Source organism: Bradyrhizobium sp., from assembly GCF_035935975.1.
Classification (GTDB): Bacteria; Pseudomonadota; Alphaproteobacteria; order Rhizobiales; family Xanthobacteraceae; genus Bradyrhizobium.
Map to the genome: position 1 here is coordinate 1 of NZ_DASYWN010000010.1, position 57,458 is coordinate 57,458.

52 protein-coding genes (1 of these 52 running past the window's edge) are annotated in these 57,458 nt (G+C 65.2%); 20 read left to right on the plus strand and 32 right to left on the minus strand.

Features of this window, described 5'->3' with window-relative positions:
* Positions 1–325: 325 nt before the first annotated feature.
* Entirely contained in the window at positions 326–943 is a 618-nt protein-coding gene (locus VGR99_RS03730; protein ID WP_326896954.1) for a flavin reductase family protein, read from the plus strand.
* Positions 944–1,055: 112 nt separating this feature from the next.
* Here the strand turns inward: VGR99_RS03730 and yghU are convergent, their stop codons facing one another.
* Positions 1,056–1,931, minus strand: a complete 876-nt coding sequence (gene yghU / locus VGR99_RS03735) for a glutathione-dependent disulfide-bond oxidoreductase (protein WP_326896955.1) — start codon at positions 1,929–1,931, stop codon at positions 1,056–1,058.
* Between the two features lie 114 nt (positions 1,932–2,045).
* Positions 2,046–3,704, minus strand: a complete 1,659-nt coding sequence (locus tag VGR99_RS03740) for an NAD(P)/FAD-dependent oxidoreductase (RefSeq protein WP_326896956.1) — start codon at positions 3,702–3,704, stop codon at positions 2,046–2,048.
* A gap of 219 nt (positions 3,705–3,923) precedes the next feature.
* Here VGR99_RS03740 and VGR99_RS03745 point away from each other — a divergent pair, with 219 nt between their 5' ends.
* On the plus strand, positions 3,924–5,057 hold the full coding sequence (locus tag VGR99_RS03745; RefSeq protein WP_326896957.1) for a nitronate monooxygenase: 1,134 nt from the start codon (positions 3,924–3,926) through the stop codon (positions 5,055–5,057).
* A 139-nt stretch (positions 5,058–5,196) separates the two neighbouring features.
* Positions 5,197–6,705 carry an acetyl-CoA acetyltransferase gene (locus tag VGR99_RS03750; protein WP_326896958.1) on the plus strand — a complete coding sequence of 503 codons (1,509 nt, stop codon included), beginning with the start codon at positions 5,197–5,199 and terminating at the stop codon, positions 6,703–6,705.
* Between the two features lie 150 nt (positions 6,706–6,855).
* Here the strand turns inward: VGR99_RS03750 and VGR99_RS03755 are convergent, their stop codons facing one another.
* The 7 genes from VGR99_RS03755 to ltnD all read right to left on the minus strand — a co-directional run bounded on the left by VGR99_RS03755 (position 6,856) and on the right by ltnD (position 18,207).
* A complete protein-coding gene (locus VGR99_RS03755; RefSeq protein WP_326896959.1) occupies positions 6,856–8,058 on the minus strand; it encodes an efflux RND transporter periplasmic adaptor subunit in 1,203 nt (400 codons plus the stop codon).
* Positions 8,045–11,224, minus strand: a complete 3,180-nt coding sequence (locus VGR99_RS03760) for an efflux RND transporter permease subunit (RefSeq protein WP_326896960.1) — start codon at positions 11,222–11,224, stop codon at positions 8,045–8,047. The genes VGR99_RS03755 and VGR99_RS03760 overlap by 14 nt, the downstream gene beginning before the upstream one ends.
* A gap of 241 nt (positions 11,225–11,465) precedes the next feature.
* Positions 11,466–13,160, minus strand: coding sequence for a methyl-accepting chemotaxis protein (locus VGR99_RS03765; protein ID WP_326896961.1), 1,695 nt, complete (start codon positions 13,158–13,160; stop codon positions 11,466–11,468).
* Positions 13,161–13,364: 204 nt separating this feature from the next.
* Complete coding sequence (locus VGR99_RS03770; protein WP_326896962.1) at positions 13,365–15,056, minus strand: methyl-accepting chemotaxis protein; 1,692 nt, start codon at positions 15,054–15,056, stop codon at positions 13,365–13,367.
* Between the two features lie 166 nt (positions 15,057–15,222).
* The gene (otnK, locus tag VGR99_RS03775) at positions 15,223–16,497 is read right to left on the minus strand and encodes a 3-oxo-tetronate kinase (RefSeq protein WP_326896963.1); all 1,275 of its coding nucleotides are present in this window, start codon (positions 16,495–16,497) and stop codon (positions 15,223–15,225) included.
* Complete coding sequence (otnI, locus tag VGR99_RS03780) at positions 16,494–17,276, minus strand: 2-oxo-tetronate isomerase (protein ID WP_326896964.1); 783 nt, start codon at positions 17,274–17,276, stop codon at positions 16,494–16,496. The genes otnK and otnI overlap by 4 nt, the downstream gene beginning before the upstream one ends.
* Positions 17,277–17,289: 13 nt before the next feature.
* A complete protein-coding gene (ltnD, locus tag VGR99_RS03785) occupies positions 17,290–18,207 on the minus strand; it encodes an L-threonate dehydrogenase (RefSeq protein WP_326896965.1) in 918 nt (305 codons plus the stop codon).
* 105 nt (positions 18,208–18,312) lie between these two features.
* Between ltnD and VGR99_RS03790 the strand changes: the two genes are divergently transcribed.
* The gene (locus VGR99_RS03790) at positions 18,313–18,999 is read left to right on the plus strand and encodes an aldolase (RefSeq protein WP_326896966.1); all 687 of its coding nucleotides are present in this window, start codon (positions 18,313–18,315) and stop codon (positions 18,997–18,999) included.
* Between the two features lie 109 nt (positions 19,000–19,108).
* Here VGR99_RS03790 and VGR99_RS03795 read toward each other — a convergent pair whose 3' ends face one another.
* From VGR99_RS03795 to VGR99_RS03820, 6 genes are all read right to left on the minus strand, one after another.
* Positions 19,109–19,813, minus strand: coding sequence for an ABC transporter ATP-binding protein (locus VGR99_RS03795; RefSeq protein WP_326896967.1), 705 nt, complete (start codon positions 19,811–19,813; stop codon positions 19,109–19,111).
* The gene (locus tag VGR99_RS03800; protein ID WP_326896968.1) at positions 19,797–20,528 is read right to left on the minus strand and encodes an ABC transporter ATP-binding protein; all 732 of its coding nucleotides are present in this window, start codon (positions 20,526–20,528) and stop codon (positions 19,797–19,799) included. The genes VGR99_RS03795 and VGR99_RS03800 overlap by 17 nt, the downstream gene beginning before the upstream one ends.
* Positions 20,525–21,508 (minus strand): branched-chain amino acid ABC transporter permease, encoded by a 984-nt coding sequence (locus VGR99_RS03805; protein WP_326896969.1) that lies wholly within the window; start codon positions 21,506–21,508, stop codon positions 20,525–20,527. The genes VGR99_RS03800 and VGR99_RS03805 overlap by 4 nt, the downstream gene beginning before the upstream one ends.
* The gene (locus VGR99_RS03810) at positions 21,508–22,341 is read right to left on the minus strand and encodes a branched-chain amino acid ABC transporter permease (RefSeq protein ID WP_326897209.1); all 834 of its coding nucleotides are present in this window, start codon (positions 22,339–22,341) and stop codon (positions 21,508–21,510) included. The genes VGR99_RS03805 and VGR99_RS03810 overlap by 1 nt, the downstream gene beginning before the upstream one ends.
* Positions 22,342–22,541: 200 nt before the next feature.
* Entirely contained in the window at positions 22,542–23,786 is a 1,245-nt protein-coding gene (locus VGR99_RS03815; protein ID WP_326896970.1) for an ABC transporter substrate-binding protein, read from the minus strand.
* A gap of 90 nt (positions 23,787–23,876) precedes the next feature.
* Entirely contained in the window at positions 23,877–24,692 is an 816-nt protein-coding gene (locus VGR99_RS03820) for a putative hydro-lyase (protein ID WP_326896971.1), read from the minus strand.
* Between the two features lie 119 nt (positions 24,693–24,811).
* Here VGR99_RS03820 and VGR99_RS03825 point away from each other — a divergent pair, with 119 nt between their 5' ends.
* From VGR99_RS03825 to VGR99_RS03840, 4 genes are read left to right on the plus strand one after another with little or no spacing between them, the layout of a single operon-like run.
* Positions 24,812–25,729 carry a LysR family transcriptional regulator gene (locus VGR99_RS03825; protein WP_326896972.1) on the plus strand — a complete coding sequence of 306 codons (918 nt, stop codon included), beginning with the start codon at positions 24,812–24,814 and terminating at the stop codon, positions 25,727–25,729.
* A 32-nt stretch (positions 25,730–25,761) separates the two neighbouring features.
* Positions 25,762–27,012, plus strand: a complete 1,251-nt coding sequence (locus VGR99_RS03830) for a Zn-dependent hydrolase (RefSeq protein ID WP_326896973.1) — start codon at positions 25,762–25,764, stop codon at positions 27,010–27,012.
* Between the two features lie 12 nt (positions 27,013–27,024).
* A complete protein-coding gene (locus tag VGR99_RS03835) occupies positions 27,025–27,936 on the plus strand; it encodes an NAD(P)-dependent oxidoreductase (protein WP_326896974.1) in 912 nt (303 codons plus the stop codon).
* 11 nt (positions 27,937–27,947) lie between these two features.
* Positions 27,948–29,021, plus strand: a complete 1,074-nt coding sequence (locus VGR99_RS03840; protein WP_326896975.1) for a malate/lactate/ureidoglycolate dehydrogenase — start codon at positions 27,948–27,950, stop codon at positions 29,019–29,021.
* A gap of 166 nt (positions 29,022–29,187) precedes the next feature.
* Here VGR99_RS03840 and VGR99_RS03845 read toward each other — a convergent pair whose 3' ends face one another.
* Positions 29,188–30,261, minus strand: coding sequence for a tartrate dehydrogenase (locus VGR99_RS03845; protein ID WP_326896976.1), 1,074 nt, complete (start codon positions 30,259–30,261; stop codon positions 29,188–29,190).
* A 157-nt stretch (positions 30,262–30,418) separates the two neighbouring features.
* Here VGR99_RS03845 and VGR99_RS03850 point away from each other — a divergent pair, with 157 nt between their 5' ends.
* Positions 30,419–31,195: an SDR family oxidoreductase gene (locus tag VGR99_RS03850; protein ID WP_326896977.1), complete on the plus strand. Its 777-nt coding sequence runs from the start codon at positions 30,419–30,421 to the stop codon at positions 31,193–31,195.
* Positions 31,196–31,313: 118 nt separating this feature from the next.
* Positions 31,314–32,732 (plus strand): amidase, encoded by a 1,419-nt coding sequence (locus tag VGR99_RS03855; protein WP_326896978.1) that lies wholly within the window; start codon positions 31,314–31,316, stop codon positions 32,730–32,732.
* 101 nt (positions 32,733–32,833) lie between these two features.
* Here the strand turns inward: VGR99_RS03855 and VGR99_RS03860 are convergent, their stop codons facing one another.
* The 3 genes from VGR99_RS03860 to VGR99_RS03870 form a co-directional block, all read right to left on the minus strand.
* Positions 32,834–33,046, minus strand: coding sequence for a hypothetical protein (locus VGR99_RS03860; protein WP_326896979.1), 213 nt, complete (start codon positions 33,044–33,046; stop codon positions 32,834–32,836).
* 122 nt (positions 33,047–33,168) lie between these two features.
* Complete coding sequence (locus tag VGR99_RS03865; protein WP_326897210.1) at positions 33,169–34,278, minus strand: amino acid ABC transporter permease; 1,110 nt, start codon at positions 34,276–34,278, stop codon at positions 33,169–33,171.
* A 2-nt stretch (positions 34,279–34,280) separates the two neighbouring features.
* On the minus strand, positions 34,281–35,465 hold the full coding sequence (locus tag VGR99_RS03870) for an ABC transporter permease subunit (RefSeq protein WP_326896980.1): 1,185 nt from the start codon (positions 35,463–35,465) through the stop codon (positions 34,281–34,283).
* Positions 35,466–35,553: 88 nt separating this feature from the next.
* On the opposite strand from VGR99_RS03870, the gene VGR99_RS03875 reads away from it, so the two are divergent.
* The 4 genes from VGR99_RS03875 (at position 35,554) to VGR99_RS03890 (ending at position 39,604) form a co-directional block, all read left to right on the plus strand.
* Complete coding sequence (locus VGR99_RS03875) at positions 35,554–36,426, plus strand: MurR/RpiR family transcriptional regulator (protein WP_326896981.1); 873 nt, start codon at positions 35,554–35,556, stop codon at positions 36,424–36,426.
* 3 nt (positions 36,427–36,429) lie between these two features.
* On the plus strand, positions 36,430–37,779 hold the full coding sequence (locus VGR99_RS03880) for an aspartate aminotransferase family protein (protein ID WP_326896982.1): 1,350 nt from the start codon (positions 36,430–36,432) through the stop codon (positions 37,777–37,779).
* Between the two features lie 12 nt (positions 37,780–37,791).
* A complete protein-coding gene (locus VGR99_RS03885) occupies positions 37,792–38,805 on the plus strand; it encodes an amino acid ABC transporter substrate-binding protein (RefSeq protein ID WP_326896983.1) in 1,014 nt (337 codons plus the stop codon).
* A gap of 148 nt (positions 38,806–38,953) precedes the next feature.
* Positions 38,954–39,604, plus strand: a complete 651-nt coding sequence (locus tag VGR99_RS03890; protein WP_326896984.1) for an aspartate/glutamate racemase family protein — start codon at positions 38,954–38,956, stop codon at positions 39,602–39,604.
* On the opposite strand, the gene VGR99_RS03895 is transcribed toward VGR99_RS03890, so the two are convergent.
* Positions 39,601–40,248: a TetR/AcrR family transcriptional regulator gene (locus tag VGR99_RS03895; protein ID WP_326896985.1), complete on the minus strand. Its 648-nt coding sequence runs from the start codon at positions 40,246–40,248 to the stop codon at positions 39,601–39,603. The two genes, VGR99_RS03890 and VGR99_RS03895, sit on opposite strands and share 4 nt — an antisense overlap.
* 153 nt (positions 40,249–40,401) lie before the next feature.
* On the opposite strand from VGR99_RS03895, the gene VGR99_RS03900 reads away from it, so the two are divergent.
* From VGR99_RS03900 to VGR99_RS03920, 5 genes are read left to right on the plus strand one after another with little or no spacing between them, the layout of a single operon-like run.
* Positions 40,402–40,611, plus strand: a complete 210-nt coding sequence (locus VGR99_RS03900) for a ferredoxin (protein WP_027558597.1) — start codon at positions 40,402–40,404, stop codon at positions 40,609–40,611.
* Positions 40,612–40,670: 59 nt separating this feature from the next.
* Positions 40,671–41,891 (plus strand): cytochrome P450, encoded by a 1,221-nt coding sequence (locus VGR99_RS03905; RefSeq protein ID WP_326896986.1) that lies wholly within the window; start codon positions 40,671–40,673, stop codon positions 41,889–41,891.
* Positions 41,892–41,923: 32 nt separating this feature from the next.
* Positions 41,924–43,246: an MFS transporter gene (locus tag VGR99_RS03910; protein WP_326896987.1), complete on the plus strand. Its 1,323-nt coding sequence runs from the start codon at positions 41,924–41,926 to the stop codon at positions 43,244–43,246.
* Positions 43,247–43,249: 3 nt separating this feature from the next.
* Positions 43,250–43,909: a sulfite oxidase-like oxidoreductase gene (locus tag VGR99_RS03915; RefSeq protein ID WP_326896988.1), complete on the plus strand. Its 660-nt coding sequence runs from the start codon at positions 43,250–43,252 to the stop codon at positions 43,907–43,909.
* Positions 43,910–43,935: 26 nt separating this feature from the next.
* Complete coding sequence (locus tag VGR99_RS03920) at positions 43,936–45,159, plus strand: bifunctional alpha/beta hydrolase/OsmC family protein (RefSeq protein ID WP_326896989.1); 1,224 nt, start codon at positions 43,936–43,938, stop codon at positions 45,157–45,159.
* A gap of 61 nt (positions 45,160–45,220) precedes the next feature.
* Here VGR99_RS03920 and VGR99_RS03925 read toward each other — a convergent pair whose 3' ends face one another.
* On the minus strand, positions 45,221–46,648 hold the full coding sequence (locus VGR99_RS03925) for a PLP-dependent aminotransferase family protein (RefSeq protein ID WP_414645085.1): 1,428 nt from the start codon (positions 46,646–46,648) through the stop codon (positions 45,221–45,223).
* A gap of 100 nt (positions 46,649–46,748) precedes the next feature.
* On the opposite strand from VGR99_RS03925, the gene VGR99_RS03930 reads away from it, so the two are divergent.
* Entirely contained in the window at positions 46,749–47,663 is a 915-nt protein-coding gene (locus tag VGR99_RS03930) for a DMT family transporter (protein WP_326896991.1), read from the plus strand.
* On the opposite strand, the gene VGR99_RS03935 is transcribed toward VGR99_RS03930, so the two are convergent.
* The 11 genes from VGR99_RS03935 to VGR99_RS03985 form a co-directional block, all read right to left on the minus strand.
* Positions 47,642–48,697, minus strand: a complete 1,056-nt coding sequence (locus VGR99_RS03935; RefSeq protein WP_326896992.1) for a YeeE/YedE family protein — start codon at positions 48,695–48,697, stop codon at positions 47,642–47,644. The genes VGR99_RS03930 and VGR99_RS03935 overlap by 22 nt on opposite strands.
* A 115-nt stretch (positions 48,698–48,812) precedes the next feature.
* On the minus strand, positions 48,813–49,817 hold the full coding sequence (locus VGR99_RS03940; protein WP_326896993.1) for a zinc-binding alcohol dehydrogenase family protein: 1,005 nt from the start codon (positions 49,815–49,817) through the stop codon (positions 48,813–48,815).
* Positions 49,818–49,881: 64 nt separating this feature from the next.
* Entirely contained in the window at positions 49,882–51,213 is a 1,332-nt protein-coding gene (gene paaK, locus VGR99_RS03945) for a phenylacetate--CoA ligase PaaK (RefSeq protein ID WP_326896994.1), read from the minus strand.
* Between the two features lie 41 nt (positions 51,214–51,254).
* Positions 51,255–51,704: a hydroxyphenylacetyl-CoA thioesterase PaaI gene (gene paaI, locus VGR99_RS03950; RefSeq protein ID WP_326896995.1), complete on the minus strand. Its 450-nt coding sequence runs from the start codon at positions 51,702–51,704 to the stop codon at positions 51,255–51,257.
* Positions 51,705–51,805: 101 nt separating this feature from the next.
* Entirely contained in the window at positions 51,806–52,888 is a 1,083-nt protein-coding gene (gene paaE, locus VGR99_RS03955; RefSeq protein ID WP_326896996.1) for a 1,2-phenylacetyl-CoA epoxidase subunit PaaE, read from the minus strand.
* A gap of 134 nt (positions 52,889–53,022) precedes the next feature.
* Positions 53,023–53,526 carry a 1,2-phenylacetyl-CoA epoxidase subunit PaaD gene (gene paaD / locus VGR99_RS03960; protein WP_326896997.1) on the minus strand — a complete coding sequence of 168 codons (504 nt, stop codon included), beginning with the start codon at positions 53,524–53,526 and terminating at the stop codon, positions 53,023–53,025.
* Positions 53,520–54,296 (minus strand): 1,2-phenylacetyl-CoA epoxidase subunit PaaC, encoded by a 777-nt coding sequence (paaC, locus tag VGR99_RS03965; protein WP_326896998.1) that lies wholly within the window; start codon positions 54,294–54,296, stop codon positions 53,520–53,522. The genes paaD and paaC overlap by 7 nt, the downstream gene beginning before the upstream one ends.
* A complete protein-coding gene (paaB, locus tag VGR99_RS03970) occupies positions 54,296–54,583 on the minus strand; it encodes a 1,2-phenylacetyl-CoA epoxidase subunit PaaB (protein ID WP_092186062.1) in 288 nt (95 codons plus the stop codon). The genes paaC and paaB overlap by 1 nt, the downstream gene beginning before the upstream one ends.
* A gap of 10 nt (positions 54,584–54,593) precedes the next feature.
* Positions 54,594–55,586: a 1,2-phenylacetyl-CoA epoxidase subunit PaaA gene (paaA, locus tag VGR99_RS03975; protein WP_326896999.1), complete on the minus strand. Its 993-nt coding sequence runs from the start codon at positions 55,584–55,586 to the stop codon at positions 54,594–54,596.
* Positions 55,587–55,662: 76 nt separating this feature from the next.
* Positions 55,663–56,529 carry a phenylacetic acid degradation operon negative regulatory protein PaaX gene (paaX, locus tag VGR99_RS03980; protein WP_326897000.1) on the minus strand — a complete coding sequence of 289 codons (867 nt, stop codon included), beginning with the start codon at positions 56,527–56,529 and terminating at the stop codon, positions 55,663–55,665.
* Positions 56,530–56,726: 197 nt separating this feature from the next.
* On the minus strand, positions 56,727–57,458 hold the 3' portion of the coding sequence (locus VGR99_RS03985) for an alpha/beta hydrolase (protein ID WP_326897001.1). 39 nt of this gene lie beyond the right edge of the window; 732 of the gene's 771 nt are visible here — the last part of the coding sequence; the start codon falls outside the window, past its right edge — the gene reads right to left on this strand; its stop codon occupies positions 56,727–56,729.

Genomic DNA, 57,458 nt, shown 5'->3' on the forward strand with positions numbered 1-57,458 from the left:
GCCAATCCTCCCCCGGAACACGGTCGTCGCGCTGCGCTCCGCATGGCTCCGCGCGCCGCCCTCAAACCACGCCAACCTCACTCAAGCCAATCGAATGCCCTTGACTCACAAATCCCCATATGAGGGTGGGCAAAGGCGCGCTTTTCGCGCGTCGTGCCCACCATCGCGGCCTACGCGAGAGGCGGTGGGCACGCTTCGCTTTGCCCACCCGATGAAGATCGTAGGGCGGATTAGCGAAGCGTAATCCGCCTTTTTTCTTGCGAGATGGCGGATTACGCCTTCGGCTAATCCGCCCTACGACGATCGATCGACGGGAAGGAAACCGATGGAATACGCCGCCAGCGACCTGACGCCACGCGAGCGCTACAAGGTGCTGACGTCCTTCATCCTGCCGCGGCCGATCGCGTGGGTGACGTCGGTGGGGCCGACCGGCGTCGTCAACGCCGCGCCGTTCAGCTTCTTCAACGCCTTCTGCGAGGATCCGCCGCTCTGCATGTTCGCGGCGAACCGCAAACCCAATGGCGAGGACAAGGACACCTTCCTCAACATCCAGCGCACCGGCGAGTTCGTGGTCAATCTCGCCGACGAGCCGCTGGCCAGGGCCATGCATGAGAGTAGCGGCGACTTTCCGCCCGAGATCGGCGAGCCCGACTATCTCGGCCTAAAGCTCGCGCCCTCGACCAAGATCGCCGTGCCGCGGCTTGCCGACACGCCGTGGGCGATGGAGTGCAAGCTCTGGAAGATGATCGACGTCAACGATGATCGCCGGCTGATCATGGGCGAAGGCATCCACTTCCACATCCGCGACGAGCTCTGGGACGACAAGGCGATGCGGGTGCACATGGACCGCTATCACCCGATCGGCCGCATGTTCGCGGATCGTTACTGCCGCACGGACGACCGCGTGGTGTTTCCGGCGGCGGAGGGGACGAAGAAATCGTAGGGCGGATTAGCGCAGCGTAATCCGCCGAACCGCGCCAACAAAAATGGCGGATTACGCCAGCGGACTGCGCTTCGCGCAGCCGCGGGCTAATCCGCCCTACAAGTGGACGCACCTACGTCGCGGGTGCGAGCTTGTCCTGCGTCTTGGTCTCGAAATCGCCGTCGTCGTGGCGCTCGTGGAGCTGGCTGGCGGGATCGCCGGAGACGCGGTTGACCATGCGGCCGCGCTTCACGGCGGGGCGCTGCGCGATCTGGTCGGTCCAGCGCTGCACATTCTTGTAGTCCTGCACCGACAGGAATTCGCCGGCGCCGTAGACCAGCCCCTTGGCGAGCGCGCCGTACCACGGCCACACCGCGATGTCGGCGATGGTGTACTCCTTGCCTGCGAGATACTCGTTGTCGGCAAGGCGCCGGTCGAGCACGTCGAGCTGGCGCTTGGTCTCCATCGCGAAACGGTCGATGGCGTATTCGATCTTGAATGGCGCATAGGCGTAGAAATGGCCGAACCCGCCGCCGAGATAGGGCGCGCTGCCCATCTGCCAGAACAGCCAGGACATCGCCTCGGTACGGGATTTGATGTCCTTCGGCAGGAAGGCACCGAACTTCTCGGCGAGGTAGAACAGGATCGAGCCGGACTCAAACACCCGGATCGGCTCCGGACCGGAGCGATCCATCAGCGCCGGGATTTTCGAGTTCGGATTGATGTCGACGAAGCCGCTGCCGAACTGGTCGCCGTTGCCTATTCTAATCAGCCAGGCGTCATATTCGGCGCCCTTGTGGCCGAGCGCCAGAAGCTCCTCCAGCATCACCGTGACCTTCACCCCGTTCGGCGTCGCCAGCGAATAGAGCTGGAGCGGATGCTTGCCGACCGGCAGTTCCTTATCGTGGGTGGGGCCGGCAATGGGGCGGTTGATGCTGGCGAACTGCCCGCCATTCTCCTTGTCCCAGGTCCAGACTTTGGGCGGCACGTAGGCGGGGGCGTCGGTCATGCGGGGGCTCCGGCGAAAAGATGCGCCTGCATTAATTAGCCTGCGGACGGCCAATGACAAGCCCTGCCCGCTCTGCGTCAGGCGCGGGCCTCAGGCCGGCGTCATGCATCCGACCTAACCTGTCACCGCCTTTCGCGGCTGCACCTCCGTCTCCATCGAAAATCCCTCATAACCCTTGGCCGCGACCTCGTCGCAGATCCGGCGGTAGACGCCGACGCCGCCGATATAGGGCATGAAGATCCGCGGCTTGCCGGGAATGTTGGCGCCCATGTACCAGGAGTTGGCCTGCGGGTAGAGCGTGCCGCTCGCGACCTCGTTGACATGCGCCACCCATCTGTCCTCGGCCTCACTGTCCGCCTCCATCGTGACGAGGCCCTGCTCGCGCATGTGACGAAGGCAGTCGGCGATCCAGTCGACGTGCTGCTCGATCGACACGATCATGTTCGACAGCACCGACGGGCTACCGGGCCCGGTGATGATGAAGAGGTTCGGAAAGCCTGCGCTCATCAGCCCGAGATAGGTCTTCGGTCCCTCCGCCCATTTCTGGTTCAGGGTCTGCCCGCTCCGGCCGCTGATCCCGATCTTCGCGACCGATCCGGTCATCGCGTCGAATCCCGTCGCCAGCACCAGGGCGTCGACCTCGTGATCCACGCCGGCGACGCGCACGGCGCTCGCGGTGATCTCTTCGATCGGATTGGTCTTGATATCGACCAGCGAGACGTTCGACCGGTTGAAAGTCGCGAAATAATCGGTGTCGATACAGATGCGCTTGGTGCCGATCGGATGGCTGTTCGGCTGGAGCAGTTTTGCGGTCTCGGGATCGTTCACGATCTCGGCGATCTTGCCGCGCACGAAGTTGGCCGCAGTGTCGTTGGCCGCCCGGTCGAGACCGAGATTGTTGTAGACATACATGAAGGTCAGCCCGCCGCGCTCCCAGCGCGCCGCGTATTTGCCGTTTCTGGCCTCATCGCTGTCGTCGAGCGCACCGCGATCAGGCTGCTCGGCATAGATGCCGTTGCGCGTAGCCTCGCGCGCGAACTGACGGATCTCCGGGTAGTTGTTGCGGAACGTGTCACGCTCCTCGTCGGTCAGCGCGGCATTGCGGGCGGGGATCGAGAAATTCGCCGTGCGCTGAAACACCGTCAGATGCTTCGCCCGCTCGGCTATGACGGGAGCCGACTGGATGCCTGATGATCCCGTGCCGATCAAACCGACGCGCAAGCCGCTGAAGTCGACATCTTCGTGCGGCCAGTTGCCGGTGTGATAGACGGGGCCCTTGAAACTTTCGAGACCCTCGATGTCGGGCTTGCGCGCGTTGGAGAGGCAGCCGGTCGCGAGCACGACGAATTGCGCCTGAACCGTCTTCCCGTCGGAGGTCGTCACGGACCATGTGTTCGCGCGTTCGTCGAACGCGGCGCGCTCGACGCGCGTGTTGAACTGGATGTCGCGGCGCAGGTCGAAACGGTCGGCGACGTGGTTGGCGTATTTCAGAATCTCCGGCTGCGGCGCATAGCGTTCGCTCCAGTCCCATTCCTGCTGCAACTCGTCCGAGAAGGAGTAGGAATACTGCATGCTCTCGACATCGCAGCGCGCGCCGGGATAGCGATTCCAGTACCAGGTGCCGCCGACGCCGCCACCCTGCTCGAAGATTCGTGCCGAGAAGCCGAGCCCACGCAGGCGATGCAGCATGTACATCCCGGCAAAGCCTGCCCCGACGACGACTACGTCGCAGGCCTCGGTGCCGTGAGCCTGATACGCTTGCGCTGACGACATCTCTTGGCGCTCCCTGATTGTTTTCTGTTGTTGAGAGCCAGCATTCTCTGACATCGGAGAAAGCGCAAGGGGCAAGTCGGCGGGCCCTCGCCTGCTTATTTTATGCAGCGGAATGGCGCGTCGTTGCGCGGCGTCTGCACGCAAGATGCACGGCCGAATCCGGCATGGCATCGCAGGCGCCGATGAGCTAGCGTCGTCGAGCGCCGCCGGGAGAGAGCCATGAAATCGCCGATCTGCGACATGCTGGGGATCGAGTTCCCGCTGCTCGCCTTCAGCCATTGCCGCGACGTCGTCGCCGCCGTCAGCCGCGCCGGCGGGTTCGGCGTGCTGGGCGCGACCGTGCACACGCCTGACACGCTCGAACGCGAGCTGAAATGGATCGACGAGCACGTCGACGGCAAGCCTTACGGCATCGACGTGCTGATCCCCGAAAACATCTCGACGTCAGGCGAGAAGGACGTCACCTGGAAGAGCCTGGAGGCGCGCGTTCCGCAGGAGCACCGCACCTACACGCGCGATCTTCTGAAGAAGTACGACATCGAGTTGACCACCACCGAGGTGCCTGCCAACCAGCCGCAGCCGTTCGATGCGAAGACGGCGCTTCAATTGCTCGAGGTCTCCTTCAATCATCCGATCCGCCTGATCGCGAACGCGCTGGGCGTGCCGCCGAAGGCGATGATCGAGATGGGCAAGAAGCACGGCGTGCCGGTCGCCGCGCTGGTCGGCGCCAAGGAGCATGCGCTGCGCCAGGTCGCGGCCGGTGTCGACATCCTCGTGGTGCAGGGCACCGAGGCCGGCGGCCATTGCGGCGAGGTCTCGACCATGGTGCTGGTGCCGGAGGTGATCAAGGCGATCAAGAGCATCCGCGACGTGCCGGTGCTGGCGGCCGGCGGCATCATGACGGGCCGGCAGATGGCCGCCTGCATGGCGATGGGCGCGGCCGGCGCCTGGACCGGCTCGGTGTGGCTTGCGACCGTGGAAGCGGAGACCACCGAGATCTTCCGCGAGAAGATGATCGCGGCGTCCTCGCGCGATGCCGTTCGCTCGAAGGGCCGCACCGGCAAGCCGGCGCGGCAGCTCCGCTCGGTCTGGACCGATGCCTGGGACCGAGCGCCGGAAAGCCCGGGTGCGCTGCCGATGCCGCTGCAGAGCATCATCAGCCGCGATGCCTTCAACTCGATCGACCGTGCTGCTGCGAGCGGCAACGCCAAGGCGCGCGATCTCGTCAGCTATTTCGTCGGCCAGGGCGTCGGCCTGATCGACAGCGTGAAGTCGGCCGGCGCCGTGGTGCAGGAGTTCAAGGAAGAGTTTGCCGAAGCCGTCGAGCACATGAATGCGCTGGTGGCGGAGTAGGTGTAGACCCTCATGGTGAGGAGGCGCGCAAGCGCCGTCTCGAACCATGAGAGCCCGCGGCCCATCCTTCGAGACGCCTGCTTCACAGGCTCCTCAGGATGAGGTCGGAGATTTCTGAGAGAGTGAAGAAGCAAGAGCAATGACGACTGTTTCCCCTGACCGCATCCCCGTCATCGTCGGCATCGGCGAGATCGTCGACCGCCCGAAGGAGATCACCGCCGGCCTCGAGCCGCTCGATCTGCTCGAACAGGCGCTGCGGCGCGCGGAAGCTGACGCCGGCGCAAAGCTGCTCGGCGAGGTGCAATCGCTCGACGTCGTCAATTTCCTGAGCTGGCGCTACCGCGATCCCGAGAAGCTTTTGGCGCAGCGGCTCGGCGTTACGCCCGCGCATTGCCATTACGGCCCGGTCGGCGGCGAGAGCCCGATCCGCTTCATCCATGAGGCCGCAAAGCGAATTGCGCGCGGCGAATGCACGGTCGCGGCGGTCTGCGGCGCCGAGGCGCAATCGACCGCGACCAAGGCGGAACGCGCCGGCGCCAAACTGCCGTGGACGCCGTTCGCGCATGACGTCGAGGAGCCCAAGCGCGGCGCAGCGTTCCAGAAGCCGCTCGCCGTGACGCTCGGCGTGTTTCGCCCCGTCACCGTCTATCCTTTCTACGAGGCGGCCTCCTCCGCCCATTGGGGCCAGACGCCGCGCGAGGCGATGGCAGAATCAGGCACGCTGTGGTCGCGCTATTCGGAAGCGGCCGCGCAAAATCCCAACGCCTGGCTGAAGCGGCGCTATGCGCCGGAGGAGATCACGACGCCGACGGCGGACAATCGCCTGATCGCCTGGCCCTACAACAAGCTTATGGTCGCGAACCCCAGCGTCAACATGGGCGGTGCGCTGCTGCTCACGAGCCTGGCCAAGGCCCGCGCAGCCGGCATCGCGGAGGACAAGCTGGTCTACCCGCTCGGCGGCGCCTCGGCGGAGGAGCCGCGCGATTATCTCCTGCGCGACCAGTTCTACGAAAGCCATCCGCAGAACGCGGTGCTCAGGAGCGTGATGGACCTCGCCGGCGGCGACGGCAAAAAGTTCGACGCGATCGAGCTCTATAGCTGCTTCCCCTGCGTGCCCAAGATGGCGCGGCGGACGCTCGGCCTCGGTGCCGACGTGCAACCGACCGTGACCGGCGGCCTCACCTTCTTCGGTGCGCCGCTCAACACCTACATGACGCATGCGGCCTGCGCGATGGTGCGGCGGGTGCGCGACGGCGCCAGGCTCGGCCTGCTCTACGGCCAGGGCGGCTTCGTCACCAAGCATCACGCGTTGGTGGTGGCGAAGGCACCGCCGCGCGAGGCGCTGGCGCAGGAGACGAGCGTGCAAGGCGAAGCCGACCGCAACAAGCGCGCGGTGCCTGATTTCGTCACGGACGCGACGGGCAAGGGCAAGGTGGAGAGCTTCACCGTGCTCTATGGCCGCGGCGGCGATGCCGAGCACGGCGTGGTGATGCTGCGGACGGAAGACGACCGGCGCACGCTGGCGCGGATTCCCGCGAGCGACACGGCCACGTTGGCGCATCTGCTCAACATGGATCGCACGCCGGTGGGGTCGCTGGGCGAGATCAAGATGGCCGCGGACGGCGTGCCGGAGTGGCGGGTGGCGTAGCTCCCTCGCGTGTCCCGGACGCGGTGCGGCATGCAATGCCGCTCCGCAGAGCCGGGACCCAGAAAGTACACGGTACAGAGGAGAGATGGGCCCCGGCTCAGCAGCGCATCACTGCGTGCTGCGCCTGCGTCCGGGGCACGAGACCGCACCTCAGCTCTTCGGCGGCTGTTTCTCGGAGGCCGTTGCCGGCTTGCCCTTGGCGCCGGCGCCAACCACACGCACCGCATCGCCGTCGGAGAGACCGTCCGGCGGAGCGGTGATGACGCGGTCGTCCGCTGCAATCCCCGAGGCGAGCTCGATCTCGCGGCCGAGGTCGCGCGCGATCGTCACCGGCTTGAACAGCACCTTGTCGTCCGCGCCGACGGTCGCGACGCGCAGGCCGCTGCCGTTGAAGATCAGGGCGCTGGCGGGAATGCTGAGCGGCGCGGAGTCGCGCTGCAGATTCAGCTTCACGCTGGCATAGCCGCCGGGCATCAGCTCGCCGCTGGAATTGTCGAGGCCGAGCTGCATGCGCGTGGTGCCTGACGCAACGTCCACGGCCTGCGAGGACGCTTCCACGGTCGCCTGGAAATTCCGGTTCGGATATTCCGGCAGCGCGATGGTGGCCTTGGCGCCCATCTTGATCGCCGGCACGTAATTCTGGGGAACGTTGACGTAGACGCGCAGCTTGGTGATGTCGGACACCACGAACATCGCCGGGCCCGAGCCGCCGCCCGCGTTGATGAGCGCGCCGACGTCGGTGTCGCGCGCGGTGACGACGCCGTCGAACGGCGCGGTGATCTTCTTGTAGCCGGCCAGCGCCTCAAGCCGCTCGACATTGGCCTGGCCCGAGCGAACCGCCGCGTTCTTGTTGGAGAGATCGGCGGTGCGCTCGTCGATCTCCTGCGCGGAGACGAAGTTGGAGGCGACCAGCGTCTTGCGGCGGTTAAGGGTCGCCTCCGACAACCTGGCGCTGGCCTGCTGGCTGGCGAGGTCGGCGCGGGCCTGCAGCAATTGCTGATCGAGGTCCGGCGCCTCGATCTCGGCGATCACCTGCCCGGCCTTGACGCGCGCCCCCATGTCGGCGCTCCAGTTCTTGAGATAGCCGGGGACGCGGGCGAAGATCGGCGCCCGGTAATAGGCCTCCAGCCGGCCCGGCAGGTCGATGGTCGAATTGAGTGCCTTGGCGTTGGGCAGGGTCACCGCGACGCTCGGAACAGCCTGGTCGTCGGTCCATTCCTTGAGCTTGGAGCCCTGGTCCTCGCGGGCCCGGATGCCGGTGCCGACCACGAGGCCTGCCGCAATCAGCGCCACCACGCCGACAATGCCCAGTTTCCGGTGCGACACCGGGGAGCGGGGTTCAGTGGGCGACATGCGGAGTCTCCAATGGGGCGGCGGCTTTGGCGCCTTGTTTCTTGTGTACCATACTGAACACCACGGGAACAAACATCAGCGTGGCGAAGGTTGCAAAGATCAGGCCGCCGATCACGGCGCGGCCGAGCGGCGCGTTCTGCTCGCCGCCCTCGCCCAACCCCAGGGCCATCGGCGCCATGCCGATGATCATGGCGAGCGCGGTCATCAGCACCGGGCGGAACCGGACGAAGCCGGCTTCCAGCGCCGCGGCGATGGGATCGCCGAGTTCCTCATAGCGCTCGCGGGCAAACGAGATCACGAGCACGCTGTTGGCGGTGGCAACGCCCATGCACATGATGGCGCCTGTCAGCGCCGGCACCGAGAGCGTGGTCTGGGTCGTGAACAGCATCCAGACGATGCCGGCAAGAGCTGCCGGCAACGCGGTGATGATCACGAACGGATCCGACCAGGACTGGAAGTTCACGACGATCAGGAAGTAGATCAGGACGACCGCGCCGAGCAGGCCGAACAGCAGGCCGGTGAAGGCGCTGTTCATGGTCTGCACCTGACCGAGCAGCACGACGGATGAGCCCTTCGGCACCTCCTTGGCGGTGTCGGCGATCACCTGACGGATGTCGGCGGCGACCGCGCCGAGATCGCGGCCCGAGGTCGTCGCGAAGATCTGTACCATCGACTGGATGTCGTATTGCGACACCACCGCGCTCGAGACCGAGCGCTTGATGTCGGCGATGCCGCCGAGGATCGGCGACTGCGCATTGCCGGCCGCCGTGATCGGCAGCGTCTGCAGCGCGCTGAGCGAGTCGATCTGGTATTGCGGCGTCTGCATCACAATCGAGTAGGACACGCCGTTATCAGGATTGAGATAGTAGGTCGGCGCGACCTGCGATGAGCCGGCCAGATTGACCACGAGGCTGTTGGTGACGTCGCGCTCGGTCAGGCCGACATATTGCGCGCGGGTGCGGTCGACATCGATGTTGAAGGTCGGGTTGCTCGGCGATTGCTGGATGCGCGCATCGGCAACGCCCGGAATGCGCCGGACCTTCGCCAGCAGATTGTTGGCGTAGGCAAAGTTGCCGCTGATATTGGCGCCGCGGATCTGAAGGTCGATCGGCGCCGGTGCGCCGAAATTCAGGATCTGGCTGACGATGTCGGCCGGCAGGAAGGAGAAGCTGACGCCCGGGAACAGCCGCGGCAACTGCTCGCGCAGCACCTTCACATGTTCCTCGGTCGGCTTGTGGCCTTCCTTCAGCTTGATCTGGATGTCGCCGTCCTGCGGGCCGATCACGCCGGTGTTGTTGTAGGTCATGTTGATGCCGGAGATCGGCATGCCGATGTTGTCGGTCAGCGTCTCGATCTCGCCGGGGATCAGCTTGCGGATCACCTTCTGCACATCGGCGAGTTGGTTGGCAGTCTCCTCGACGCGGGTTCCGACCTGGGTGCGAACATGCATCAGGATATTGCCGGCATCGACCGCGGGGAAGAAGTTGCGCCCGAGGAACGGCACGAGCGCGAAAGACGCGCCGACAATGCACAGGAAGCCGATCACGAACACCGGACGATGCGCCAACGCGAGCCCAAGAAAGTTATGGTAGCCGCCGCGAATGCGCTCGAACTGCTTCTCGAAGCCGCGCTGGAACCAGACGAACGGATTGCGCGACTTCGGCGGCTCACCCTCGTGGTGGACGTGCGGCTTCAGCAAATAGTTCGCCATGGTCGGCACCAGCGTGCGCGACAGGATGAACGACCAGATCATCGCGAACATCACCGCTTCCGCCATCGGCACGAACAGGAAGCGCGCGACGCCGGTCAGGAAGAACATCGGCACGAACACGATGCAGATGCAGAGCAGCGACACGAAGGCCGGCGTCACGATCTGGTTGGCGCCGTCGAGGATCGACTGCTCGACCGGCTTGCCCTGCTCCAGATGGTAATTGATGTTCTCGATGGTCACCGTGGCGTCGTCGACGAGGATGCCGACCGCGAGTGCGAGGCCGCCGAGCGTCATGATGTTCAGCGTCTCGCCGATCGCCGACAGCATGATGATGGCGCCGAGCACCGACAGCGGGATCGAGACCGCGATGATGATGGTCGAGCGCCAGCTGCCGAGGAACAAGAGGATCATGACGCTGGTGAGCAGCGCCGCGATCACGCCTTCGAAGGCAACGCCCTCGATCGCGCCGCGGACGAACACGGACTGGTCGCCGATGAAGCCGATCTTCAGGGCGTCCGGCAGCTGGTCCTTGACGTCGATCACCTTCTGCTTGATGCCGGCGATGATATCGAGCGTCGAGGTCGCGCCCGCCTTCAGCACCATCATCAGCACCGAGCGGTTGCCGTCGACATGGACGATGTTGGTCTGCGGCGGATTGCCGTCGCGCACGGTCGCGACGTCGCGGACATAGACCATCGCGCCGTTGACGGTCTTGATCGGCAGATTGCCGAGCTCGTCGATCTTGAGCGGCGAGTTGTTGAGCTGGATGTTGTACTCGAAGGTCCCGATCTTCTGGGTGCCGACCGGCGTGATCAGGTTCTGCGCGGCGAGCGCGTTGGCGACGTCCTGGCCGGACAGGCCGCGGGCCTGGAGCGCGGTGGGGTCGAGGTCGATCTGGACCTGGCGCTGCTTGCCGCCGAACGGATACGGGATCGCCGCACCCGGCACGGTGACCAGCGGCGTGCGCAAATTGTTGATGCCGATGTCGGCGAGGTTCTGCTCGGTCAGGCCGTCGCCCGACAGCGCTACTTGGATGATCGGCACGGTCGAGGCGGAGTAGTTCAGGATCAAGGGCGGCGTCGCGCCGGGCGGCAGCTGCTTCAGCAGCGTCTGCGAGATCGCCGTGACCTGCGCGTTGGCGGTGCGGATGTCGACGGTCGGCTGGAAGAAAATCTTGACGATGCCGAAGCCGTTATAGGAGTTGGCGACGATGTGCTCGATGTCATTGACCGTGGTCGTCAGCGAGCGCTGGAACGGCGTGGTGATGCGCCCGGACATCTGGTCCGGCGGCAGGCCGGTGTACTGCCAGACCACGCCGATCACGGGGATGCGGATCTCAGGGAAGATGTCGGTCGGCGTCCGCATCGCGGCCAGCGGCCCGATGATCAGGAGCAGAAGCGCGAGCACGACAAACGTGTAGGGTCGGCTCAGGGCAATACGGACCAGAGCAATCATTCGTCAGGCAATTCCAATCAGGGACAGGGAACAGGCCCCACCTGTTCCTCGGCTGATTTACCCGAACACCGCTGAAATGGCCAACGGCAGCGCGTCACGCGCGGTCACTTCCCTGCTATCGCACAGCGAAATCGCATTCCAGATATGCAGCCTCTGCCCGAAAGGTTACAGCGGCGCCTTTCCGCTGCGTAAAGGCGACGCACGATGGCGCCGCCTTCGGCACTGCCACATGTTCCCGCCGCTAGGCGGCGCGGACCGAGCCCAGGAACTTGCCGACCTCGAGCCTCAACCGGCTCGAATCGCGGGACAGCATCTGCGCGGCCGAGAGGACCTGGGCGGAGGCCGAGCCGGTTTCGGACGCGCCGCGCTGGACGTCGCCGACGTTGGACGAGACCTGCTGGGTACCTTGAGCCGCCTGCTGCACGTTGCGGGCGATCTCCTGCGTCGCCGCGCCCTGCTCTTCCACGGCCGCCGCGATCGCCGAGGAAATCTCGGACAGGCGTGTGATGGTGCCGCTGATCTCGCTGATGGCGCTGACCGACTCCTCTGTCGCAGCCTGGATGCCGCCGACCTGCTGGCCGATCTCGCCGGTCGCCTTGGCCGTTTGCTCGGCGAGCGCCTTCACCTCGGACGCCACGACCGCGAAACCGCGGCCGGCCTCGCCGGCCCGCGCCGCCTCGATGGTGGCATTCAGCGCCAGAAGGTTGGTCTGGCCGGCGATGGCATTGATGAGCTCGACGACGTCGCCGATGCGCGCCGCGGCCCGCGATAATTCGCTGACGCGCTCGGTGGTGGCATGCGCTTGGCTGACCGCCTCGCCGGCAATCCTGGAAGAGTCCTGCACCTGCCGGGAGATCTCGCGCACCGACGACGACATCTCTTCGGCAGCCGAGGCTACCGAATGAACGTTGGCGGAGGCTTCCTCGGAGCCGCCCGCAACCGCCGTCGCCAGTTCCTGGGCCCGGCCCGCGGTCGAGGACAGGGTCGAGGCCGAAGCCTCGAGTTCGGTCGCGGCCGACGAGACGGTCTCGACGATCTCACCGATCGCCGCCTCGAAACCATCGGCGAGCCTGGTCATCTCCGCCTTGCGCTTGTCCTCGGCGCGGCGCTGCACCGCCTGCACCTCATCGCGGCTGAAACGGATGATGGTCTGAACGGTCTGGAGATTACGCAGGGCCTCGCCGATCTCGTCGTCGCGCTCGATGACGATGCGGTTGTCGAGCTTGTCCTGCACGAGATTGAGCATAGTGTCGTTGAGATGCTGTATCGGCCCCTGGACCGCGCGCATGGTCGCAAGCCCGGCGAAGCCGACGATGGCCGCACCGGCAACAGCCAGCAGCGTCAGGATCAAGCTGGTCGAGCCGCCGGTGGCGAGCGCGCCGCCGATCCCGAGCACGAGCATGAACAACGCCTGGAGCACCATCGTCGTGACGAGGCGGGCCTTGAGCGTCCGCGTGAAAACGCTGAAGCGGTCGAGCAGCGAGCGGCGGCGGATGATGCCGGCGTCGATGCGATAACCATGCGATCTCTTGTCGCGGATCGCGGCGTAGACCTCCTCGGCGAGCTTGCGCTGGTCGGCCGGCAGCTTGGCACGGATCGAGGTGAAGCCAGTGACCTGGCCATTTTGACGGATCGGAGACGCGGTCGCCAGCACCCAATAATGGTCGCCGTTCTTGCGCCGGTTCTTCACCGCGCCGAGCCACGGCTTGCCTGCCTTCAGCGTGTCCCAGAGATTCTGGAAAGCCTCCGGCGGCATGTCGGGGTGGCGGACGATGTTGTGCGGCTGGCCCATCAGCTCGTCGGACGTGAAGCCCGCGGCCGCGACGAAGTCCTCGTTGAAGTAGCTGAGCTTGCCCCTCAAATCGGTCCGGGAGACGATCAGCGTTTCATCCCTGATCGGATATTCGATGTCGGTGACGGGAAGGTTCTTTCGCATGGCAAGCCTCAATCGAATCGCGAACGCATTTTCGTGCTGCCATTCATAAAAGGCGCATTTAACCATCGATGAAACCACCGATACCGTACGATTACTGGAGCTCCCCCTGATGCTACCGGCACGCGCCATCATGCTACCGGCCAAAGCGAAACGAGCAGCGCTTTTGGCGCCGCTCGTCGTCGGATCGATTGGCTGCGCGATTGCTTACGCCGCGCGGACGTTGGTCAGGAACTTGCTGACCTCGGTCTTGAGACGGTTGGAGTCGTTCGACAGCATCTGCGCCGCCGACAGCACCTGCGAGGAGGCGGTGCCGGTCTCGGTGGCGCCACGCTGCACGTCGGTGATGTTCGACGAGACCTGCTGGGTGCCCTGGGCGGCCTGCTGAACGTTGCGGGCGATCTCCTGGGTCGCTGCGCCCTGCTCTTCCACCGCAGCCGCGATGGCCGAGGAGATTTCCGAGAGACGCTCGATGGTCGAGGAGATCTCCTTGATCGCGCCGACCGAGTCGTTGGTCGCCGCCTGGATGCCGGAGATCTGCTGGCCGATCTCGCCGGTCGCCTTGGCGGTCTGCTCGGCGAGCGCCTTCACCTCGGACGCGACGACCGCGAAGCCGCGGCCGGCTTCACCGGCACGCGCCGCCTCGATGGTGGCATTCAGCGCCAGCAGGTTGGTCTGGCCGGCGATGGTGTTGATCAGCTCGACGACGTCGCCGATGCGGGACGCAGCCTTGGAGAGCTCGCTGACGCGCTCGGTGGTGGCACGGGCCTGGCCGACGGCGTCGCCCGCCATGCGGGCCGATTCCTGCACCTGACGGCTGATCTCGCCCACGGACGACGCCATCTCCTCGGTCGCCGAGGCCACCGACTGCACGTTGGTCGAGGCTTCCTCCGAAGCGCCGGCAACCGTGGTCGCGAGCCGCTGGGAGCGGTCGGCGGTCGAGGTCAGCGTCGAGGCGGAGGCTTCGAGCTGGGTCGAGGCCGACGACACGGTCTGGACGATCTCGCCGATCATCGTTTCGAAATCGCGGGTGATGTTGTCGACGCGGCGGCCGCGCTCGATCTTGGCCTCGGCATCGGCCGCTGCGGCCTCGTCGGCTGCCTTCTTGGCGATCAGCGCTTCCTTGAATATCTGGAGCACGTCGGCCATGGCGCCGATCTCGGTCTTCTCACCGCGATGCGGGACCTTGGCGGAGAGGTCGCCTTTACCCAGCGCCTGCATCGGCTCGATGATCGAATTGATGCCGCTGGAGACGTCCTGCACGAGATAGAAGCTGACACCGACGCCGATGATGACGGCGGCGCCGAGGATGATCGAGACCAGCATGAAAGCGTAGTAGTAGCTGTCGGCGGCGTCCTGAGCGGCCTGGTCGCCACCCTTGGTGTTGAGATCGATGTCCTTGGTCAGGACTTCGTCCGACGCGAGGCCAATCTTGTTGACCGTCTTGGTGTTCAGCTCCTGGGCATCATGCGGGACCTTGCCGGCCTCCTTGCGCGACAGCGCGAAAACCTCTTCCGTGCCCTTCTTGTAATCGTCCCAGAGCTTGGACCATTCGCTGTAGAGCTTTCGCTCCTCGGGCGAAGTGATCATCGGCTCGTAGGCCTTGCGGGACTTGGCGAGCGTCTCGATGACGGTCGCAGCCGTCTTTTCGTTGGCAAGCTTCTCCTCGAGGGTCTCGGAGAGCATGTGCTGGCGGACCACGTTGCGGTAGGTGATGACGCTGGCGCGGAGTTCGCCGAGCACCCGCACGCTGGGCAGCCAGGTCGTGGTGATGTCGGTGGTGTTGGCGTTCATCGACCGCATCTTCATGACGGCGAGCAGGCCCATGCCGGTCATCGCGACCAGCAGGAACGCCACGACACTGATGATCTTGGCGCGAATGGAGATGGTGGCGAACATAAGCGGTCTCTTTGCGTTGGCGCGGCGCGCGTCCGGAAATGGTGGATCAACCAAAAGGCGCGGCGCCAATATCCAACAACAAAGCGACTCGGCAGGTTGTTAACTACGACTCCGCACGACCACGGAACCCGAAAGAAGTGAACGAGGGACTAAAAACGTCCTGCGCTCAGCGCATGAGCCCAAGCGCATCGGAGAAAAATTCCGGCCCGCCGAAATTGCCGGACTTCAATGCGAGCAGCATGTCGCCTTCGACACCCACCGCGCGCAACACCGGAACACCAGCCGCGATCTCCACTCCTACGAGAAATCCCGGGATCTTCAACCGATCGACCACCGCGCCGGATGTCTCGCCGCCAGCGACGACCAATCGCCGAACGCCTGATTTCACAAGGCCTTCCGCAAGGTCGGCCATCGTCTGCTCGATGGCGTGCCCGGCCGCGTCACGGCCGTGACGTGCCTGGAGCGCGGCGACCTGATCCGGCGTCGAGCTCGATGCGATCAGCACCGGACCTTCGGCCAATCGTGGCCTTGCCCAGTCGAGCGCGCGCTGCGCTTCGCCCGCTCCCGTAAGAATACGGTCAGGGTCGAGATGAAGCACCGGCATGACCTTTTCGGCGCTGGCGATCTGCCTGAGCGTCGCCTGCGAGCAGCTTCCGGCGAGGCAGGCCGCCGGTCCGCCGACCACAGCACCGGTATCGCCGCTCGCGGCGGCTGACTTGACCTTGCCCGTCGAGACGAGCGCCCGCGCCAGCCCGAGACCGATGCCGGAGGCGCCGACCGACAACCGATGTTCGGCCGCCACCAGACCGATGGTCTCGAGGTCGCGGTCGAACACGGCGTCGATGACCGCAGCGCCGATGCCGTTGCCGGCGAGTTCGGCTAGCCGCGCCCGCACGGCTTCTGCGCCGCGGGTGACGGTTGCGAGGTCGACGAGGCCGATCTGCGTCTTGCTCTGGCGCGCCAGCACGCGCACCAGGTTCGAATCGCGCATCGGATTGAGCGGATGATCCTTCAGCGGGCTCTCGTTCAGCGGCACGGCGCCGACGAACAGATTGCCCTGATAGACGGTGCGGCCGGTCTCCGGGAAGGCCGGCGTCACCAGCACGTTCGCCTCGCCGCAATCGGCGCGCAGCGCGTCCATGACGGGACCGATATTGCCGGCATCGGTGGAATCGAAGGTGGAGCAGATCTTGAACAGCACATGGTTCGCGCCGCGGCCGCGCAGCCATTTATCGGCTGCGCGCGAACGCGATACCGCAAGGCCCGCCTCGATCGAGCGGCTCTTCAAGGACACCACGACAGCGTCGACCTCGGGCAGCGCCAGATCATCGGCGGGGATGCCGATGGTCTGCACCGTGCGCAGGCCCGCGCGCGTCAGCGTATTGGCGAGATCGGAGGCGCCGGTGTAATCGTCGGCAATGCAACCCAGTGCAAGAGTCACGGCTTCACTCCCGCATAGGGCATGAACCAGGCGAGGCCATCGGTGGTCTTGCCGCGCGGATTGTATTCGCAACCGACGAAGCCGGCATAACCGAGCCGGTCGAGCTCGGCGAACAGGAACGGATAGTTCAGCTCCTCCCCGTCGGGCTCGTTGCGGGAGGGAATGCTGGCGATCTGGATGTGACCGATGATCGGCATCATCTCGCGCAGGCGCATGGTGACGTCACCATGGATGATGCCGCAGTGATAGATGTCGAACTGCAGCTTGAGGTTCGGAAGCCGCAACTCCTGGATCAGATCGCGCGCGAAGCCGAAATCGTTGAGGAAGTAGCCGGGCACGTTGCGGGCATTGATCGGCTCGATCACGATGTCGATGCCGTGCGGCGCGAAGAACTCGGCGGCCCATGCCACGGACTTGTAGAACGCCTCGATCGCGACTCGCTCACCGCGGTTGGCGATGCCCGCCATCAGGTGCAGGCGCTTGACGCCGGTCGCCTTGGCATAAGGCAGCGCGGTCTCCAGGCTCGCCTTGAGATCGCCAAAGCGCGCCGGCAACGCAGCAAAGCCTTTCTCGCCGGCGTTCCAGTCGCCCGGTGGCAGGTTGAACAACGCCTGAGTCAGGCCGTTGCGCTTGAGCCGCTCGCCGACGGCCTCGGCGGGATGCTCGTAGGGAAAAAGAAATTCGACGGCGGTGAAGCCGGCCTGCGCGGCCGCATCGAAGCGGTCGAGGAACGGCACCTCGGTGAACATCATCGAGAGGTTGGCGGCGAAACGGGGCATTGGTGATCCTCTGTTACTTGTCGCCGGGAAGTTTGACGCCGGTGACCTGCGCATACATGCGCGCCACCGAAGCGTCGTCATCGCGGCCCATGCCGGCTGCCGATGTCATCAGGAACATCTGGAGCGCGGCGGCCGAGACCGGCACCGGGAATCTGGCGGTCCGCGCCATGTCCTGAATGATGCCGAGATCCTTGACGAAAATCTCGACCGCGCTGCGCGGCGTGTAATCGCCGTCGAGCACGTGCGGCATGCGGTTCTCGAACATCCATGAATTGCCGGCCGAGGCCGTGATCACCTCATAGACCTTGCGGATGTCGAGGCCCTGCTTGGCCGCGAACGCCATCGCTTCGCTGGCGGCGGCGATATGCACGCCGGCCAGCAACTGGTTGATCATCTTGAAGGCGGCACCCTGCCCCGCGGCATCGCCAAGCTCGTAGAGCTTTGCCGCCATGGCATCGAGCGCGGGCCGCGCCTTTGCGAACGCGGCGGCGCTGCCGGAGGCGAGGATCGTCAGCTCGCCCTGCGCGGCGCGCTGGGCTCCGCCGGAAATCGGCGCATCGAGATAATGCCGACCGGTTGCCTCGAGCTGCTTGGCGAGGCGCCTCGCCACGTCAGGATCCATGGTGGCGGACGAGATGAAGACAGCGTCCTTCGGCAGCGTCTCGGCGACGCCATCCTTCCCGAACAGGATCGTCTCCGTCTGCGCGGCGTTGACGACGACGCTCACCACGATGTCGGCGCCTTTGGCCGCTTCGGCCGGCGTCTTCGCACCCGCGCCACCATCCTTCACGAACCGCGCCACGGCGTCGGCCGAAACGTCGCAGCCGGTAACGGCATGGCCGGCGCGCTTCAGCGAGGTCGCCATGCCGTATCCCATCGAGCCAAGCCCGATGACGGCGATGCGCTGATTTTGTGAGGTGGAGGCGGCCATGCAACTAACCCTTGCGAACGTTTCCTGGACGGCCGACCTTTGCGGCGGCTCGTCAAACCGAATAACACGCCTTGGCCGCGCTGCCAAAGCGTGAGACAAGCGGGCATGACGGCCATGAAAACTGAAACGAGCAACGAGACACGGCTGCGTGAGGATATCTGCCGCTTCGGGCGGTCCCTGTTCGAGCGCGGGCTGACGCCGGGCTCCTCGGGCAATATCAGCGTCAGGCTGGATGGCGGCGGCTGGCTGGTGACGCCGACCAATGCGTCGCTCGGCTTCCTCGATCCCGCAAAACTGTCGCGGCTGGACGACCAGGGCCGGCTGGTTTCGGGCGACGCACCGACCAAGGAAGTTCCGCTGCACAATGCGCTCTACGACACGCGCGGCAGCGCCCGCGCAATCGTGCACCTGCACTCCACCCATTCGGTCGCGCTCTCGATGCTGCCCGAGATCGATCCGCGCGCCGCGCTGCCGCCGATGACGGCCTATTATCTGATGAAGTGCGGCGCCACCGCGCTCGTGCCCTATTACCGCCCCGGCGATCCCGCGGTCGCGGATGCCATCAAGGGGCTGGCGGGGAAGTATTCGTCCGTGCTGCTCGCCAATCACGGCCCGGTCGTCGCCGGCGACACGCTGGAAGCCGCGGTGTTCGCGACGGAGGAGCTGGAGGAGACGGCGAAGCTGTACCTGCTGCTGCGCGGGATGAACCCGCGGTATCTGTCACCGGAGCAGGTGACGGATCTGGTGAAGGTGTTCGGGGTGACGCTGCCGGAGCACGGGCACGAGCATTGAGCCCCGGCTCTAACCTCGTCATTGCGAGCGCAGCGAAGCAATCCAGACTGCCTCAGCATTGACAGCCTGGATTGCTTCGTCGCTTCGCTCCTCGCAATGACGGTAGCGCCTACAGCCCCAGATACGCCTTGCGCACGTCGGGATTGCCCTTGATCTCCGCGGACGGGCCCTGCATCAGCACGCGGCCGGTTTGCAGGATGTAGGCACGGTCGGCTATCTCGAGGCACTCGGCCATGCGCTGCTCGACGATCAGGACGGTCATGCCGGAGTCGCGGATGAGCTTCACGGCCTGGAAAATCTCGTCGACCAGTTTTGGCATGATGCCCTGGGAGGGCTCGTCCAGCATCAAGAGCCGCGGGCGCGTCATCAGCGCGCGGCCGATGGCGAGCATCTGCTGCTCGCCGCCGGAGAGCGTCTCGGCGCGCTGGTCGAGACGTTCGGCCAGACGCGGAAACAGCTTGAAGACGAGATCGAGCGGGCCTTCACGATCGGCCTCGCCGCGGTAGAGATAGCTGCCGAGGCGAAGATTGTCGCGCACCGACAGGCGCGGGAACAGGCGGCGGTTCTCCGGCACATAGGCGATGCCGGCCGCCGTGATGTGGTGCTGCGCCATGCCGTTGAGACGCTTGCCGTCGAAGGTCACGGTGCCCGAGCGCGGACGCTCGGCACCGGCGATCGATTTGAGCAGCGTCGACTTGCCGGCGCCGTTGGCGCCGGCGACACAGACGATTTCGCCCTTGGTGACCTCGATGCTGACCGCGGAGATCGCGACCAGGCCCTGATAGGCGGTCGTGACTTCATGCACCGACAGCATGACGATCTCCCAGATATGCCTTGATCACCTTGGGATCGCGGACGACGTCGGCGGGCTTGCCCTCGACCAGCACCTTGCCGAGGTCGAGCACGATGGCGCGATCAACCAGCGGCATCACGATCTCCATGACATGCTCGACCATCAGCACGGTAATGCCGGCATCGCGAACCTTGCGCACCAACGCCACGCCGGTCTGCGCCTCGGTCGGCGTGAGGCCGGTGAGGACTTCGTCGAGCAGCAGCAGTTTCGGTTCGGTCGCGAGCGCACGGGCGACTTCGAGGCGGCGCTTCTCGGCCGGCACGAGGTCGCTGGCGAGCACGTCGGCGCGGGCGGCGAGGCCGGTGAACTCCAGCACCTCATGCGCCTTGCGGCGCGCCTCGCGCATCACGGTGTTGCGCACGAGTGCTCCGACGATGACGTTGTCGATGACGGTCATGGTCTCGAAACTCTTGACCACCTGGAAGGTGCGGCCGACACCGCGTTGGCAGCGCTCGGCGGCCGGCAGATGGGTGACATCCTCGCCGTCGAACCAGATCGAACCCTGGGTCGGCGGCAGGACGCCGGCGATGAGATTGAACAGCGTCGACTTGCCGGCGCCGTTCGGGCCGATCAGACCGACGATCTCGCCGCGGCCGACCGAGATCGAGACGTCGCTGTTGGCAATGAGGCCGCCGAATCGCTGCCAGACGCCGCGGGTTTCAAGGAGCGCGGTCATCGCGTGGCTCCTTTCGCTTTTGAACGGGAGAACAAGCTGACCAATCCCCGCGGCAGGGCCAGCGAGATCGCCACGATCAGTGCGCCGTAGACGATGAGGTCGACGCCGCGGCCGGAGCCGCCGATATAGGAGCGCGTCAGCTCGGTCATCGGGATCAGGATGGCCGCACCAAGCACGGGCCCCCAGAGCGTGCCGATGCCGCCGAGCACCGCCGGCAGGGCCATCAGCAGCGAGAACTGGAAGCCCATCACGCTTTCAGGATCGATATAGGCGAGAAACTGCGCATAGAAGGCGCCGCCGATGGCGACGAGGAAGGCGGAGACCGCGGCCGCGCCCATCTTGGAGTTGAACACGACGACGCCGAGGCTTTCAGCCGCCTCCGGATTGTCCTTCACCGCGCGCCACCAGAAACCCCATTTGGAATCTTCCAGCCACCAGGTGACGAACCAGGCGAGGCTGCACAGCACCAGCGCGAAATAGAAGTACGGCAGCTTGCTGCGCATGAACTGGAATTTCAGCCAGCTATCGCCGCGCACCGGAACGGTGATGCCCATCGCAGCCCCCGCCCACTCCCAGTTCTGGAACAGCAGCAGGCCGATCTCGGCGATGACGATGGTCGCGATCACGAAGTAATGGCCGCGCAGGCGGAAGAAGGGATAGCCGAGCCCCATCGCGATCACAGCCGCGATGACACCGCCGGCGAGCATGCCGAACCAGGGCAGCACGCCGAACTTGGTGAACAAGAGCTCGGTGGTGTAGGCGCCGATGCCGAAATAGAGCGCGTGGCCCAGCGAGATCTGGCCACAATAGCCGGAGAGGATGTTCCAGCTCTGCGACAGCGCGGCGTACATCAGGGTCAGGATCAGGATGTTCTGGACGTAGACATCCTTGATGAACAGCGGCGCGAGGGCTGCGAGCCCGGCCAGGACCGCGGCGATGATGAGGTCGCGGCGGCGCCGCGCGGCAAAATTCTTGTCCATCACATCGACCCGAACAGGCCACGCGGCCGGATGAAGACGACGAGGAGATAGACGGCGTAGATGCCGACCGATTTCAGCGACGGCGGCAACACCAGTGCGGTCACCGCCTCGACGAGGCCGACGATGATGCCGCCGGCGAAGGCGCCGAACACGCTGCCGAAGCCGCCGAGCGCCACCGTGACATAGGCGATCAGGGCGAAGGAGGCGCCGACGTCGGGATAGATGTAGAAGAACACCGCCATGATCGCGCCAGCAAGACCGACCAGCGCGGCGCCAAGGCCCCAGCCGAACGCGAACACGCGGTTCTTGTCGATGCCGACCAGCGCGACCGCGCCGGGATCCTCGCGGGTGGCCTCCAGCGCGCGGCCGAAGTCGGTGCGGTGGATGAAGAAATAGAGACCGGCGAAGGCCGCGATCGAGACCAGCGCCCCGACCAGTTGCGGCTCCGGCAGGAAGATGCCGGCAATCGAGATGGTCTTGCCGCCGAGCCAGGACTGCGGAATGCTGCGATAGTCAGGCGTGAAGAAGTACTGCGCGAGGCCGCGCATCACGATGGCGAGGCCGAAAGTGGTGAAGATCTGCACCATGCCGGCATTGGCCTTGGCCCGCATGGCGAAGCGTACGATCAATAAGTAGACCACCGCTCCGAAGATGAAGAGCGCCGCCGCGACCAGCGGCGCGGACAGCAAGGGGTCGATCGCGAAGAACGCGAACAGGAAGAAGGACAGGTACATCGCGATCATCAGGAACTCGCCATGGGCGAAGTTCGTGACGTCCATCAGGCCGAAGATCAGCGCGAGGCCGACCGCGATCAGCCCGTAGAGCAGGCCCATGAGAAGGCCGCTCGCGAGACTCTGGATAATGGCTTGGGCTGTCAAAAGTCTGTCCCCCGAAATACGTCCTCATCCTGAGGAGCGCGCGTGAGCGCGCGTCTCGAAGGATGGCCCGCCCTCGTCCTTCGAGACGCGGGCTGCGCCCGCTCCTCAGGATGAGGGCGGGAGCTACATCTGAGCTCCCGCTGCTCCCGCAGCGCTTACTTCATCGGCCAGGTCGCTTCGGCGATCGCGGCCTGCGGCGGGAAGATGGTGACGAACTTGCCGCCGATATATTGCAGCAGCACCGGGTCGGCGTCGTTGTTCTGGCCGGCCTCGTCGAACTTGACGCGCTTCCAGGGCATGATGGTCTGCTCGCCCGGGATGTCGGTGGCGGCGAGCGCGTCGCGGATCTTCTCGCCATCGGCCGACTTGGCGCGGTTGATCGCGTCGGCGAGGATGATCAGACCCATGAACTGGCGCGAGGTGAGGTCGTTGAAGTCCTTGCCCGAGCGCGCCTTGAACATGTCGTTGATCTTGCCGACCATCGGACGCTTCTGCGCGAGGTCGAGCGAGAAGGTGCCGCGCGAGATCACGCCTTCGAGCTTGTCGCCGACGGCGTCATAGAGCGCCTTCTCGGAGAAGCCGGCGTCTTGCGCCACGATCGCGTTCGGCTTGTAGCCGAGCTCGGCCATGGTCTTGACCAGCAGGATGCCGTCGGTGGTGTAGCTCGAGGGCATCAGCACGTCGGCATTGGCGGTCTTGAGCTGCTGCACTTCGGCCGAGAGCGAGGGCGAGTTGGCGCGGTACTTGATGTCCGTGACGATCTTGTAGCCGCGCTCGCCGGCGATCTTGGCCTGGGCGTTGCCGGAATCGGTGCCGAAGATGGTGTCCTCGTGGAACAGCGACAGCGTCTCGATCTTGGTGCCCTTCTTCTTCATGGCATCGAAGAAGTCGAACATCGCGGCCGAGTACATCTCGTCGTGCGGCGCGGCGCGGAAGTAATATTTGAGGCCGCGGCGATGCAGGCTCGGCGAGGAGTTGTCGGCCGAGACGAACGGGATCTGGTAGCGTTCGCAGATCTGGCTGACGGTGACGGCGACCGCGCTCTGATAGGTGCCGATGATGGCGGAGACCTTCTCCTGCGTGATCAGGCGCTCGGCTTCGGCGCGGCCCTTCTGCGGGTCGGCCTGGTGGTCGGCGAACACGAGACGCACCTTGGCGCCGCCGAGGCCCGGCAGGCCCTCGCCCTTGGCGAGCGGCAGGTCGAAATCGGTGTCCTTGTTGATGACCTCGAGCGCGGTCTCATAGGCCTTCTGCGCGTCGACGCCCTGCTGGGCGCTGCCGCCGGAGAACGGATAGATGACGCCGATGACGACCTCCGAGGTCTGCGCACGTGCGGCTAGCGGCACCAGCGCAGCGGTAGCGGTGGCACCTAATAGAACGTCGCGGCGAGTGATCGTCATGGGTGAATTTCCCTGTTACTGAATTTGCGCGTATCGAATGAAGTGATTGGTGGAGAGCGTAAAGCCCGAAGAAGCAGCAAACGCTGCCTACTAAATCACGGCCATGTTCCTGTTCTTCAGATCCGTCACCAGCATCAAGCCGGGCGAATGCGTGATCGCGAACGGCAGCTTGGCGGCGTTGATGACCGATTGCGGCGTCACGCCACAGGCCCAGAACACCGGGATCTCGTCGTCGGCGACAGGTACGGGATCACCGTAATCGGGCTTGGCGATGTCCTTGATGCCGATCAGATGCGGATGGCCGAGATGCACGGGCGCGCCGTGCACAGCGGGATAGCGCGAGGTGATCTGCACCGCGCGGATCGCATCGGCCGGCTTGAACGGACGCATCGACACCACCATGGGGCCGGCGAAAGGACCGGCCTCGCCGCAGGCGATGTTGGTGCGGTACATCGGCACGCGCACATTCTGTTCGATGTGGCGGATCGGCATGCCCTCGTCGAGCAGCGCTTCCTCGAACGAGAACGAACAGCCGAGCACGAAGGTCACGAGATCATCGCGCCAAAAGCTGGTGACGTCGGTCGGCTCGTCCACCACCTCACCGTCGCGCCAGACGCGGTAGCGCGGCACGTCGGTACGGATGTCGAGATCGGCGCCGAGCGCGGGGATGTATGGGCTGCCGACGTCGGACATGCCGATGATCGGGCACGGCTTCGGATTGAGCGTGCAGAAGCGGTGAAAGGCGCTGGCGTATTCGGCCGGCAGGATCGCCAGATTGCCCTGGACGAAGCCGGGGGCGACCCCGGCCGTGGAACCCACCTCACCGCCACGATAGGCGCGCCGGGCCTGACGGCTCGGGAGGGTGTCGGTTGTTTCAGTTTGCTGCGCTGCCACCAAAACAGTCATCGGATTGACCTGCCTATAAACTCGACAAAGACAGCCAACACCAAGCGTGCTATAAAGTCTAATCTTCCTTTCTAATCGATATCGATAAATCCAATTTATCGATCAGGAAAATCCTTCCAATGCTGGACTTCAGGTCGATCGAAACCTTTCTCTGGGTTGTGAAGCTCGGCAGCTTTCGCGGCGCTGCAGCAAGGCTCAATACGACCCAGCCGGCGATCTCCCAGCGCATCGCCCAGCTCGAGCGCGAGATGGGCGTGAAGCTCCTCAACCGCGACCATCGCGTGGCCTCGCCGACGCCGAGCGGACGGCAGATGATGGTCTACGCGGAAAAGCTGATTGGCCTGCGCGCAGCCATGATGGCGGAGATCGGCGACCGCTCGGCGATGCGCGGCGTGATGCGCCTCGGTGTCGCCGAGACCATCGTGCACACCTGGCTGCCGCGCCTCGTGAAGAGCGTGAACGAGGTCTATCCGAACCTGTCGCTGGAGATCGAGGTCGACATCACGCCGAACCTCACCGCGCGCCTGCTCGCGCAGGAGATCGAGCTGGCCTTCGTGGTGGGACCTTTGTCAGCCTCCGGCGTGCACAATCGCGTGCTCGCCGATTATCCGATCGGCTTCCTCGCGAGCCCCTCGCTCGGGCTCGGCAACGGCCCGGTGACGCGCGCCGAGCTCGCGCGGTTTCCGATCATCACCTTCCCGCGCAAGACCAGGCCTTACGAGGTCGTGCGCGAGGTGTTCGACCGGCCGGAGCTGCCGCCGATCCGCCTGCATGCGTCCGCTTCGCTGGCGACCGTCATTCACATGGCGATCGAAGGGCTCGGCATCGCCGTGATCCCGGACGCTATCGTCGAGAAAGAGCTTGCCGACGGGCGGCTGCAGCTTCTCGACACCGATCTTGCGATCGCGCCGCTGACATTCACCGCGAGCTGGCTCGCCTCGCCCGACGTCGTCGCCGTGGAGCGCGTCGCCGAGCTTGCACGGCAGATTGCGCAGAGGAGCCTTGCGGTTGACGCGCCCGCGCTGGCGGGTCATTGAAAAAGGCGCCGGATAATCGAGAGACCCAACGCATGAGCCGAGCCGCCACGAACCTGCAAATCGATTCCGCCCGCCTGTGGGGCTCCATCCACGAGACCGCGCAATTCGGCGGGACGGCCAAGGGCGGTGTGCGGCGGCTGACACTGAGCGCAGAAGACAAGCAGGTGCGCGACTGGTTCCGCAAGGCCTGCGAGGATGCCGGACTGGAAGTCCACGTCGATGCGCTCGGCTCGCAGTTCGGCCTACGCAAGGGCCGCGACATGTCGAAGCTGCCCGTCGGTATCGGCTCGCATCTCGACACCCAGCCGACCGGCGGCAAATATGACGGCATCCTCGGCACGCTCGGCGCGCTGGAAGTGATCCGTACGCTGAACGACGCCGGCATCGAGACGGACGCGCCGATCTGCATCGTCAACTGGACCAACGAGGAAGGCTCGCGCTTCGCTCCGGCGATGATGGCCTCCGCGGCCTATGTCGGCGATTTCACCACCGACGACATCCTGTCGCGCAAGGATATCGACGGCACGACCGTCGGCCAGGCGCTCGACAGCATCGGTTATCGCGGCGAGAAGCCGGTCGGCTTCCAGAAGCTCGGCTGCTTCGTCGAGCTGCACATCGAGCAGGGACCGATCCTCGAAGCCGAAGGCAAGACCATCGGCGTGGTCGATTCCGGCCAGGGCGTGCTCTGGTACGACGGCAAGATTTCCGGCTTCGAGAGCCATGCGGGCTCGACCCCGATGCCGCTGCGGCGCGATGCGCTGGCAACGCTCTCCGAGATCGTGCTGGCGATGGAGGCGATCGCCAAGAAGCACGGGCCGAACGCGGTCGGCACCATCGGCGAGGCCGTGATCGCAAATCCCTCGCGCAACGTCATCCCCGGCGAGATCGCCTTCACTATGGATTGCCGCAGCGCCGATGGCGCGATCATGGATGCGCTCGACCGCGATCTGCGCGCCGCCATTGCCGAGATCGCCGCGCGCCGCAAGGTCGACGTGAAGATCGACCTCGTCTGGCGCAAGCCGCCGACGCATTTCGATCCCAAGCTGATCGCAGCCGTCGAGAACGCGGCGAAGACGCTCGGCTATTCCGCGCGCCGTATCACCTCCGGCGCCGGCCACGACGCCTGCAACCTCAACACCGTGATGCCTGCGGCGATGGTGTTCGTGCCCTGCAAGGACGGCATCAGCCACAACGAGCTGGAAGACGCCACGCAGCCCGACTGCGCCGCGGGGACCAACGTTCTCATGCATACCGTGCTGGCGATCGCCGGCGTCGCATCCTGACCGGAGAGAACCATGCGCGGAGTTTTCGTCGACGCCAACGAAGCCCTCGCCGTGATCATGGAGCGGCTGGAGAAATCAGGCGATCCCAAGGTGCGGATCCACAGGGATCCCGACATCAAGCCCGAGCAATATCCTGAGATCCTGGACGGCGCCGAGATCGCGATCGTTGATCACACGGCGCTTCCGACCGAGGTCGCGAAGAAGTGCGCAGGATTGAAGCACGTCGTCTTCCTCGGCACCGGCGCGCGCAGCTATATGAACCCGGAGGAGCTCGCCGAGCTCGGCATCTCCGTGCATCTGATCAAGGGCTATGGCGATACCGCGGTCGCGGAATCCGCGATCGCTCTGATGTGGGCCTCGGCCCGCGTCATCGCGATGATGGACCGCGAGATGCGCGCGGGAAGCTGGCTGCGCGAGGATGGTATGCAGCTCACCGGCAAGACGCTCGGCCTGATCGGCTTCGGCGGCATCGCAGCCGAGGTCGCGCGCATCGCCTCCGGCAGCGGCATGAAGGTGATCGCCTGGAACCGTTCGCCGAAGAGCCATCCGGGCGTCGAGTTCACCGATCTCGACACGCTGCTGGCGCGGAGCGACGTCGTGTCGCTGCACCTGCTGCTCAACGACGAGACGCGGGGCATGATCACGCGCGAGACAATCGCAAAAATGAAGCCGGGCGTCATCTTCGTCAACACCGCCCGCGCCGCCATCGTCGACGAGCAAGCGATGATCGACGCGCTGAAATCGGGCCACATCCGCCATGCCGGCCTCGATGTCTTCAACATCGAGCCCCTGCCCGGCGATCATCCCCTCACCAAAATTCCGAACGTGACGCTGTCGGCGCATTCCGCCTTCCGCACGCCGGAAGCGAGCGAAAACCTGATTGAAGCGGCATGGGTCCATTGCCGCCGGATCGTGAAAGGATAAGAACAACAACAATGGCCGACTATCGCACCATCAAGGCAGAGCCGCTCACCAACGCCATCCGCGCCATCGTCAAGGCGGGCGGCTCCTCGGACCGCGAGGCCGAGCTCGTGTCCACCAATCTCGTCGAGGCCAACCTCAAGGGACATGACTCCCATGGCGTCGGCATGATCCCGCGCTATGTCCAGAGCGTCACTAACGGCGGCCTCGCCGTGAACGCGCACGTCAAGATCGTGCTCGACACGGGTCCCCTTCTCACCCTCGACGGCCTCACCGGCTACGGCCAGGTGATCGGCCATGAGGCGATGGAGCTGGCGGCAGCGCGCGCCAAGCAAAACGGCGTGTGCCTCGTCGGCCTCTCCAACTCGCACCACATCGGCCGCATCGGCCACTGGGCCGAGCAGTGCATCGACCACGGGCTGGTCTCGATCCATTTCGTCAATGTGATCTCGCGCCCGATCGTGGCGCCCTGGGGCGGCAGCGATGCGCGCCACGGCACCAACCCGTTCTGCGTCGGCATCCCGCGCAAGGGCAAGGAGCCCATCGTGCTCGACTTCGCCACCAGCAGGATCGCGCAGGGCAAGACCCGCGTCGCCCACAACAAGGGCGTCGAGCTCGAGCCCGGCACCATCATCGACAACGAGGGCAAGCCCACCGTCAATCCGCGCTACACCGTGATCCCGCCGCACGGCGCCATCCTGCCGTTCGGCGAGCACAAGGGTTCGGGGCTCGCACTGGTGTGCGAAATCCTCGGCGGCGCGCTCTCCGGCGGGCAGGTGGTCAAGGGCCCGTCCGACGGCAAGTTCAACGTCCTCAACGGCATGCTCTCGATCGTCATCGACCCCAATAAGCTGGGCACCGGTGAAAACCTCGCGAGCGAAGTCGAAAGCTTCGTTGCCTGGCACACCGGCTCGCCTCCCGGCCCCGGCGTCGACAAGGTGAAGATCGCCGGCGAGCCCGAGCGCGAAACCAAGAAGAAGCGCCTCGCCGAAGGCATTCCTGTCGATCCCACCACCTGGCAGGAGATTATTGAGGCCGGCAAGAAGTTCGGGCTGGATCAGGCTGCGATCGAAAAGATCGTGGGCTGATCTTCGACCCGGCGCGGAAGTCGTACGTGGTGTCGTAGGGTGGGTTAGCCCCGCAGATGCGCAAAGCGCATCTGCTCGGCGTAACCCACCTCTTCTGTCTCTGCGGATACAAACAGTGGTGGGTTACGCCTTCGGCTAACCCACCCTACGCAGGGTCACTCCCGCCTCAGTCCACCATGTCCGCGACGGCCTTGCCGCAGGCCGTGGTGTCGGCATTGCCGCCGAGGTCCTTGGTCCGCAGCGTGCGCTCGGCCAGGGTGCGCTCGATCGCCTCGACGATCGACTTGCCGGCGACCTTCTCGCCGAGATGCTCGAGCATCATCGCGCCGGACCAGATCATGCCGATCGGGTTGGCGATGCCTTGCCCCGCGATGTCAGGCGCCGAGCCGTGCACCGGCTCGAACACCGACGGGAAATCGCCCTCCGGATTGATGTTGCCCGACGGCGCAATGCCGATCGTGCCGGTGCAGGCCGGACCGAGGTCGGAGAGGATGTCGCCGAACAGGTTGGAGCCGACCACGACGTCGAACCAGTCCGGATGCAGCACGAAGTTCGCGGTGAGAATGTCGATGTGGTACTTGTCCCACTTCACGCCCGGGAACTTCTTGGCCATTGCCTCCACGCGCTCATCCCAATAGGGCATGGTGATGGAGATGCCGTTCGACTTGGTCGCCGAGGTCAGGTGCTTCTTCGGCCGCGACTGGGCGAGCTCGAAGGCGAACTTCAGGATGCGGTCGACGCCGGTGCGGGTCATCACCGTCTGCTGCGTCACGAACTCGCGGTCGGTATCCGGGAACATGCGGCCGCCGACGGAGGAATATTCGCCTTCCGTGTTCTCGCGCACCACCCAGAAATCGATATCGCCGGGCTTGCGGTTGGCCAGCGGCGACGGCACGCCGGGCATCAGCCGCACCGGGCGCAGGTTCACGTACTGGTCGAACTCGCGGCGGAATTTGATCAGCGAGCCCCACAGCGAGACGTGATCCGGAATCTTGGCCGGCCAGCCGACCGCGCCGAAATAGATCGCATCGTGCTTGCCGATCTTCTCCTTCCAGTCATCCGGCATCATCTGGCCGTGCTTCTCGTAATAATCCCAGGACGAGAAGTCGAAATGGTCGAACTGCAGGGACACGCCGTGCTTCTTCGCGGCTGCCTCCATCACGCGCAGGCCTTCCGGCATCACTTCCTTGCCGATGCCGTCGCCGGGAATGACTGCGATCCGGTATTGTTTCTTGCTCATCGAAAACGTCCTTGGTTGGTCCGGCAGCCGCCGCCTTTTTGACCGCACTGCAATGGACCAAAGTCGGCGGCAGTGCAACGCTGCACTGCAATGTTGACCATGGCGCGGCCGAGCGCCTACTGATTTCATCCTGTATCCCACCGAGCGAGTACCCCTCATGGATCTGCATCTGCGTGGCAAGCGCGTCCTGATCACGGGCGCGTCCAAGGGCATTGGCGCAGCCGCCGCCGAGGCATTTGCCGAGGAAGGCGCAAACCTCCTGCTCGCCGCCCGCAGCGGCGACCAGCTCAAGGCGCTGGCTGACCGCCTGCGCTCGGCGCACCAGATCGATGCCACGACGAGCGTCGTGGACCTGCGCAATGACGATGACCTGGCGCGACTCGCCAGGGAGGCAGCCGACATCGACATCCTGGTCAACAATGCCGGCGACATCCCCGGCGGCTCGATCGACAAGATCGACGAGGCGGCCTGGCGGCACGCCTGGGAATTGAAAGTGTTCGGCTACATCAACCTGACGCGGCAGATCTATGCCCAGATGAAGGCGAAGGGCGGTGGCGTCATCGTCAACGACATTGGTGCCGCCGGCGAGAAGTTCGACGCCAACTACATCTGCGGCAGCGCCGGCAATGCCGCGCTGATGGCCTTCACCCGCGCGCTCGGGGGAAAGAGCCTCGCCGACAACATCCGCGTGGTCGGCATCAATCCCGGCCCTGTCGGCACCGACCGCCACGTCACCCTGCTCAAGACGCGGGCAAAACACCAGTTCGGCGACGAGAGCCGCTACAAGGAATTCCAGAAGAGCCTGCCGCTCGGCAGGCCTGCGCATGCGCGCGAGATCGGCGATCTCATGGCGTTCCTCGCGTCGGATCGCGCCGGCTATACGTCAGGCGTGATCTATACGGTGGACGGCGGCATCAGCGCCGGCTGGGGTTAACTCGATCCTCGTCATTGCGAGCGCAGCGAAGCAATCCAGGAATGTGGCCGCGGTGGCAAACTGGATTGCTTCGCTACGCTCGCAATGACGGACCAAAATATGCACAGGAGTAAAATAGTTGTCTCAAGACCTGATCCGTGAAACCGCCTGCGCCGTCGTCGACAAGCTGCGTTCCGGCGACGTCTCGCCACTCGAGCTGCTGGATGTGGTGGAGAAGCGCGTCAAGGAGGTCGACGGCAAGGTCAATGCGCTGCCGACGCTGTGCTTCGACCGCGCGCGCGACAATGCCAAGGCGCTGATGCAGAAGCCGGCCGGCGCGCGCGGGCTGCTCGCGGGGCTGCCGCTGCCGATCAAGGACCTGACCGACGTCGCCGGTGTCCTGAACACCCAGGGCTCGCCGATCTTCAAGGACAACATCCCGGCGACCTCCGACCTCATGGTCGAGAACCTCGAGGCCAACGGCGCGGTCGTCTACGCCAAGTCGAACACGCCGGAATTCGGCGCCGGCGCCAACACCTTCAACGAGGTGTTCGGCGCGACGCTCAATCCCTGGGATACATCCAAGTCCGCCGCGGGCTCCTCCGGCGGCGCCGCCGTGGCGCTCGCGACCGGCATGGCCTGGCTTGCGCAGGGCTCGGACATGGGCGGCAGCTTGCGCAGCCCTGCAGCGTTCTGCGGCGTCGTCGGCATGCGGCCGAGCATCGGCCGAGTCGCGCACACCCCCAAATCGGCCATCGACCGCAATCTCGGCGTCGTCGGCCCGATGGCGCGCAATGTCGAGGATCTCGCACTGCTGCTCGACGCGATGAGCGGCGACTATGCGGACGATCCGCTGTCGCTGCCGGCGCCCACGACCTCGTTCCTGTCGGCGGCACAGTCGGGCAAGAAGCCCAAGCGCATCGCCTATTCGCCTGATCTCGGCATCACGCCCGTTGATCCCGAAGTCAAGGCGATCACGCGCAAGGCAGCGGAACGCTTCGCGGAAGCCGGCGCCATCGTCGAGGAGGCGCATCCGGACTGGCGCGAGGCGCATGAATGCTTCCACGTGCTGCGCGCCTTCGACTTCGCGATCACCAAGGCCAATTTGCTGCGCACCAAGCGCGACCTGCTCAAGCCCGAAGTGATCTGGAACATCGAGGAAGGCCTCAAACTCACGGTCGAGCAGCTTGCGCGCGCCGAGGCCCAGCGCGTCGGCATGACCGCCCGCGCGGTCGAGTTCTTCAAGACCTACGACCTGCTGCTGACGCCGACCACGATCGTGCCGCCCTTCCCGATCGAGCATCGCTATGTCGCCGAATGCGCGGGCAAGCAGTTCGAGAACTATGTCGAATGGCTCGGCATCGTCTACGCGATTACCCTCGCGTGCTGTCCGTCCCTGTCGCTGCCGTGCGGCTTCACCGCATCGGGCCTGCCGGTCGGCGTGCAGGTCGTCGGTGCACCCCGCGCGGATGCACAGGTGCTCGCCGGCGCAAAGCTGCTCGAGGACATTCTGGGCCTGCGCGGGACGACGCCGATCGACCCGAAGGTGAAGGCATAATGCCGGGCCGCACCGGGGACTTTGGCTGTTCCCCGGTGCCGGCGTCCCTGCCATCAAATCGTCACAGCACGGCCAGTTACCAAGACCTCGCCCCGTAGACCCTAGTCGTTCTCCTTCGGGCCGCCGTGATATTGATGCGCGTCGTAGCCCATATCCTCCGTCATGGCCGCGTTGGCCATGGAGGCCGGATGGAGCTGCGACATCCGGTCGGTGGCTTCCGACGCCATGGATGGATGATGCACGACGCTGCGGGCGTCGGCAGCGGAGCAGAGCGCGACCAGAACGGCCGACGCGGCGAGAACAGATTTCATCATGATTTGACGTGCCTCGTGTTGAAGCCCACCAGCAAATAAGAGGTGGATTTCGCTACGTAGGATTCCCAGTCTGAATCCGGGCTCCTGTCATAGGCGAGGCATAAACATTTCGTGCGCCCGGATTACCTCGAGACAGTGTGAACTTCGAGACTACGGCTGTAGCGCGACATCGCGAAGCAGAACATGAAATAGATCGCGGCGACGAAGATGTAGACTTCGACGGAGAATTGCTGCCAGGCGGGATCGATGATCGCGGTCTTCGCCGTCGTCAGCAGGTCGAAGATGCCGATGATCAGGACGAGGCTCGTATCCTTGAAGAACGCGATGAACGTGTTCACCAGCGGCGGGATAACATGGCGGATTGCCTGCGGCAGGACGATCAGCCGGTGCTTGCGCCAGTAGGACAGCCCGAGCGCATCGGCGGCTTCATACTGCCCGCGCGGCACGGCCTGGAGGCCGCCGCGGATGACCTCGGCAAGATAGGCCCCCGCGAACAGGATGATCGCGATCTGCGCGCGCAGCAGCTTGTCGATGTTGAAGCCGCTGGGCATGAACAGCGGAAACATCACGCTCGCCATAAACAACAGGCTCACCAGCGGCACGCCGCGGATCAGCTCGACATAGAGCACGCTGAGCGAGCGGATCGCCGGCAGCTTTGAACGCCGGCCGAGCGCCACGAGGATGCCGAGCGGGAAGCCGAACGCCAATCCGAACGTCGCCAGGATCAGCGTCACCGGCAGGCCGCCCCAGCGGTCCTGCGAGACGAAGGAAAGCCCGAATACCCCGCCCCACATCAGCATGCTGATCAGCGCCAGCGCGCCGATCCAGAGAAAGGCCAGCTCGCGCCGCCACAGGGCGCGGCGGGTGGAGAGAAAGAACAACGCGATGAACAGCACCACCGACAACGCCGGCCGCCACTGCTCGTCGAAGGGATAGGTGCCGAACAGGATGAAGCGATATTTTTCGGGAATGATCGCCCAGCAGGCGCCGAGGCCGCGCACCGCTTTGCAGGCACTGGAGTCATTCGCTGGCGTGAGCCAGACTGCATTGGCGATACCCCACTGCACGAAGCTGAAGATGCCCTTGGCGAGCACTGCCAGCAGCACGATCGTAAGGATGCTGTTCGGGATCGAAGAGAACAAATTGGTGCGCAGCCAGCGCAGCACCGGATTGCCAATCTGCGGACGACGGGCCGCGCGCGGTGCATCGGGGATGTCGGCGATCACAGTCATCATCAGCGCTCCACCAGCGCGATGCGCGCATTGTACCAGTTCATGAAGAAGCTGATGCCGAGGCTGATGGTCAGGAACACCGCCATGATCAGCGCGATCGCCTCGATCGCCTGCCCGGTCTGGTTCAGCGTCGTGTTGGCGACCGAGACCACGTCCTGGTAGCCGATCGCGACCGCGAGCGAGGAGTTCTTGGTCAGATTGAGATACTGGCTGGTCATCGGCGGCACGATGACGCGCAGCGCCTGCGGCAGAATGATCTGCCGCAGCATGAAGCTGCGGCGCAGGCCGAGCGCATTGGCGGCATCCCACTGGCCGCGCGGCACCGACTGGATGCCGCTGCGCACGATCTCGGCAATGAAGGCCGAGGTGTAAGTCACGAGCGCGATCAGCAACGCAAAATATTCCGGCGCAAGCGTCAGGCCGCCGACGAAATTGAAACCGCGCAACTGCGGCCATTCGATCGACCAGGACACGCCGAGCAGCACGGACACCGTCGCGGGCAACGCGAGGATGAGGCCAATCGCAAAGGGCCACGCCGCGCGCGGCTTGCCATCGCGCATCTGCTGCGCGATCAGCCATCGCCTGATGAAATAGAACACCACGCAGCCCAGAGCGGCGGTGCCGAGCACCCATAGCTGCGACGAGCCCACCGGAATCGCCGGCAGGATCAAGCCGCGATTGGACAGGAACACGCCCTCGACCGGCCGCCACGCCGCGCGCGCGGCCGGCAGGGCCTGCATCAGCACGTACCAGAACAGGAGCTGGAGCAGCAGCGGGATGTCGCGGAGCGTCTCGACATAGACCGCAGCAAGCCGCGACAGCAGCCAGTTCGCCGACAGCCGCGAGATGCCGACCAGCGTGCCCAGGACCGTCGCCAGCACGATGCCGATCACGGCAACCCGCAGCGTGTTGGCGATGCCGACAACGAAAGCCCAGAGGTAGGTATCCCGGGGATTGTAGGGGAGCAGGCTGTCGGCGATCGGCATGCCCGCTTCGCGACCAAGAAACGCAAAACCGGTCGTGATGCGGCGGGCCGAGAGGTTGGTGACGGTGTTGGACCAGAGGAAGGCGACGACGGCGACCACGATGCCGACCACCAGAACCTGCCAGAACAGGCCCTTCAATTCGTTGCGCCCGAGCACGAAAAAACTGCGGCGCGGCGGCGGCCTGGGGTGATCGTCGGTCACAGCACAAAAATCCTTCTCGAAATACGGCGATTTCCGGCGGCGCACGTCAACTGTTGCACCAAACTCAGATCCATGCAACAAATGTTTCATGGCCGAGCCCGCGAAATCCTCGCCCCTGAGCGAACTGCGCATTGCATTGCCATCGCTCCCCCTGCGCCTGCAGGAGGTCGGCCGCTTCGTCGCCGCTAATGACTACGACGCCACCACCCGTTCGATGCGCGATCTCGCCGCCGAGGCCGGGGCCGATCCCGCCGCGTTCACGCGGCTTGCGAAAGCGATCGGCTATTCAGGCTGGGATGAACTGCGCGCAGCGCTGACGGAAGCGCGGCGGCCGTCGCAGACATCGCCATTCTCCGGCCGCGCCCGAAGCCGCCGTCACGGCCCCAACGCGGATGCCGCGTTCGTCACCGACAAGCTCGCGGCCGAGGCGGCCGGCCTTCCGCGTATTCCGGCGCAGCCGATCGCGGACGCGGCCCGTGCGCTGCATGAGGCCAAGCGGATCTGGATTGCCGGCTATCGCAGCTGCCGCAGCGTCGCGGAGCTGTTGAACTACGAGCTGCGGCTGTTTCGCCCCGAGCAGGTGCAGCTCGTCGGCGTGTCAGGCCCCGACGATCTCGATCTCGGCGCGTTCCGGCCCGGCGAGGCCGTCATCGTGATCGGCTTCCTGCCTTACACCCATGCGAGCGTCCGCGTCGCGCAAGCCGCGCATCGCGGCGGCGCTACACTGATCGCCATCGCGGACAGCCTCTCGGCACCGATGGCCGAGGGCGCCGACCACGTGCTGCTGTTCGAGGCGGCGTCCTCACCCGGCTTCTTCCCAAGCCTCACCGGCGCCATCGCCATCGCGCAGTCGCTCGCCGCGGTAACGTTCTCGCTCGGCGGCATCGCTGCGAAGAAGCGCCTTGAAAATACCGAGGCCCGGCTCGCCGCGGCCTCCACCTATATCTCAGAGAAAGGTTGACCCATGGCCGCTCGCACCAGCCGCGTGCTGCATCGTTCGCTCCGCGAAACGCCGCCCAAGGCGATCGGCGGCGAAGGCGTCTATCTCTTTGCCGAGGACGGCCGCCGCGTGATCGACGCCTCAGGCGGCGCCGCGGTCTCCTGCCTTGGCCACCAGCATCCGCGCGTGATCGCGGCGATGGCGAAGCAGGCCTCGACGCTGGCCTATGCGCACACCGCCTTCTTCTCATCCGAGCCGGCCGAGGCGCTGGCCGAGCGGCTGGTCGGGCACGAGCCCGGCGGTCTCGCCTATGCCTATTTCGTCAGTGGTGGGTCGGAGGCGATCGAAGCCAGCATCAAGCTGGCGCGGCAATATTTCATCGAGCGCGGCGAGCCGCAGCGGCAGCATTTCATCGCCCGGCGGCAGAGCTATCACGGCAACACGCTCGGTGCGCTCGCGGCCGGCGGCAATGCCTGGCGGCGCGCGCCCTACGCGCCGCTGCTCTCGGCCGCCTTCAGCCACGTGACCCCGGCCTTCGCCTATCATGAAAAGCACGATGGTGAATCCGATGCGCAGTTCGTGGCGCGGCTCGCGGCCGAACTCGAAGCCGAGTTCCAGCGGCTCGGCCCCAACACCGTCGCGGCATTCCTCGCCGAGCCCGTGGTCGGTGCCACCGCCGGTGCGGTGACCGCGCCGGATGGCTACTTCAAGGCGGTACGCGAGATCTGCGACCGGCACGGCGCCCTGCTCATCCTCGACGAGGTCATGTGCGGCATGGGCCGCACCGGCACCACGCACGCCTGGGAGCAGGAAGGTGTCGCGCCCGACATCCAGGCGATCGCCAAGGGGCTCGGCGGCGGCTACCAGCCGATCGGCGCAATGCTCGCGAGCGGCAGGATCATCGACACGATCCGCGCAGGCTCCGGCGCGTTCCAACACGGCCATACTTATCTGGCACATCCCCTCGCCTGCGCCGCCGCGCTGGCGGTGCAGGACGTGATCCGCGAGGACAATCTGCTTGAGCAGGTGAAGCAGCGTGGCAAGCAGCTCGAGCAGCGGCTGACCGAACGCTTCGGCAATCACCGCCATGTCGGCGATATCAGGGGCCGCGGCCTGTTCTGGGCGATCGAGCTCGTCGCCGATCGCGCCAGCCGCACCTCGTTCGATCCCGCGCTCAAGCTGAACCAGAAGATCAAGGCGGAGGCCTTTGCCAACGGGCTCGGCTGCTATCCCGGCGGCGGTACCGTGGACGGCGTCCGCGGCGACCATGTGCTGCTGGCGCCGCCCTATATCGCTTCGGCAGATGAGATCGACCAGATCGTCGACAAGCTCGGCACGGCCGTCGACAACGTGTTGCGTAGTGTCAATCACTGAGGGGAGAGTCACATGATGAGGAAAGTGGTTATCGTAGCCGGCGTGCTCGCGGCATCGACGGTGGTCGCCCAGGCGGCGACGCTCGACACGGTGAAGAGCCGCGGCACGCTGGTGTGCGGCGTCAGCGCGGGCTTTGCCGGTTTCTCTGCGCCGGACTCGCAGGGCAATTACAAGGGCCTCGACGTCGACTATTGCCGCGCGCTCGCAGCCGGCGTGCTCGGCGATGCCAGCAAGGTGCGCTACGTCTCACTGACGGCGCAGAATCGTTTCACCGCGCTGCAGTCGGGCGAGATCGACGTGCTCTACCGCAACTCGACGCAGACTTATTTGCGCGGCGTCACGCTGGGCCTGCGCCAGGGCCCGGTCAACTTCTACGACGGCCAGGGCTTTGTCGTGAAGAAGGACCTCGGCGTGAAGGAGCTGAAGGACCTCAAGGGCGCCACCGTCTGCGTCGCGCAGGGCACCACGCATGAGGTCACGCTCGGCGACTACGGCCGCGCCAACGGCATCGACTGGAAGCCGCTGGTGTTCGACCGCGTCGACACCATGTACCAGACCTTCTTCGGCGGCCGCTGCGATGCCATGACCCAGGACGCCTCCGCGCTTGCGGGTGCCGTGACCACCGCCGCGCCGAACCCGGCCGATTACGTCGTGCTGCCGCAGACCATCAGCAAGGAGCCGCTCGGTCCCTTCACCCGTAACGGCGACGAGGTCTGGAGCGACATCATCACCTGGCTGCATTACGGCCTGATCGAGGCCGAGGAGCTTGGCGTCACGCAGGCCAATGTCGACGAGATGACGAAGTCGCAGACCCCCGCGATCCAGCGGCTGCTGGGCGCCTCCGGTGATCTCGGCTCGCGGCTCGGGCTCGACAACAAATGGCTCGTCACGGCGATCAAGGTCACCGGCAATTACGGCGAGATCTACGAGCGCAATGTCGGCAAGGCGAGCCCGCTCAAGCTCGATCGCGGCCTCAACGGCCTCTGGAGCAAGGGCGGCTTGATGTACGCCATTCCGTTCAAGTAAACGTCTCCCGTGTCCCGGACGCGCTGCAGCGTGCAATGCTGCTGCGCAGAGCCGGGACCCAGCGGCCACAATGGGCCCCGGCTCTGCAGCGCAATACTTCGCATTGCGCTGCGTCCGGGGCACGAGACCTCCCAGGTAGTCACCTTCCATGACGACGCCCCCTCGCATCGCCCTGATCCACGCCCTCAAGCACTCCATCGCCCCGATCGAGGCGGCGTTCGCGCAGGCATGGCCGGAGGCGCGGCTGATGAACCTGCTCGACGACAGCCTGTCGGCGGACCTGGCGCGCGATGGCAAGCTCAACGACGCCATGACCGAACGCTTTCTCGCACTCGGCGATTACGCCGCGGCGACCGGGGCGAACGGCATCCTGTTCACCTGCTCGGCCTTCGGCCCCTGCATCGAGGCGGTCGCGCAGGCGCATGCGCCGATGCCGGTGCTGAAGCCGAACGAAGCCATGATCGAGCGGGCCGTGACCATGGGCAAGCGGATCGGCCTGCTCTCGACCTTCCCGCCGACACTGGTGTCGATGCCGCCGGAGTTTCCGGCCTCAATCCAGATCGTGCCCAAGCTTGCCGAGGGCGCGCTGGCAGCGCTCGACCGCGGTGATCGCATTACGCACGACCGGCTGATCGTCGACGCGTCAAGGGACTTGCGCAATTGCGACGTCATCGCGCTGGCCCAGTTCAGCATCGCATCGACCGCGCCGATGGTCGCGGAGGCCACCGGCCGTCCGGTCGTGACCACGCCTGACAGCGCAGTGGACAAGCTGATGAAGCTGCTGAACGTGAAACCCTAATCGCCGGCTTTCTTCTGGCGCCGCGCGTCCTTGATCGCGACCGCGAGCGCAGCCTTGGTCTCGTTCACAAAGTCCTCGACCAGCTCCTCGCGGGTGGCATGCGCCGCTTCGCCGGTGAAGAGCCCCTGCTCGGCCAGCATCACCACGCCGTGCAGCGCCGCCCAGATCTTGAGGGCCTGCCGCTCGCGCAGATAGCCGACCGCCGGCGCCTCGAGCGCCTCGATCACAAGCCCGAACGTCTCGTGCGTGGCCTCGTGCAGCTCGCTGCCTTTCGTCGCGCAGGAGACAGTGCGGGATGCGAACATCAGGCGGTACACACCGTTGCGGCGCAGGCCGAAATCGAGCGTCGCCTGTGCCAGCCGCGACAGTTTCGATTGCTTTGACGGCTTCGTCATCGCCTCACGCAACATCGCACTGAACTGCCGGAACGCCTCCGCCGTCACCGCTGCGAGCAAAGCCTCGCGGTCGGCAAAATGCCGGTACGGTGCCGGCTGCGACACACCGAGCTGTTTTGCCAGCGCCTTGATGCTGATCGCTTCCGCGCCGCCCTGTTCCGCCTCGCGCAGCGCGGCCTTGATCAAGGCGTCGCGGAGATCGCCATGGTGGTAGGTGTTCTCGGGCTTGCGAGCGATTTGTGAACGCATGTTACGGCAAAGCCTATAAGTTTGCGCTTGACAGGGGAAGCCTGTCGCGAATGTAATAGCATATAACTTAGAATAGGCGGCAAATGCCGTCGATAAGATTGACAAGAGGAACGCGCGCAGCTCTCGGGCCGCGCAGATGACCAGGGAAGCGTCATGACAGAGCGACTGAGGGTTCACGTCGATCCCGACAAATGCCAGGGCCACGCGCGCTGCAAGGCGCTGGCGCCGGAGCTGTTCGAGCTCGACGAATATGGCAACGCCCATGAAGCCGGCGACGGCGTCGTTCCACCCGGCCTCGAGGACAAGGCCTGGCTTGCCAAGTCCAACTGCCCGGAAATCGCGATCGATGTGATCGAGGAGTAGCGCGGCCCCAGCCCGCCTCCCGCGTGCCTTCAGCGAACACGAGCCCCAAGGGATCCGAGATGTCCGACGTCAGCCAGCCCGCCGCCCATCCGCCCGTGACCGACTGGGTCAACGATTTCGACCACACCGATCCGCAATGGACGGACGATCCCTTCCCGATCTGGGAGGAGCTGCGCGCCGCGAGCCCGGTCGTGCATACGGAACGCTTTCTCGGCTGCTACATGCCGACGACGTATGAGGCGGTGCGCGAGATCGCCAACGACACCGAGCATTTCTCCTCGCGCCGCATCATCGTGCGCGACGTCCGGCCCGAAGTGGCCCGAAACGCCGCTCCGCCGATCACCTCAGATCCGCCCGTGCACAAGCCAGCCAAGCAATTGCTGCTGCCGCCCTTCACGCCGGATGCGATGAAGAAGCTGGAACCGCGGATGCGCGCGATCTGCAACGAGCTGATCGACGGCTTCATCGCCGACGGCAAGGTCGACGCCGCCGCGCGCTACAGCAAATACATCCCGGTTCAGGCCATCGCGCACATGCTCGGCATCCCCGAGAGCGACAGCGACCTCTTCATCAACTGGATCCACATGATCCTCGAGCTCGGCATCAAGGACGAGACCAAGCTGATCCAGGCGGTGCAGGAGATGAGCGCCTATTTCAGCGCGCATATCGAGGAACGCAAGAAGAAGCCGACCGACGACCTGATCTCCTATCTGATGAACGCCAAGGACAAGCAGGGCAACCCGCTCGAGGACTCCCACGTGCTGGGCTCGCTCCGCCTGCTCCTGATCGCCGGCATCGACACCACCTGGAGCGCGATCGGTTCCTCGCTCTGGCATCTCGCCAGGACGCCGGCCGACCGCGAGCGGCTGATCGCCGAGCCGGGCCTGATCCCGACGGCCGTGGAAGAGCTGCTGCGGGCCTATTCACCGGTGACCATGGCCCGCGAGGTGGTCAAGGAGACCACGATCTCGGGTTGCCCGGTCAAGGCGGGCAACATGGTGCTGCTGTCCTTCCCGGCCGCGAACCGGGACCCGAAGATGTTTCCGGACGCTGACAAAGTCGTGATTGACCGCCGGGAGAACCGCCATGCCGCCTTCGGCCTCGGCATCCACCGCTGTGTCGGTTCCAACCTTGCACGGATGGAGATGCAGGTTGCGCTGGAGGAATGGCTGAAGCGCATTCCGGATTTCCGGCTCGATCCGGCAGGCACCGTGACCTGGTCCCAGGGCACGGTGAGAGGCCCCCGCCAGTTGCCATTTCTGCTTGGAAAGGCGATGTAGGCCTTTCCAAGATTAACGGAGAGAGGCCGGACGTGACTGAGCAAGCAACCCTACCGGCCTCTGACCACATCGACATCGCCGACGCCGAGCGGCGGATCAAGGCGATCCTGATCGGCTCGATCGGCAATCTCGTCGAGTGGTACGATTTTTACGCCTATACGGCATTCGCGCTCTATTTCGCCCCGGCCTTCTTCCCCGGCAACGATCCCGTCGTCCAGCAATTGAACGTCGCCGTGGTCTTCGCGGCAACCTTCCTGATGCGCCCCCTGGGCGGTTGGCTGTTCGGCTACATCGCCGATCATTTCGGCCGGCGGATCTCGCTGACGTTGTCAGTCGTCTTCATGTGCTTCGGCTCGCTGATCATCGCGCTGACGCCGACCTACGCCACGATCGGCTTTGCCGCACCGGTGATCCTGGCGCTCGCCCGCGTGATCGAGGGTCTCAGCCTCGGCGGCGAATACGGCGCCAGCGCCACTTACCTGAGCGAAGTCGCCGATCCCAAGCATCGCGGCTTCTATTCGAGCTTCCAATACGTCACCCTCATCGGCGGCCAGCTCACCGCGATCATCGTGCTGCTGCTCCTGCAAAAGGTCTTCCTCACGCCCGAGGAGCTCAAGGCCTGGGGCTGGCGCATCCCGTTCGCGATCGGCGCGGCACTCGCGATCTTTGCCGCGGTAATGCGGCGCAATCTGCACGAGACCGAAGCGTTCGAGGAAGCCAAGAAGGTGGTGAAGCCGACCGGCTCGATCGCCAATCTGCTGCGCTATCCGCGCGAGCTGCTGCTCGTGGTCGGCCTCACCGCCGGCGGCACCGCGGCGTTCTATACCTTCACCACCTACATGCAGACCTTCGTCAAGCTCTCGGTCGGGCTGACCGAGGACCAGACCACTTTCGTGATCTTCGGCACGCTGATCTTCGCAACCATCCTGCAGCCGATCTACGGCGCCATCTCCGACAAGATCGGCCGCAAGCCGCTGCTGATCTTTTTCGGCGTCGCCGGCACGCTCGCCACCGTGCCGCTGCTGATGACGCTGAAGGAGACCAAGTCGCCGTTCATGGCCTTCATCCTGATCTGCTGCGCCTGGCTGTTCGTCGCCGGCTACACCTCGATCAACGCGGTGGTGAAGGCTGAGCTGTTTCCGACCAATGTCCGCGCCCTCGGCGTCGGCCTGCCCTATGCGATCACGGTCTCGATCTTCGGCGGCACGGCGCCGGCGATCGCGCTCTATTTCAAGAGCATCGGGCACGAGGAGTGGTTCTACTATTATCTCGCCGGCGTCATTTTCCTGTCGCTGATCATCTATTCCACCATGCGCGACACCAAGCACGCCTCCGCGATGCATCGCCACGAGTAGCTCATGGCCGACGAGACGCCATCCGACAGCAAGCTGACGCGCACCAAGGAAAAATGGGCGCGCGAAGGTCGCTTTCTCACGGGTAAGATCACGCGCTCCGAGGATCAGCGCCTGCCGCCCGGCCAGCATCTCACAAAGGACTGGCCGGTGCTCGATCTCGGGGTCTTGCCGCCGGTGTCGCGCGATCGCTGGCGGCTCGATGTCTACGGCGCGATCGAGAACCCCGTGTTCTGGACCTTCGCCGAATTCGCCGCGCAGAAGCAGGATCAGTTCACCTCCGACATCCACTGCGTGACGACCTGGTCGCGCTACGACAATCTTTGGGAAGGCCTCGCCACGCGCGAGCTGCTTGCGGCCTGCCGGCCGCGCGAGGATGCGCGCTTCGTCGTGCTGCATTCCTATGACGGCTACACCACCAATCTTGCGCTGGACGATTTTGCCGCCGAGGATGCGCTGCTCGCCCATAGCTGGTCGGGCCGGCCGCTGACGGAGGAGCATGGCGGCCCGGTGCGGCTGGTCGTGCCGCATCTGTATTTCTGGAAGAGCGCCAAATGGCTCCAGGCCATCGAATTCGTGACCGACGACGCGCCGGGTTTCTGGGAAGTCCGCGGCTATCATAACCGCGGCGATCCCTGGGCCGAGCAGCGCTATTCGGACGATTAGAATCTCGACGAGAACAGGGGAAGCCCATGCCGACGGAACGCTTTCAATTCACCGGCGAAGGCGGCCATCAGCTTTCGGCCGCGCTCGAGCTGCCGGACGGCGAGCCCGCAGCTTACGCGCTGTTCGCGCACTGCTTCACCTGCGGCAAGGATACGCTGGCCGCCAAGCGCATCTCGGTTGCACTCGCCGCCAGGAGCATCGCGGTGTTGCGCTTCGATTTCACCGGGCTCGGCTCCAGTGAAGGCGACTTTGCCAATTCGACCTTCTCCTCAAACGTCGCCGATCTCGTCCGCGCGGCCGACCATCTGCGCGCGACGCACAAGGCGCCTGCGCTCCTGATCGGCCACAGCCTCGGCGGCGCGGCGATCCTCGCTGCAGCCGGGCAAATTCCCGAGGCCAGGGCGGTCGCGACCATCGCGGCGCCGTCCGATCCCGTCCACGTCACCGGTCTTTTCAAGGAGCATATCGACAACATCCGCGCGCAGGGCGAGGTCGAAGTCTCGCTCGCTGGGCGCCCGTTCCGGATCAAGCGTGAATTCCTCGACGACGTCGCCGAGCACGAGCTGATGAAGGACATCACCGGGCTGCATAAAGCGCTGCTGATCATGCAGTCGCCCGTCGACGACACCGTCGGCATCGACAATTCGACCAAGATCTTCGTTACGGCAAAACACCCCAAGAGCTTCGTCTCGCTCGATCATGCCGATCATCTGCTGACCAAGCCGGCCGACGCGCTCTACGCAGCGGACGTGATCGTCGCCTGGGCCAGCCGCTACATCGATACGGCAAAGCCTGCGAATACCACGGGTGTCCCGGACGAGCCGCGCAGGGTCGTGGTGCAGGAGACCCGCAAGAGCAAGTTCAACCAGATCATCACGGTCGGGCCGCATCATCTCGTGGCGGACGAGCCGAAGGCTGCCGGCGGCGAGGATGCCGGTCCTGGCCCCTATGATTTCCTGCTCGCGGGCCTCGGTGCCTGCACCTCCATGACCATGCGCCTCTATGCCGACCGCAAATCGCTGCCGCTCGACCGCGTCACGGTCACGCTGAAGCATTCGAAGATCTACGCCAAGGACTGCGCGGAGTGCGAGACACGCGACGGCATGCTCGACCAGATAGAGCGCGACATCGCGATGGACGGCGCGCTCGATGCCGAGCAGCGCAAGAAGCTGATGGAGATCGCCGACAAGTGCCCGGTGCACCGGACGCTGACCTCGGAAATCCGCATCGTCACGAAGGCCGTGGACTAGCGCGTTATTGTTTGAGCATGATCTTGTCGGAAAACCGCTTCACACTTTTCCGGATCATGCTCTAAAAACACGCCGCCATCGTCCGTAGCGCCGCGCTGATCTCGCTCTCGCGCCAGGCCGCAAAGCCGAGCAGCAGACCGTAATCGCGCGGCTGATCCAGCGCGAGGCTGGATAAAGCCCGCGTCTCCACGCCGACCTCAACCAGCCGCTTGACCGCCGCCTGATCCGCGCGACCGCGCTTGAGGCGCGCAACAAGCTGGATGCCACCCAAGGGCACCTCGACGGAGAGCATCTCGCCGAGATGACGTTGCAATCCTTCGACGAGATGATCGCGGCGCGCGTGGTAGAGCCGGCGCATCCGGCGCAGATGCGCGAGGAAATGCCCGTCGGCGATGAACTCGGCGAGCGCTTCCTGGATGTGGCTGGACGCGATCAGCCCGATATGCCGCTGTGCGATCTCGAATGTGCCGACCAGCGCCGGGGGCACGACGAGATAGCCGAGCCGGATATCCGACGTCATCGCCTTCGAGAAGGTGCCGACATAGAACACGCGATCATGGGCGTCGAGCCCCTGTAAGGCCGGCACCGGCCGGCTGTCATAGTGAAACTCGCCGTCGTAATCGTCCTCCACGATCCAGGTCTTTCCGGGCCTGCTCGAGCTCAAGAATTCAGTGCGGCGCGCGAGCGACATCAGCCGTCCGGTCGGATGCTGATGCGACGGCGTCATGAAAATGAGCTTTGGCGCGGCCGTTCCCGGAATCCGCTGCATGCCCTGTTCGTCCAGGCTCATGCCGGCCACGCACGCGCCGGACGCGCGGAAGGCCGCCGCGGCGCCGGGATAGCCGGGATCCTCGACCCAGACGTCGTCGCCGGGGGTGATGAGCACAGCCGCGATCAAGGTCAGCGCGGCCTGCGCGCTCGGCAAAATCATGATCTGGTCGGCCGTGGCACGAACGCCGCGGCTGGTCGCCAGATAATGCGCCAGCGCCTCACGCAGACGCGTGCGGTTCACCGGTCCGAGGTCGCGCCTGGCTGCACGCACGGCGCTGCGGCGCAGACAGCGGGCCCAGACCTCGTTCGGAAACTCTCTTGCATCACCATGCCCGGGACGCAACGGCTTGAGCGGCGCCTGATAGGACATCGGCCAGTCGGTCTGCTTCAGCTTCGAGGCCCAAGGCGAGAGCCGCAGCTTTCCGGACCGCACGCTCGGAGTGGCGGTCGCCCCTTCGCTGCGCTGGCCGCCGTCGACCGTCACCACCGGGCGGCGGCCATGCGATGCCTCGAGATATCCCTCGGCGGCGAGCTGCTCGAACGCGTAGGTGACGGTGTTGCGCGAAACGCCGAGATCGCTCGCAAGCCGCCGGCTCGACGGTAGCGCGCGGCCCTTGCCGAGACGGCCGATCGCGATCAGGCCGCGGAGCTGGCTCGTCAATTGCGCCACCAGCCCCTCGTCGTCGGCCCGGTTGAGGTCGATCAGGCCGGCGATCACGTTGTCCGAAACTGGCACCTTATTCCTTTCCGATCTGGCACTTTTTCAGGTGCCAGCCCGGATGCTATCCCGCGGACCGCACTGCTTCAAGGATTCTGCGATGAACTCCCTCTCACCCCGCGCGGCTGTCGGCCTGTTCCTCATCGTCGTGCTGGCCTGGGGCGTGAACTGGTCGGTGACGAAGCAGCTCGTGCAGTTCCTCCCGCCGCTGTGGACGTCGGCAATCCGGAGCTGGATCGCGCTGGCCGGCTTGTTCGTGATCCTCGGGCTGAGCAACAATCTGGTGATCCCGGAGCGGCGCGACATTCCGGTGGTCCTGAGCGTGGCGCTGCTGCACATGACGATATTCTCTATCCTGGTTGCGGCCGGCGTGCGCTTTCTGCCTGCGAGCAAGGCCATCGTGCTCGGCTACACCACGCCGCTCTGGGTCGCGATCGCAGCGCCGCTGCTCGCGAAGGATACGCTGACGGCGCCAAAGCTCGCCGGCGCGCTGCTGGGATTGATCGGGCTGGCCGTGATCCTGAACCCGACGTCCATTGACTGGACCAATGGCAACGTCGTGCTCGGCGCCGGCATGGTCATCCTCGCCGCGATCTCGTGGGCCGCGAACATCATCTATATCCGCGCCCATCGCTGGATCGCCTCCCCGCTCCAGCTGCTGATCTGGCAGGTGCTGGTCGCCACGATCGTGCTGACAGGATCGGCGCTGGTCACGGATGGCCTGCCGCATGCAGAGTGGTCGTGGCGGCTTGTGCTGCTGTTCCTGTATTCCGGCCTGATCGGAACGGCGCTGGCCTATTGGGCGATGTCGATGGTCAACAAGAGCATCTCGGCGCTGACGACCTCGCTCGGCACCACCGGCACGCCGCTGGTCGGCATCGCCAGCGCAGCGATCCTGCTGGGTGAACCCATCGACATCAGCCTTGCCATCGCGGCCGCGCTGATCGTCACCGGCATCGGTCTTGCGACGCTCGGCGACCGGCTGCTGCGGGGTCAGGCCACCGCGAGCGGCTGAACGCGCAAGCTGCCGCGCAGGCCCGCGGTCGTGCCGAGCAGGATGCCGGCGACCGCAATGAGCGAACCCAACGCGAGCGTCGATACGCCCGTCAGCCCCTGCCCGATCGAACAGCCGAACGCCATCACACCACCGATCCCCATCAGCGCGGCGCCGCCGGCCGAGCGCAGCATGTGGCGGGGCGAGGAATAGCCTTCGAGATGGAAGCGGCCGGTGGCGAGCGCGGTTATCAGGCTGCCGGCAAAGACACCGGCGACCGTCGCAATGCCAAAGTTCGGCGTCAGGCCGGTCGAAAGCATGGCGTATTGCAGGGCGTCCGCGATCGGCGCGACGAAGGTGAGCGACGTCACCGGCACGGGGTTGAAATCATCGGCGCCGAGATAGCCGGTGACGTACCAGCCGCCGGCGACGAGAAGGCCGACGATGACGCCCGCCGCGATCTGGCCCGGCGATCGGCGGAACGCCGGATGCGCGAAGGCAAACAGGACCAGCGCGACGACGATCGCCGCTGCGGCCAGCGCACGCGAAACCGCCCCGCCGGGACCAAGCGTCGCCAGCAGTGACGGCAGCGAGTTCGCCTTGACCGTCGTCTGCGAGGCCTGGACCAGCGCAATGCGCGCCGGTGCGATCAGGCCCTTCAGCGTCATCTGCGCGGCGATGCCGAGCACGATCACGACGACGAAGGAGCGCAGGTTGCCGCGGCCGAGCAGCACCAGCGCCCGCGAGCCGCAGCCGTTCGACAGCACCATGCCATAGCCGAACAGCAGGCCGCCGAGGAACAGCACCGGCACCGAAAAGGTTGGTTGCAGATAGATCGACTTACCGAGATCGACCATGCCGTTGCCGGCAAGGAGCTGGCTCGCGGCAATTGCTACCGCGATCGCCAGCGCGTAGCTGCGCACCAACCGCTCGTCCCCCTTCGCCAGCCATCCGCGCATGCTGCTCATCAGGCAGAAGCCGCTGAGCAGGCCGACGGAGCCGTAAACCAGGCCGATGACGAGGCCTGCGAGGAGGACGAGTTGGGTGGATTCCATCTTCTACTCTTAGACCTCTCCGCATTCTCCGTCATTGCGAGCGCAGCGAAGCAATCCAGTCTGCCTCCGCAGATTACATTTCTGGATTGCTTCGCTGCGCTCGCAATGACGAGTTTCAAGGCTTCAGGATCACGCGATCGCGCGACGAGCCGGCGACAGCAACATAAGCCTCCTTGGCCCGCTCCAGCGGATAGATCGCATTCGCCTTGATCGGGAACGGCTTCAAATAACCGCTGGCAAAGCCGGGGCCGAGATCGCGCAGCACCGCGCCGGTCGCGGCCGACGACAGTCCGAGCGTGTCGATGCCGACATAGGTGTGCTGGCCGCGGTAGAATTCGAGGATGTTGAACTGCACGATGCGGTCGATTGCGGCGATCAGGATCTGACGACCGCGGAGCGCTAGCGACTTGTGCGCTGCCAGGAAATAGGGATCGCCGACCGTGTTGAAGACGATGTCGGCGCCCTTGCCGCCGGTCAGTTCGCGCGCGCGCGTGGCGACATCCGTTGCCGAGGCATCGATCACCTCGATCGGCGCATTGCTGTGGCCTTCGTAGGCCTCCGCCTTGCGCACCACGCCGACGACGCGCGCGCCTTGCCAGGTCGCGATCTGCACCGCGGCCTGGCCGACCTTGCCGTTGACGCCGAACACCAGAACGGTTTCGCCGGGCTTCGGAATGCCGGCGCGGCGAAAACCTTCCATCGCGGTGACGAAGGGCACGCCGATACCGGCCGCTTCCTCCCACGACACCGTCTTCGGCTTCTCCACCACAGCATCGGCCTCGACGACGAGATGGCTGGCGTGGGTCCCGTCGCGGCGAATACCGAGATCACCGGAGGAGCCGAACACCTCGCGCCCGATCGTGACGGCAGGGCCATCGATCACCACGCCGGCGTAGTCGCGGCCCGGCGTACGCGGGAACACGGCATAGGGCATCAGCCCGGTTGCGGCCTTCACGTCGGACGGATTGACGGCGGCAGCCTTCACCTCGATCAGGAGATCGTTCGGACCGCGGGTGAGCGTGCGATGCTCGACGACTGGCGTGACCGCGGCGGCATTCTCGGCCTTGGCATTGAGGCGAACGCAGCGCGCTTCGACGGTTTTGGTATCGGCTGGCGACATGGATAAGACCCGCGATTTCTCGCGGGCGTTGTCGCCTTTGGGGGCGGTCAAGTCAATCCGGGAGCTAATCTTTGGGCCGCTTGTCGTAGAGCCGCTTGGCCTTGCCGAGCGAGCGCTCCAGCGTGGCGGGCGCGACCACCTGGACCCGGGAGCTGATCCCGATGGTGTTCTTGATGTGGGTCGAGATCCGGTCGGCATGGTCGACGAGACCCCGTCCGTCCCAGCTCTCGGGCCGCGCCTCGGCAATGATGGTCAGCTCGTCCATGCGGCCTTCGCGGGTCAGCTCCAGGATGAAGTGGCCGCCGCACCAGTCGGTGGCGAGCAGCACCTCCTCGATCTGGGTCGGGAACAGGTTGACGCCGCGCAGGATGATCATGTCGTCCGAGCGCCCCGTCACCTTTTCCATCCGCCGCATGCCCGGCCGCGCCGTGCCCGGCAGCAACCGCGTCAAGTCGCGGGTGCGATAGCGGATCACGGGAAAGGCTTCCTTGGTGAGCGAGGTGAAGACCAGCTCACCCTTCTCGCCATCAGGGAGAACTGCACCTGTCACGGGATCGATCACTTCCGGGTAGAAATGGTCCTCCCAGATGTGAAGGCCGTCCTTGGTCTCGATGCATTCCTGCGCGACGCCGGGACCGATCACCTCGGAGAGGCCATAGATGTCGGTCGCATCCATGTCGAAGGCATCCTCGATCTCGCCGCGCATCGCGTTGGTCCAGGGCTCGGCGCCGAAGATGCCGACCTTCAGCGAGCACTGGCGTGGATCGAGTTTCTGCCGCTTGAACTCGTCGAGGATCGCCAGCATGTAGCTCGGTGTCACCGTGATGATATCGGGCCGGAAGTCGTTGATGAGCTGCACCTGCCGCTCGGTCATGCCGCCGGAGATCGGCACCACCGTGCAGCCGAGCTTTTCGGCGCCGTAGTGCACACCGAGACCGCCGGTGAAGAGGCCATAGCCATAGGCATTGTGGATGATCATGCCGGTACGGCCGCCGGCGGCGCGGATCGAGCGCGCCATCACGTCCGACCAGGTGTCGATGTCGCGCCGGGTATAGCCCACGACGATCGGCTTGCCCGTGGTGCCGGAGGACGCATGCACGCGCACCAGCTTCTCGCGCGGCACGGCGAACATGTTGAAGGGATAATTGTCGCGAAGATCCGTCTTCACCGTGAACGGAAATTTCGCGAGATCGGAGAGCTCGCGAAAATCCGACGGATGCACGCCAGCCGCATCGAAAGCCTTGCGATAATGCGCGACGTTGTCGTAGGCGTGCTTCAGCGACCAGGCCAGCCGCTGCTTCTGCAGTGCCATGATCTCGTCGCGCGACGCGCGCTCGTGCGCGTCCATCTCGGCACTATAGGAATTGCCACCTTCCTTGAGCCTCGTCAGAGCCATCCTCGTTTCCCCACAACATTGGTTTGTTCTTCTTGTTGGTCTTATTGACCTTGCACAGGCAGCCACGTGCCGGGAATGACACGTGAATGCCCGCGGAATTCCGCGATGACGGTATCACCGACGGTAACGCACACGTCGTAAATGCCGGAGCGGCCGCCGCAGGTCACTTCCCGCGCCTTCGCAACCAGGCGGTCGCCGAGCTTGCCCGGCTTGATGAAGGTGATCTGTCCTTGCGCCGCGACGACGCGGTCATTGTGCGAGTTGCACGCAAAGGCGAAGGCGGAATCGGCGAGCGTGAAGATGAATCCGCCATGCGCGATACGCTGGCCGTTGACCATGTCCGGCCGCACCGTCATGGCGAGCGTCGCAAAGCCTGGGCCGATTTCGATGATCTCCATGCCGAGACCTTTGGAGGCATCGTCCTCCGTCCACATCGCCTCAGCGCAGGCGCGGGCAACATCCTCAGGCGACAGGGCGGCTTTGACGTTCACGCGCTTCTCCCGGCGAAATTTTTGCTCATGATGTTGTTCTGGTTGGCCGACACTGTCAAATCATGCGACGCATTTGCATTGCGGAGCAGCAAGACGCCTGATCAGACATGGTCATAATCGACCACGACCCGCTCGGATGACGGCTTGGCCTGGCAGGTGAGCACAAAACCGGCCTTCAGCTCCCAGGGTTCCAGCGAATAGTTGATGTCCATCGGCGCCTCGCCCTCGACCAGTTTTGCGCGGCAGGTCGAACACATCCCGCCCTTGCAGGCGAAGGGCAGATCGACGCCGGCGCGCAGCGCTGCATCGAGGATGGCCTCGTCCTCGGCGACCGGCACGTCGCGGCGCTTGCCGTCGATGATCAGCGAGGCGATGGCCTTCGGCGGCGCATCGGGTGCGACAACCTTCTTCGGCCGCGGCTTGCCGCCGAACTCGGAGACAAAGCGCTCGACATGGACGCACTCGTCCGCGATGCCGAGATCGCGGCAAGTCGCCTCGATGTCCTCGCTCATGCCTGACGGGCCGCAGATGAAGACATGATCGACGCTGGCCGCCGGCACCAGCGAACGCAGCAGCACCCTCACCTTGTCGCCGTCGAGCCGGCCATGCAGGATCGGGATGTCCTGCTCCTCGCCGGAGATGACGTGGAAGATCGAGAGGCGATCGATGAAGCGGTCTTTCAGCTCCTCGAGCGCCTCGAGAAACATGATGTTGTCGGTCGCACGGTTGCCGTAGAACAGGAAGAAGCGACTGCCCGGCTCGCGAGCCAGGATGCCCTTCACGATCGACAGGATCGGCGTGATGCCGGATCCCGCGGCAAAGCCGACATGGATGCGTCCGGCATCCGCCGGCGGGACCACGCCGAAGCGGCCCGTCGGCGTCATCACGTCGAGCTCGTCGCCGCATTTCAGCTCGTCCGCAGCCCAGCTCGAAAACGCGCCGCCGTCGACCTTTTTCACGGCGATGCGGATCTCGCCGTCATCAGGGCCGGAGCAGATCGAATAGGAGCGGCGCACTTCTTCGCCATCCAGCATGGTACGGAGCGTGAGGTACTGGCCGGGGGCGAAGGCGTAGTCCCCGGCGAGCTCGCCGGGAATGACAAACGTCATCGAGACGGCATCCGACGCCTCGCGGCGGAGGTCGTTGACGGCCAGGCGATGGAAACGCGGTGCGGCTGCTGACATTAGGATTGCCCTAGGTCTGAGACGTCGTCATTGCGAGGAGCGAAGCGACGAAGCAATCTAGACTGTCTCCGCGGAGAGATTCTGGATTGCTTCGCTGCGTTCGCAATGACGATGGGGTTGGCATCGCAACGACCTCAATGACACTTGAAATAATCGAAGGGTTCGCGGCAGGCCTTGCAGCGCCACAGCGCCTTGCAGGAGGTCGAGCCGAATTCGGACAGCAGCTCGGTGTTGTCCGAGCCGCATTGCGGGCACGTGACGGCCTGTTCGCCGAACAGCGCGCGGCGCGAGTGCGAGGCTTGCGGCGGCGCGATGCCGTAGGCGCTCAGCTTGCGGCGGCCCTCCTCGCTCATCCAGTCCGTCGTCCAGGCCGGCGACAGCACCGTGCGCACCTTCGGACGACGGAAGCCGGCGCGATCGAGCGCCACCTCGATCTCGAGCGCTATCATGTTCATGGCCGGGCAGCCCGAATAGGTCGGGGTGATCGCGACCTCGACATGATCGCCGTCGAGCACGACATCGCGGAGGACGCCGAGATCGGCAATGGTCAGCACCGGGATTTCCGGGTCAGCCACGCTCGCCGCGGCGTCCCAGGCGCGCCGGCGCAGCTCGCTGTCATGTTCAAGCACCTTCACCATGTCTGCCCCGGAAACGTGCGCTGCATCGATTGCAGCTCGGACAGGAGATGGCCGAGATGCTCGCTGTGGCGGCCGGCGCGCCCGCCCTGCTGCATCCAGTCATTCTGCGGCAGCGTCAGTTTGGCTTCGCCAGTGACATCGGAGAGCGTCGTCATCCACCGACCGCGCAAGGTGCCGGGATCGATGGCGATGCCGGCATGGATCAGGGCGCGTTCGCCCTCGTCCACGGCAAACATCTCGCCGGTAAAAGCCCAGAGGTGATCGATTGCGGACTGCGCACGGGCGTGGCTTTCGTCCGTGCCGTCGCCGAGCCGGATGATCCATTCCGAGGCGTGGCGCAGATGATAGGCGCTCTCCTTCTCCGACTTGGCGGCAATCGCCGCGAGCGTCGCATCGCGCGAACTCATCATCGCGCGCCAATAGAGATCAGCGAAGGCGGAATAGAAGAACTGCCGCACCAGGGTCTGGGCGAAGTCGCCATTGGGCTGCTCGACCAGCAATAGATTGCGGTACTGCCTGACGTCGCGCAGATACGCGAGCTTGTCCTCGTCGTTGTCCTTGCCTTCGGCCTTGGCGGCGTAGCTGTAGAGCTCGCGGGCCTGACCGATCAGGTCGAGCGCGATGTTGGAGAGCGCCATGTCCTCTTCCAGCATCGGCGCATGCCCGCACCATTCCGACAGACGGTGGCCGAGGATCAGCGCATCGTCGGCGCGGCGCAGCGCGTAGAGCACCAGCGGCGTTTCGGAGACCTGGATGTTGGCGGTCGCCATCACATGTGCCCCACTTCCTCGGGCACCTCATAGAACGTCGGATGCCGGTAGATCTTGGATTCCGCCGGTTCGAACATCATGCCCTTCTCGGCGGGATCGCTCGCGGTGATCGCGGTGGACGGTACGACCCAGATCGACAGCCCCTCGCCGCGGCGGGTGTAGATGTCGCGGGCGGCCTGCAGGGCCATGGTCGCGTCGCTCGCATGCAGCGAGCCGACATGCTTGTGCGCGAGCCCGTTGCGGCTGCGAATGAAGACTTCCCACAGCGGCGTGTTCGGCGTGGTCATCATGATCTCCCTATTCCGCGGCTTGCGCGGTCTGGCGCTGCGCGCGCTTTGCGGAGTAAGCGGCTGCCGCCTCGCGCACCCAGGCGCCTTCATTGTGCGACTTGCGGCGCGCGGCCATGCGGTCACGGTTGCACGGGCCGTTGCCGGCGAGCACCTGCTTGAACTCGGTCCAGTCGATCTCGCTGTAGCGCCAGTGCCCTTCGGCGTCCTGGGTCATGCCTGGATCGGGAATGGTGAGGCCGAGATATTGCGCCTGCGGCACGGTGGCATCGACGAACTTCTGGCGCAGCTCGTCATTGGAGAAGCGCTTGATCTTCCACTTCGTCGAGGTGTCGCTGTGCTGGCTGGTCGCATCGGGCGGGCCGAACATCATCAGCACCGGCCACCACCAGCGGTTCAGCGCATCCTGCGCCATCGTCTTCTGCTCGTCCGAGCCGCGGCACAGCGTCAGCATGATCTCGTAGCCCTGGCGCTGGTGGAACGATTCCTCCTTGCAGACGCGGATCATCGCGCGCGCATAGGGACCATAGGAGCAGCGGCACAGCGGGATCTGGTTCATGATCGCGGCGCCGTCGACCAGCCAGCCGATGGTGCCGATGTCGGCCCAGGTCAGCGTCGGATAGTTGAAGATCGATGAGTATTTTGCTTTCCCCGCGAGCATCGCGTCGACCAGTTCTTCGCGCGAGGCGCCGAGTGTCTCGGCGGCAGCATAGAGATAGAGCCCATGGCCGCACTCGTCCTGCACCTTGGCGAGCAATGCAGCCTTGCGGCGCAGGGTCGGCGCGCGCGTGATCCAGTTGCCTTCGGGCAGCATGCCGACGATTTCGGAATGGGCGTGTTGGGAGATCTGACGGGTGAGCGTCTTGCGATAGGCCGCCGGCATCCAGTCGTTCGGCTCGATGCGCTCCTCGGCATCGATGCGGGCCTGAAACTGCGCAGCCTTGGCCGCGTCCTCGAGACCGCGATCGTCGGTCTCGGCCGTATTCAGCGCCTGGGTATACATGCGCGTCCTCCCGTTTTATTGGGAGGCAATATATAACAAAATTTACTTCATGCAAGATATTTCTGTAACATATAAATCAGACCTCGAACCTCCTCTCCAGAAGCTTCCGCGCCGGCGGCAGCGGCCCTTTTTCATTGGTTCCATGGCCATCAAGCCATTGTTCCGACGGCGCAAGCAGCGCCCGATAGACCTCACCGCAGAGCGCGCGGGCGGCCCTGCCCGGCCAGTCCGCCGGCAGCAGGCTGTCCGGCAGCAGCGGATCGCGCAGCACGACGCGGCGGTAGTAGTGGATCAAGAGAATGCGCGCGGTAAAGGCGTCCGCCCCGGACAGATCCGTGCCACGGGCGAGCGCAGCGCGGAGCGGTTCAAAGGTCTTCATGAATTTCAGATAGGCGTCGGCGGTGCGGTCCAGCGGCCAGCTCGCGCTGAGCAGGCGGCGGCCGCTGTCATCCTCGGCCGACACTTCGAGACGAATGGCGCCGGCGGCCTCGTCCGGCACCGGCACGCCTGAGGGCGCAACCCACACGCCCGGTAGCGGGCTGCCGAAGCCGGCATTGCGGAGCGCTTCGCGCGAGACGTCGCGGTCCTCGCCATTGCCGATCAGGAGCAACTCGAAGCGGCCGGTCCAGTCGGACGGCGGCGGATCGTAGATGTGGCGCGTCGCGGCCTCGAACGTCTGGCGCCCCTTGTCGGCCAGGCGATAAAAGCTGTTGCGGCCGACCTTTTCGCGCGTCAGCCAGCCATCGGTCGCGAGGCGCGACATCGCCGTACGCACCACGCCGGCATCAATGTCCAGGCTTTCGAAGAATTCCAGCAACGTGCCGAGCCACACCGAACCGCCGCGCGGCACGATAGCGTCGCCAAAGACGGTGACGACGATGGAGCCGGTACGCGACGGCTCGCGCTTGAGCTGGTCGATGATGCGGGAGAGCGGATGCGCCATGCGCGAGGCATAGCGCGTTTGGTGCGGGCGCGACAATGGACGGGAGCGACAATGCGAGAGCCGGGCTCGATCCTTCGAGACGGCGCTTCGCGCCTCCTCAGGATGAGGTCTACCCTCTTTGGCGCGGCGTCACTTGCTCTCAACCCTCATGGTGAGGAGCGCGGCAGAGCCGCGCGTCTCGAACCATGCAGGCCCGACTACCGATGCGGATCGGGATAGGCCAGGCTGCGCCAGCCGCTGCGATCGAACGGCCGCCACTGGCCTTCCTTCTGCGCGAGACGGTCGGCCACCGCATAGACGGCGGCGGGATGGTGGCCCATGCCGCAATGGCTGCTCTCGACCTCGATGCTCTCGGTCTGCGCGCCCGACTTCTCCATGCAGCCCTGCCAGGCGCAGACGCCGTCGGTGCGGCTGAAGATGGCGGTGGTCGGCACCGGCGGCGGCACGGCGAGCTCGCCGCCGAACTCCGGATCAACCTCGTCGGACTTCCGGCCGCTCGCCCATTCATAGACGCGCCAGGCATTGGTCGAGCGGGGATTGCCAGCGAAGGGACTGCCGAGCGTGATCACCTGGCGCACGCGCTCGGGCATCATCTTGGCGAGCTGGCGCGCATAGAGGCCACCGAGGCTCCAGCCGACCAGGCTGATCTTGCGGTCGCGCGTGTCGCTGAGCTCGTGGACCAGATCCACCATCGCATGCTGCACGCCCTCGCGCAGGCCATAGTTGCGGCCCTGGCGCCAGCCGCTCACCGCATAACCCTTGCTGGTCAGAAAGCTGCGCAGCGCGCGCGTAGAAGCATCTGAGGCCACGAGGCCCGGCAGCACCAGCACCGGATGCCCATCGCCGCGCGGCGCGAGGCTCAGCAGCGGCAACGCGCCGAGGAATGCGCCGAACTCGTGGATCGCGCGCCCTTCCAAAAACATCAGAGT

Coding starts and splice junctions, on each gene's coding strand:
- VGR99_RS03790 (WP_326896966.1), top strand. CDS start 18,313: ATGACGGCCATGAAAACTGAAACGAGCAACGAGACACGGCTGCGTGAG.
- VGR99_RS03755 (WP_326896959.1), bottom strand. CDS start 8,058: ATGTCGCCCACTGAACCCCGCTCCCCGGTGTCGCACCGGAAACTGGGC.
- VGR99_RS03840 (WP_326896975.1), top strand. CDS start 27,948: ATGGCCGACTATCGCACCATCAAGGCAGAGCCGCTCACCAACGCCATC.
- VGR99_RS03800 (WP_326896968.1), bottom strand. CDS start 20,528: ATGACCGCGCTCCTTGAAACCCGCGGCGTCTGGCAGCGATTCGGCGGC.
- VGR99_RS03740 (WP_326896956.1), bottom strand. CDS start 3,704: ATGTCGTCAGCGCAAGCGTATCAGGCTCACGGCACCGAGGCCTGCGAC.
- VGR99_RS03770 (WP_326896962.1), bottom strand. CDS start 15,056: ATGTTCGCCACCATCTCCATTCGCGCCAAGATCATCAGTGTCGTGGCG.
- ltnD (WP_326896965.1), bottom strand. CDS start 18,207: ATGGCCGCCTCCACCTCACAAAATCAGCGCATCGCCGTCATCGGGCTT.
- paaE (WP_326896996.1), bottom strand. CDS start 52,888: ATGTCAGCAGCCGCACCGCGTTTCCATCGCCTGGCCGTCAACGACCTC.
- VGR99_RS03850 (WP_326896977.1), top strand. CDS start 30,419: ATGGATCTGCATCTGCGTGGCAAGCGCGTCCTGATCACGGGCGCGTCC.
- VGR99_RS03860 (WP_326896979.1), bottom strand. CDS start 33,046: ATGATGAAATCTGTTCTCGCCGCGTCGGCCGTTCTGGTCGCGCTCTGC.
- VGR99_RS03745 (WP_326896957.1), top strand. CDS start 3,924: ATGAAATCGCCGATCTGCGACATGCTGGGGATCGAGTTCCCGCTGCTC.
- VGR99_RS03900 (WP_027558597.1), top strand. CDS start 40,402: ATGACAGAGCGACTGAGGGTTCACGTCGATCCCGACAAATGCCAGGGC.
- VGR99_RS03935 (WP_326896992.1), bottom strand. CDS start 48,697: ATGGAATCCACCCAACTCGTCCTCCTCGCAGGCCTCGTCATCGGCCTG.
- paaD (WP_326896997.1), bottom strand. CDS start 53,526: ATGGTGAAGGTGCTTGAACATGACAGCGAGCTGCGCCGGCGCGCCTGG.
- paaK (WP_326896994.1), bottom strand. CDS start 51,213: ATGGCTCTGACGAGGCTCAAGGAAGGTGGCAATTCCTATAGTGCCGAG.
- VGR99_RS03830 (WP_326896973.1), top strand. CDS start 25,762: ATGAGCCGAGCCGCCACGAACCTGCAAATCGATTCCGCCCGCCTGTGG.
- VGR99_RS03940 (WP_326896993.1), bottom strand. CDS start 49,817: ATGTCGCCAGCCGATACCAAAACCGTCGAAGCGCGCTGCGTTCGCCTC.
- VGR99_RS03835 (WP_326896974.1), top strand. CDS start 27,025: ATGCGCGGAGTTTTCGTCGACGCCAACGAAGCCCTCGCCGTGATCATG.
- paaC (WP_326896998.1), bottom strand. CDS start 54,296: ATGGCGACCGCCAACATCCAGGTCTCCGAAACGCCGCTGGTGCTCTAC.
- VGR99_RS03895 (WP_326896985.1), bottom strand. CDS start 40,248: ATGCGTTCACAAATCGCTCGCAAGCCCGAGAACACCTACCACCATGGC.
- VGR99_RS03930 (WP_326896991.1), top strand. CDS start 46,749: ATGAACTCCCTCTCACCCCGCGCGGCTGTCGGCCTGTTCCTCATCGTC.
- VGR99_RS03865 (WP_326897210.1), bottom strand. CDS start 34,278: ATGACTGTGATCGCCGACATCCCCGATGCACCGCGCGCGGCCCGTCGT.
- VGR99_RS03915 (WP_326896988.1), top strand. CDS start 43,250: ATGGCCGACGAGACGCCATCCGACAGCAAGCTGACGCGCACCAAGGAA.
- VGR99_RS03750 (WP_326896958.1), top strand. CDS start 5,197: ATGACGACTGTTTCCCCTGACCGCATCCCCGTCATCGTCGGCATCGGC.
- VGR99_RS03795 (WP_326896967.1), bottom strand. CDS start 19,813: ATGCTGTCGGTGCATGAAGTCACGACCGCCTATCAGGGCCTGGTCGCG.
- VGR99_RS03815 (WP_326896970.1), bottom strand. CDS start 23,786: ATGACGATCACTCGCCGCGACGTTCTATTAGGTGCCACCGCTACCGCT.
- VGR99_RS03885 (WP_326896983.1), top strand. CDS start 37,792: ATGATGAGGAAAGTGGTTATCGTAGCCGGCGTGCTCGCGGCATCGACG.
- yghU (WP_326896955.1), bottom strand. CDS start 1,931: ATGACCGACGCCCCCGCCTACGTGCCGCCCAAAGTCTGGACCTGGGAC.
- VGR99_RS03810 (WP_326897209.1), bottom strand. CDS start 22,341: ATGGGCCTGCTCTACGGGCTGATCGCGGTCGGCCTCGCGCTGATCTTC.
- VGR99_RS03765 (WP_326896961.1), bottom strand. CDS start 13,160: ATGCGAAAGAACCTTCCCGTCACCGACATCGAATATCCGATCAGGGAT.
- VGR99_RS03805 (WP_326896969.1), bottom strand. CDS start 21,508: ATGGACAAGAATTTTGCCGCGCGGCGCCGCCGCGACCTCATCATCGCC.
- paaB (WP_092186062.1), bottom strand. CDS start 54,583: ATGACCACGCCGAACACGCCGCTGTGGGAAGTCTTCATTCGCAGCCGC.
- VGR99_RS03845 (WP_326896976.1), bottom strand. CDS start 30,261: ATGAGCAAGAAACAATACCGGATCGCAGTCATTCCCGGCGACGGCATC.
- VGR99_RS03890 (WP_326896984.1), top strand. CDS start 38,954: ATGACGACGCCCCCTCGCATCGCCCTGATCCACGCCCTCAAGCACTCC.
- VGR99_RS03820 (WP_326896971.1), bottom strand. CDS start 24,692: ATGACTGTTTTGGTGGCAGCGCAGCAAACTGAAACAACCGACACCCTC.
- VGR99_RS03880 (WP_326896982.1), top strand. CDS start 36,430: ATGGCCGCTCGCACCAGCCGCGTGCTGCATCGTTCGCTCCGCGAAACG.
- VGR99_RS03825 (WP_326896972.1), top strand. CDS start 24,812: ATGCTGGACTTCAGGTCGATCGAAACCTTTCTCTGGGTTGTGAAGCTC.
- otnI (WP_326896964.1), bottom strand. CDS start 17,276: ATGCCCCGTTTCGCCGCCAACCTCTCGATGATGTTCACCGAGGTGCCG.
- VGR99_RS03905 (WP_326896986.1), top strand. CDS start 40,671: ATGTCCGACGTCAGCCAGCCCGCCGCCCATCCGCCCGTGACCGACTGG.
- VGR99_RS03920 (WP_326896989.1), top strand. CDS start 43,936: ATGCCGACGGAACGCTTTCAATTCACCGGCGAAGGCGGCCATCAGCTT.
- VGR99_RS03760 (WP_326896960.1), bottom strand. CDS start 11,224: ATGATTGCTCTGGTCCGTATTGCCCTGAGCCGACCCTACACGTTTGTC.
- VGR99_RS03730 (WP_326896954.1), top strand. CDS start 326: ATGGAATACGCCGCCAGCGACCTGACGCCACGCGAGCGCTACAAGGTG.
- VGR99_RS03875 (WP_326896981.1), top strand. CDS start 35,554: ATGGCCGAGCCCGCGAAATCCTCGCCCCTGAGCGAACTGCGCATTGCA.
- paaA (WP_326896999.1), bottom strand. CDS start 55,586: ATGTATACCCAGGCGCTGAATACGGCCGAGACCGACGATCGCGGTCTC.
- paaX (WP_326897000.1), bottom strand. CDS start 56,529: ATGGCGCATCCGCTCTCCCGCATCATCGACCAGCTCAAGCGCGAGCCG.